General features: G+C 39.0%; 58 protein-coding genes and 3 pseudogenes (2 of these 61 cut by a window edge). 33 read left to right on the forward strand and 28 right to left on the reverse strand.

Features of this window, described 5'->3' with window-relative positions; translation table 11 throughout:
• The 7 genes from AC1M84_RS08260 to AC1M84_RS08290 form a co-directional block, all read left to right on the forward strand.
• On the forward strand, positions 1-559 hold the 3' portion of the coding sequence (locus AC1M84_RS08260; protein WP_179998788.1) for a LemA family protein. The gene continues 32 nt to the left of window position 1, outside the view; the window shows 559 of its 591 coding nt (coding positions 33-591); its start codon lies beyond the left edge, outside the window; it ends in the stop codon at positions 557-559.
• 24 nt (positions 560-583) lie between these two features.
• Positions 584-1,654 carry a TPM domain-containing protein gene (locus AC1M84_RS08265; protein WP_481594811.1) on the forward strand — a complete coding sequence of 357 codons (1,071 nt, stop codon included), beginning with the start codon at positions 584-586 and terminating at the stop codon, positions 1,652-1,654.
• Positions 1,648-2,208 (forward strand): TPM domain-containing protein, encoded by a 561-nt coding sequence (locus AC1M84_RS08270; RefSeq protein WP_481594812.1) that lies wholly within the window; start codon positions 1,648-1,650, stop codon positions 2,206-2,208. The genes AC1M84_RS08265 and AC1M84_RS08270 overlap by 7 nt, the downstream gene beginning before the upstream one ends.
• A 182-nt stretch (positions 2,209-2,390) precedes the next feature.
• The gene (locus tag AC1M84_RS08275) at positions 2,391-2,864 is read left to right on the forward strand and encodes a pilin (RefSeq protein WP_481594813.1); all 474 of its coding nucleotides are present in this window, start codon (positions 2,391-2,393) and stop codon (positions 2,862-2,864) included.
• A gap of 45 nt (positions 2,865-2,909) precedes the next feature.
• Positions 2,910-4,241: a sulfatase-like hydrolase/transferase gene (locus tag AC1M84_RS08280; RefSeq protein WP_481594814.1), complete on the forward strand. Its 1,332-nt coding sequence runs from the start codon at positions 2,910-2,912 to the stop codon at positions 4,239-4,241.
• Positions 4,238-5,425, forward strand: a complete 1,188-nt coding sequence (locus AC1M84_RS08285; RefSeq protein WP_481594815.1) for an O-antigen ligase family protein — start codon at positions 4,238-4,240, stop codon at positions 5,423-5,425. The genes AC1M84_RS08280 and AC1M84_RS08285 overlap by 4 nt, the downstream gene beginning before the upstream one ends.
• A 12-nt stretch (positions 5,426-5,437) precedes the next feature.
• A complete protein-coding gene (locus AC1M84_RS08290; protein ID WP_481594816.1) occupies positions 5,438-7,066 on the forward strand; it encodes a PglL family O-oligosaccharyltransferase in 1,629 nt (542 codons plus the stop codon).
• A gap of 36 nt (positions 7,067-7,102) precedes the next feature.
• Here AC1M84_RS08290 and bfr read toward each other — a convergent pair whose 3' ends face one another.
• From bfr to gmk, 6 genes are all read right to left on the reverse strand, one after another.
• Positions 7,103-7,567, reverse strand: a complete 465-nt coding sequence (bfr, locus tag AC1M84_RS08295; protein WP_481594817.1) for a heteropolymeric bacterioferritin subunit Bfr — start codon at positions 7,565-7,567, stop codon at positions 7,103-7,105.
• Between the two features lie 230 nt (positions 7,568-7,797).
• Positions 7,798-7,992 carry a bacterioferritin-associated ferredoxin gene (locus tag AC1M84_RS08300; RefSeq protein WP_035264349.1) on the reverse strand — a complete coding sequence of 65 codons (195 nt, stop codon included), beginning with the start codon at positions 7,990-7,992 and terminating at the stop codon, positions 7,798-7,800.
• 153 nt (positions 7,993-8,145) lie between these two features.
• On the reverse strand, positions 8,146-8,529 hold the full coding sequence (locus AC1M84_RS08305; RefSeq protein ID WP_481594818.1) for a RidA family protein: 384 nt from the start codon (positions 8,527-8,529) through the stop codon (positions 8,146-8,148).
• 76 nt (positions 8,530-8,605) lie between these two features.
• Positions 8,606-10,708, reverse strand: coding sequence for a RelA/SpoT family protein (locus AC1M84_RS08310; protein WP_035264334.1), 2,103 nt, complete (start codon positions 10,706-10,708; stop codon positions 8,606-8,608).
• Between the two features lie 203 nt (positions 10,709-10,911).
• Positions 10,912-11,193, reverse strand: coding sequence for a DNA-directed RNA polymerase subunit omega (gene rpoZ / locus AC1M84_RS08315; RefSeq protein WP_035264331.1), 282 nt, complete (start codon positions 11,191-11,193; stop codon positions 10,912-10,914).
• A 75-nt stretch (positions 11,194-11,268) separates the two neighbouring features.
• Positions 11,269-11,889, reverse strand: coding sequence for a guanylate kinase (gene gmk / locus AC1M84_RS08320; RefSeq protein WP_035264330.1), 621 nt, complete (start codon positions 11,887-11,889; stop codon positions 11,269-11,271).
• A 134-nt stretch (positions 11,890-12,023) separates the two neighbouring features.
• On the opposite strand from gmk, the gene ispH reads away from it, so the two are divergent.
• The 12 genes from ispH (at position 12,024) to rplS (ending at position 22,780) form a co-directional block, all read left to right on the forward strand.
• Positions 12,024-12,974 (forward strand): 4-hydroxy-3-methylbut-2-enyl diphosphate reductase, encoded by a 951-nt coding sequence (gene ispH, locus AC1M84_RS08325; RefSeq protein WP_092766665.1) that lies wholly within the window; start codon positions 12,024-12,026, stop codon positions 12,972-12,974.
• A gap of 153 nt (positions 12,975-13,127) precedes the next feature.
• A complete protein-coding gene (locus tag AC1M84_RS08330; RefSeq protein WP_481594819.1) occupies positions 13,128-13,559 on the forward strand; it encodes a pilus assembly FimT family protein in 432 nt (143 codons plus the stop codon).
• Positions 13,553-14,077 (forward strand): type IV pilus modification protein PilV, encoded by a 525-nt coding sequence (gene pilV, locus AC1M84_RS08335; protein WP_481594820.1) that lies wholly within the window; start codon positions 13,553-13,555, stop codon positions 14,075-14,077. Before AC1M84_RS08330 ends, pilV begins: the two co-directional genes overlap by 7 nt.
• Positions 14,077-15,114, forward strand: coding sequence for a PilW family protein (locus AC1M84_RS08340; RefSeq protein ID WP_035264319.1), 1,038 nt, complete (start codon positions 14,077-14,079; stop codon positions 15,112-15,114). The genes pilV and AC1M84_RS08340 overlap by 1 nt, the downstream gene beginning before the upstream one ends.
• On the forward strand, positions 15,111-15,854 hold the full coding sequence (locus AC1M84_RS08345; RefSeq protein WP_081403224.1) for a pilus assembly PilX family protein: 744 nt from the start codon (positions 15,111-15,113) through the stop codon (positions 15,852-15,854). Before AC1M84_RS08340 ends, AC1M84_RS08345 begins: the two co-directional genes overlap by 4 nt.
• A gap of 12 nt (positions 15,855-15,866) precedes the next feature.
• A complete protein-coding gene (locus tag AC1M84_RS08350; protein WP_481594821.1) occupies positions 15,867-19,538 on the forward strand; it encodes a PilC/PilY family type IV pilus protein in 3,672 nt (1,223 codons plus the stop codon).
• Between the two features lie 9 nt (positions 19,539-19,547).
• A complete protein-coding gene (locus AC1M84_RS08355) occupies positions 19,548-20,045 on the forward strand; it encodes a type IV pilin protein (RefSeq protein WP_481594822.1) in 498 nt (165 codons plus the stop codon).
• Positions 20,029-20,493 carry a type IV pilin protein gene (locus tag AC1M84_RS08360; protein WP_481594823.1) on the forward strand — a complete coding sequence of 155 codons (465 nt, stop codon included), beginning with the start codon at positions 20,029-20,031 and terminating at the stop codon, positions 20,491-20,493. Before AC1M84_RS08355 ends, AC1M84_RS08360 begins: the two co-directional genes overlap by 17 nt.
• Positions 20,494-20,637: 144 nt before the next feature.
• The gene (gene rpsP / locus AC1M84_RS08365) at positions 20,638-20,895 is read left to right on the forward strand and encodes a 30S ribosomal protein S16 (protein ID WP_035264308.1); all 258 of its coding nucleotides are present in this window, start codon (positions 20,638-20,640) and stop codon (positions 20,893-20,895) included.
• Positions 20,896-20,913: 18 nt separating this feature from the next.
• The gene (gene rimM / locus AC1M84_RS08370; protein WP_035264305.1) at positions 20,914-21,462 is read left to right on the forward strand and encodes a ribosome maturation factor RimM; all 549 of its coding nucleotides are present in this window, start codon (positions 20,914-20,916) and stop codon (positions 21,460-21,462) included.
• 26 nt (positions 21,463-21,488) lie between these two features.
• Positions 21,489-22,229, forward strand: coding sequence for a tRNA (guanosine(37)-N1)-methyltransferase TrmD (trmD, locus tag AC1M84_RS08375; protein ID WP_092766672.1), 741 nt, complete (start codon positions 21,489-21,491; stop codon positions 22,227-22,229).
• Positions 22,230-22,408: 179 nt separating this feature from the next.
• The gene (gene rplS, locus AC1M84_RS08380) at positions 22,409-22,780 is read left to right on the forward strand and encodes a 50S ribosomal protein L19 (protein WP_004787066.1); all 372 of its coding nucleotides are present in this window, start codon (positions 22,409-22,411) and stop codon (positions 22,778-22,780) included.
• Positions 22,781-22,840: 60 nt separating this feature from the next.
• Here the strand turns inward: rplS and AC1M84_RS08385 are convergent.
• From AC1M84_RS08385 to AC1M84_RS08415, 7 genes and pseudogenes are all read right to left on the reverse strand, one after another.
• Positions 22,841-23,805: pseudogene (locus AC1M84_RS08385) on the reverse strand (esterase/lipase family protein).
• 159 nt (positions 23,806-23,964) lie between these two features.
• Positions 23,965-24,940 (reverse strand): annotated as a pseudogene (locus AC1M84_RS08390) (lipase family alpha/beta hydrolase).
• 227 nt (positions 24,941-25,167) lie between these two features.
• Positions 25,168-26,142 (reverse strand): annotated as a pseudogene (locus AC1M84_RS08395) (lipase family alpha/beta hydrolase).
• A 158-nt stretch (positions 26,143-26,300) separates the two neighbouring features.
• On the reverse strand, positions 26,301-27,290 hold the full coding sequence (locus AC1M84_RS08400; RefSeq protein WP_481593375.1) for a lipase family alpha/beta hydrolase: 990 nt from the start codon (positions 27,288-27,290) through the stop codon (positions 26,301-26,303).
• Between the two features lie 221 nt (positions 27,291-27,511).
• Entirely contained in the window at positions 27,512-28,495 is a 984-nt protein-coding gene (locus tag AC1M84_RS08405) for an esterase/lipase family protein (RefSeq protein WP_092766675.1), read from the reverse strand.
• 282 nt (positions 28,496-28,777) lie between these two features.
• Positions 28,778-29,764: an esterase/lipase family protein gene (locus AC1M84_RS08410; RefSeq protein WP_481590089.1), complete on the reverse strand. Its 987-nt coding sequence runs from the start codon at positions 29,762-29,764 to the stop codon at positions 28,778-28,780.
• 37 nt (positions 29,765-29,801) lie between these two features.
• Entirely contained in the window at positions 29,802-30,842 is a 1,041-nt protein-coding gene (locus AC1M84_RS08415; protein WP_481594824.1) for a lipase secretion chaperone, read from the reverse strand.
• Between the two features lie 146 nt (positions 30,843-30,988).
• On the opposite strand from AC1M84_RS08415, the gene truB reads away from it, so the two are divergent.
• The 3 genes from truB (at position 30,989) to AC1M84_RS08430 (ending at position 33,281) form a co-directional block, all read left to right on the forward strand.
• Positions 30,989-31,894: a tRNA pseudouridine(55) synthase TruB gene (gene truB / locus AC1M84_RS08420; protein ID WP_481593377.1), complete on the forward strand. Its 906-nt coding sequence runs from the start codon at positions 30,989-30,991 to the stop codon at positions 31,892-31,894.
• Between the two features lie 12 nt (positions 31,895-31,906).
• Entirely contained in the window at positions 31,907-32,674 is a 768-nt protein-coding gene (locus AC1M84_RS08425) for a sulfite exporter TauE/SafE family protein (protein WP_092766679.1), read from the forward strand.
• 148 nt (positions 32,675-32,822) lie between these two features.
• Positions 32,823-33,281 carry a hemerythrin domain-containing protein gene (locus AC1M84_RS08430; protein WP_035264279.1) on the forward strand — a complete coding sequence of 153 codons (459 nt, stop codon included), beginning with the start codon at positions 32,823-32,825 and terminating at the stop codon, positions 33,279-33,281.
• Between the two features lie 36 nt (positions 33,282-33,317).
• Here the strand turns inward: AC1M84_RS08430 and AC1M84_RS08435 are convergent, their stop codons facing one another.
• The 3 genes from AC1M84_RS08435 to serA all read right to left on the reverse strand — a co-directional run bounded on the left by AC1M84_RS08435 (position 33,318) and on the right by serA (position 36,547).
• Complete coding sequence (locus AC1M84_RS08435) at positions 33,318-34,196, reverse strand: EamA family transporter (protein WP_481590085.1); 879 nt, start codon at positions 34,194-34,196, stop codon at positions 33,318-33,320.
• 113 nt (positions 34,197-34,309) lie between these two features.
• Positions 34,310-35,179 carry an EamA family transporter gene (locus AC1M84_RS08440; protein ID WP_481594825.1) on the reverse strand — a complete coding sequence of 290 codons (870 nt, stop codon included), beginning with the start codon at positions 35,177-35,179 and terminating at the stop codon, positions 34,310-34,312.
• A gap of 135 nt (positions 35,180-35,314) precedes the next feature.
• Positions 35,315-36,547 (reverse strand): phosphoglycerate dehydrogenase, encoded by a 1,233-nt coding sequence (gene serA, locus AC1M84_RS08445; RefSeq protein ID WP_035264273.1) that lies wholly within the window; start codon positions 36,545-36,547, stop codon positions 35,315-35,317.
• A 352-nt stretch (positions 36,548-36,899) separates the two neighbouring features.
• Here serA and AC1M84_RS08450 point away from each other — a divergent pair, with 352 nt between their 5' ends.
• From AC1M84_RS08450 to AC1M84_RS08460, 3 genes are all read left to right on the forward strand, one after another.
• Positions 36,900-38,309, forward strand: coding sequence for an FAD-binding oxidoreductase (locus AC1M84_RS08450; RefSeq protein WP_481594826.1), 1,410 nt, complete (start codon positions 36,900-36,902; stop codon positions 38,307-38,309).
• Positions 38,310-38,386: 77 nt separating this feature from the next.
• Complete coding sequence (locus tag AC1M84_RS08455; RefSeq protein ID WP_180028908.1) at positions 38,387-38,815, forward strand: hypothetical protein; 429 nt, start codon at positions 38,387-38,389, stop codon at positions 38,813-38,815.
• A gap of 236 nt (positions 38,816-39,051) precedes the next feature.
• Positions 39,052-39,411, forward strand: a complete 360-nt coding sequence (locus tag AC1M84_RS08460; RefSeq protein WP_481594827.1) for a hypothetical protein — start codon at positions 39,052-39,054, stop codon at positions 39,409-39,411.
• 61 nt (positions 39,412-39,472) lie between these two features.
• On the opposite strand, the gene AC1M84_RS08465 is transcribed toward AC1M84_RS08460, so the two are convergent.
• Complete coding sequence (locus AC1M84_RS08465) at positions 39,473-40,201, reverse strand: YoaK family protein (RefSeq protein WP_481593379.1); 729 nt, start codon at positions 40,199-40,201, stop codon at positions 39,473-39,475.
• A 305-nt stretch (positions 40,202-40,506) separates the two neighbouring features.
• Here AC1M84_RS08465 and AC1M84_RS08470 point away from each other — a divergent pair, with 305 nt between their 5' ends.
• Together AC1M84_RS08470 and craA are read left to right on the forward strand one after the other, a co-directional pair.
• Complete coding sequence (locus tag AC1M84_RS08470; protein ID WP_481588621.1) at positions 40,507-41,388, forward strand: pirin family protein; 882 nt, start codon at positions 40,507-40,509, stop codon at positions 41,386-41,388.
• Between the two features lie 171 nt (positions 41,389-41,559).
• Positions 41,560-42,783: a chloramphenicol efflux MFS transporter CraA gene (craA, locus tag AC1M84_RS08475; protein ID WP_481588622.1), complete on the forward strand. Its 1,224-nt coding sequence runs from the start codon at positions 41,560-41,562 to the stop codon at positions 42,781-42,783.
• A 29-nt stretch (positions 42,784-42,812) separates the two neighbouring features.
• Here craA and AC1M84_RS08480 read toward each other — a convergent pair whose 3' ends face one another.
• From AC1M84_RS08480 to AC1M84_RS08495, 4 genes are all read right to left on the reverse strand, one after another.
• A complete protein-coding gene (locus AC1M84_RS08480) occupies positions 42,813-43,103 on the reverse strand; it encodes a DUF3817 domain-containing protein (RefSeq protein ID WP_179998758.1) in 291 nt (96 codons plus the stop codon).
• Positions 43,104-43,370: 267 nt separating this feature from the next.
• On the reverse strand, positions 43,371-43,949 hold the full coding sequence (sodC, locus tag AC1M84_RS08485) for a superoxide dismutase [Cu-Zn] SodC (RefSeq protein WP_373687194.1): 579 nt from the start codon (positions 43,947-43,949) through the stop codon (positions 43,371-43,373).
• A 120-nt stretch (positions 43,950-44,069) separates the two neighbouring features.
• Complete coding sequence (locus AC1M84_RS08490) at positions 44,070-45,179, reverse strand: AI-2E family transporter (protein WP_481594828.1); 1,110 nt, start codon at positions 45,177-45,179, stop codon at positions 44,070-44,072.
• A gap of 126 nt (positions 45,180-45,305) precedes the next feature.
• A complete protein-coding gene (locus AC1M84_RS08495) occupies positions 45,306-45,950 on the reverse strand; it encodes a ParA family protein (RefSeq protein ID WP_180028902.1) in 645 nt (214 codons plus the stop codon).
• A gap of 132 nt (positions 45,951-46,082) precedes the next feature.
• Between AC1M84_RS08495 and AC1M84_RS08500 the strand changes: the two genes are divergently transcribed.
• Positions 46,083-46,550, forward strand: a complete 468-nt coding sequence (locus AC1M84_RS08500; protein ID WP_481594829.1) for a Holliday junction resolvase-like protein — start codon at positions 46,083-46,085, stop codon at positions 46,548-46,550.
• A 31-nt stretch (positions 46,551-46,581) separates the two neighbouring features.
• Here AC1M84_RS08500 and AC1M84_RS08505 read toward each other — a convergent pair whose 3' ends face one another.
• Entirely contained in the window at positions 46,582-47,214 is a 633-nt protein-coding gene (locus tag AC1M84_RS08505) for a class I SAM-dependent methyltransferase (RefSeq protein WP_481594830.1), read from the reverse strand.
• Between the two features lie 244 nt (positions 47,215-47,458).
• On the opposite strand from AC1M84_RS08505, the gene AC1M84_RS08510 reads away from it, so the two are divergent.
• Both AC1M84_RS08510 and AC1M84_RS08515 read left to right on the forward strand, forming a co-directional pair.
• Positions 47,459-48,025, forward strand: a complete 567-nt coding sequence (locus AC1M84_RS08510; protein WP_171076732.1) for a hypothetical protein — start codon at positions 47,459-47,461, stop codon at positions 48,023-48,025.
• Positions 48,026-48,094: 69 nt separating this feature from the next.
• Entirely contained in the window at positions 48,095-48,532 is a 438-nt protein-coding gene (locus tag AC1M84_RS08515) for a protease inhibitor I42 family protein (protein WP_481594831.1), read from the forward strand.
• Positions 48,533-48,581: 49 nt separating this feature from the next.
• On the opposite strand, the gene AC1M84_RS08520 is transcribed toward AC1M84_RS08515, so the two are convergent.
• Both AC1M84_RS08520 and AC1M84_RS08525 read right to left on the reverse strand, forming a co-directional pair.
• Entirely contained in the window at positions 48,582-49,157 is a 576-nt protein-coding gene (locus AC1M84_RS08520) for a hypothetical protein (RefSeq protein ID WP_481594832.1), read from the reverse strand.
• 52 nt (positions 49,158-49,209) lie between these two features.
• Complete coding sequence (locus tag AC1M84_RS08525; RefSeq protein WP_481587354.1) at positions 49,210-49,983, reverse strand: class I SAM-dependent methyltransferase; 774 nt, start codon at positions 49,981-49,983, stop codon at positions 49,210-49,212.
• 121 nt (positions 49,984-50,104) lie between these two features.
• Between AC1M84_RS08525 and AC1M84_RS08530 the strand changes: the two genes are divergently transcribed.
• The 3 genes from AC1M84_RS08530 to AC1M84_RS08540 all read left to right on the forward strand — a co-directional run bounded on the left by AC1M84_RS08530 (position 50,105) and on the right by AC1M84_RS08540 (position 53,441).
• A complete protein-coding gene (locus AC1M84_RS08530) occupies positions 50,105-51,367 on the forward strand; it encodes a hypothetical protein (protein ID WP_481594833.1) in 1,263 nt (420 codons plus the stop codon).
• A 309-nt stretch (positions 51,368-51,676) separates the two neighbouring features.
• Positions 51,677-52,417 (forward strand): TetR/AcrR family transcriptional regulator, encoded by a 741-nt coding sequence (locus AC1M84_RS08535; protein WP_481594834.1) that lies wholly within the window; start codon positions 51,677-51,679, stop codon positions 52,415-52,417.
• Positions 52,418-52,487: 70 nt separating this feature from the next.
• Positions 52,488-53,441 (forward strand): 2-hydroxyacid dehydrogenase, encoded by a 954-nt coding sequence (locus AC1M84_RS08540; protein ID WP_035264243.1) that lies wholly within the window; start codon positions 52,488-52,490, stop codon positions 53,439-53,441.
• A 111-nt stretch (positions 53,442-53,552) separates the two neighbouring features.
• Here the strand turns inward: AC1M84_RS08540 and AC1M84_RS08545 are convergent, their stop codons facing one another.
• The 4 genes from AC1M84_RS08545 to AC1M84_RS08560 form a co-directional block, all read right to left on the reverse strand.
• A complete protein-coding gene (locus AC1M84_RS08545) occupies positions 53,553-54,185 on the reverse strand; it encodes a hypothetical protein (protein WP_481594835.1) in 633 nt (210 codons plus the stop codon).
• Between the two features lie 374 nt (positions 54,186-54,559).
• The gene (locus tag AC1M84_RS08550; protein ID WP_481594836.1) at positions 54,560-56,578 is read right to left on the reverse strand and encodes a CocE/NonD family hydrolase; all 2,019 of its coding nucleotides are present in this window, start codon (positions 56,576-56,578) and stop codon (positions 54,560-54,562) included.
• A 473-nt stretch (positions 56,579-57,051) separates the two neighbouring features.
• On the reverse strand, positions 57,052-57,441 hold the full coding sequence (locus AC1M84_RS08555) for a hypothetical protein (protein WP_481590077.1): 390 nt from the start codon (positions 57,439-57,441) through the stop codon (positions 57,052-57,054).
• Positions 57,442-57,526: 85 nt separating this feature from the next.
• Positions 57,527-57,671, reverse strand: partial view of a YaaC family protein gene (locus AC1M84_RS08560; RefSeq protein ID WP_481594850.1) — the 3' end only. It continues 494 nt past the right edge of the window; the window shows 145 of its 639 coding nt (coding positions 495-639); its start codon lies off the right edge, out of view — the gene reads right to left on this strand; the stop codon is at positions 57,527-57,529.

Raw genomic sequence — 57,671 nt, forward strand, 5'->3', positions numbered from 1 at the left:
CGCATTATCAAGTACCTTGCTTTTCACAGGTTGTGGGTACAATACACTTCAAGCGAAAGATGAAGCGGTGACTGCATCATGGTCTGAGGTACAAAACCAATACCAGCGTCGAGCAGACCTTGTTCCGAATTTGGTGAATGTAGTTAAAGGATATGCAAAACATGAAGAACAAGTTTTAACTGAAGTCACAGAGGCACGTGCAAATGTTGCAGGGCTCAAAGTTGATAAAGAAGTTCTTGAAAATCCTGAACTATTCAAGCGTTATCAAGAAGCGCAATCGCAAATGACAAGTGCATTATCACGTTTGCTGGCAGTGACTGAAAACTATCCAGACCTTAAAGCAAATGAGCAATTCCGTGATTTACAGGTACAGTTAGAGGGTACAGAAAATCGTATAGCAGTTGCACGTAATCGCTATATTTCTACAGTCCAAGATTACAACACCTATGTTCGTCAATTCCCACAAGTCATGACTGCGAAAGTCATTGGCATGGATGCAAAAGAAAATTTTAGTGCTGAAGCGAGTGCACAAAAGGCACCGAATGTTTCTTTTGATTAAATCAATGATTAGAAGTTGATGAATATGAGCATGAGAACTCAGCATCTTAGACAAAATAGTATGAATTTGATTTCATGGCTATTTGTCTTTGTGATGACCTGTACATTGCAAATGGTTCATGCAGAAACTGCAACAGCAGTAGATCATGAGTCTGACGCGATTGTGCTGGGAAAAGTGATTCAACCCAATTCAGCAAATCCATCATCAAGTGCTCAGCAAAATAAACCAACTCCAGTACCTCCTGTTACTGTTTCAAATGATATGCAGGAAGGAGACACACAACGTCAACTCCCTACATTAAATGAACCTGTGATAGATCAGGCGAATATACTTTCTCCTCAAGAAAAGTCAGAACTCGATACAATAATTCGTGGTCTGTATAACGAGGGTAAGGCTCAAATTGGGATCGTCATTGTTCCGACAACTGGTCAGGAAGGTATCTTTGATTTTGCAATGCGTACTGCACAGACTTGGGGGTTGGGTTCTGCTCAACAAGATAATGGTTTATTAATCGCAGTGGCGATTAATGATCGAAGATTACATATCGCAACAGGTTATGGATTGGAAGGAGTGATTCCAGATATCGTTGCGAGTCGAATCATTCGCGAACAAATCACCCCTTATTTTAAAGCCAATGAATTTGGACAGGGTTTAATTGCAGGGGTTAGAGAAATTGAACGAATCGTTAACCTTGATCCGGAAATTGCCCAACAAGCCGCTGAAGAACTGAAACTTAGACAAGAACAAGCGTTAAAAGCACAATATGCAAAAGAAAAGACATTTAACACGGTATTATTTATTTTGATCGCTGGTGTGATTGGCTCTTTTATTATTGGTAATCGTTTAAGTGCATCGGTCGCGGGTGTTACTGCTTTTGCAGCGAGCATGATTTATGGTTCAGGGATTTTAATCAGCTTGATTGTGGGTATTGGAATTTTCTTTTTATTATTTACATCCATCGCACAGTTGATTTTCCAAGCATTTTTATCTGGCGGAGGACGCGGCGGCAGTGGCGGTCGAGGCGGATTTGGCGGTGGTGGATTTAGTGGCGGTGGTGGTGGCTTTGGTGGGGGAGGTGCGTCAGGCTCATGGTAACAAAAACTGAAACGACAGAAATTATCACTGAACCAAAGTTGCAACAAGCATCTCAACCGAGCTTCAAGCGCTGGATTAAGCACTTTTGTTATTTGCCTGCATCTAAACGTTATTTTTCCAAGATGGACCAAAATGCAATTGCAGAGGCAGTGAAACAAGCGGAGCAAGGTCATGTTGGAGAGATCCAAGTGGTCATAGAGGGATATATTCCATGTGCCTTGGCTTATTCAATGAATACTCGTCAGCGAGCAGAACAACTTTTTGCTGAATTAGGTGTATGGGATACAGAGTTTAATAGTGGTGTACTGATATATTTAAATCTATGTGAGCAGAAAGTTGAAATTGTCATTGATCGTGGAATTCAAAAGGCCACAATGCAACAGGATTGGCAAGCAATCTGTGATCACATGATTAATGAGCTGAAAAATAAAAATTATAAACAGGGCGTTATTGTTGGCGTAATGGAAGTCGGGGAAATTTTGAATCGTTTTTATGATGATAAAGTGCAGGATTTAGAAAATGAGCTCAGTAATCAGCCAATTATTTTAAATTGAGTTAAGGAAAGTGACAAAAAATGTCACTTTTTTACATAAATTAACATTAAAAATAAATTTGAAAATTATTTATTGGCAACCTTGAAGCGTTATCTGAAAATAGCATCAGTTAGTTAGCAACAACAAAATCTATTTTGGGGATAGGTTGTTAACTTTGAACTTAAAAAATTAGGAGAGATGTTATGAACGCTCAAAAAGGTTTTACTTTAATCGAGTTAATGATTGTTGTTGCAATTATTGGTATTCTTGCTGCGATTGCGATTCCTCAATATCAAAATTACATTGCACGCTCTCAAGTATCTGAAGCATTTACTTTGATGGGCGGGGCAAAAGTTGATATTCAGACAAACTTGCAAAGTAATTCATGTACTAAAGTTAGTGGTACTAATGATACATTAACTGGTAAATATGGTGTTTTGACAATTTCAGGTACACCAACTGCTGCCGCTAGTACCGCATCAGAACAAAATGGTGAAACAGGATGTACGTTGAGCTATAAATTTAATAATACTGGTGTATCTTCAAAAATTGCTAATCTATTTGTTAATGCTAAACTTTTGAATAATGGTACATTTGCTGAAAACTCTAGTACTGTAGCTATAGAATATTTACCAAAGTCATTCACTGATACTTCTGCTGCTAAGTCTGGTTCATAATTTAAGTTTGATTAGAAAAGAGGATTTTAGATCCTCTTTTTTTATATGAAAATTATTTATATTCTTCTCGCTAACTTTGCTCTAGTTGCACTTGCAAGCTACTTGGGTGTAGGGCGACCATTGATTAATTACGATTACTTATTAGTCGTGATCATCTTTTTATTTTTAAAGAATAGATTTCTAGCTGTTGTACTATTTACACTTTGTATTTTCATAGATGGATTGAATATATTCTTTCAAATATTTCCTATTATTCATCTATCCGATATTATCTACCTACTTAAATTTATACCAGAAATAGATCATACTAAAAAAATAATGATTTCGTTTGGATTATTATCCCTATTTATATATCTGTTTTTCTTGTGGGTAGTGCTACGGAACTTTTCGATTTCTAAAAAATACTTTTCCTATGCAGTCGTTATTATAATCTTACTTTCAATACTACAGAGTTTTTATATTGCCAATGGTGAGCGAGCATGGCGTATTGGTGAATCTAAATATTTTGATTCACAAATTTATAATTTCATAAAATTTAGAAATATAGATTTTATAAAAAAATTTCAAACTTCAGAAACAGCTTTGGGAGACAGATATTCTTTTTCAACTGGTTATGATGAAGTATTAAGAATTGAAAATCCTAAAAAAATTTTATTTATTGTAAATGAATCATGGGGAGTCACCTCAGATGAAATTCAAGAAGATTTATTGCATGAAATTTTAAACAATAAACGGTTTAAATTACTTAAACGGTTTGAAGTTAGTACAGATGGGTTTACCGTCAATGCTGAAATTAGAGAGTTATGCGGTTTATATCTGAATAATTTTAATCTCAAAAAACAAAAAAATGGATTTGAACAGTGTTTACCTCATATTTTGAGTAAAAGGGGATTTCATACACTGGGTGTTCATGGTGCTGCGAGCACCATGTATGAGAGGAAAGACTGGTATCCAAAATTAGGTTTCAAGGAATCTCTATTTTATGAAAATTTTTTAAACTTAAATTCGCGTTGCTATTCATTTCCAGGATTGTGCGATCGAGATTTGATGCAATTTATTAGAAATAAACTTATGAATCACGATCAAATTTTTCTTTATTGGCTTACGTTGAATACACATCTTTCATATGACTTGAGAGATCTTAAAAATGATCAATTTGAATGCGAGCGATTTTTAATCGATGGAAAATCCTCTTTATGCCGAAATTTAAAATTACAGAAGCAGTTTTTTTCAAATATAGATGAATTGCTAATTCAATCACAACTTAGTGGAACAATGATCATAATTGTGGGGGATCATGTGCCACCGTTGCTCGAAAATAATGAAATCAAATTTAAAGATGGTAAAGTTCCAATGATCGTGGGGTATATAGAGTGACGAATTTAAAAACACATAATAATGTCTTTTTGTTTTTTTTATTTTTTATTATTGGGTTTAGTAGTGTTTCTTATAGCCTTATCAACAATTTAGTAATTACTTTTATTTTGGGTGTGGTGCTATTATTTTGCTTATTGAAATTTAAACTTGAATATTTTAGCTTCGAAAAGAAAAGATCACTGTTTTATTTTTTTGTATTGTTTCTAGTTTTTGGAGTTTCTCTCTATCTCTCACCTTATCAAAATGAGCACATGTTGTACCGTTATTTTGGAGTAGTCTTAAGTATTATTTTTGGAATATTTGGATACTTTAACTACAAGAATAAAGGCTTTGATCTGATTTTTATCAGCCAAATTTTGAGTCTAATCGGTTTCCTTCATTGTACAGTTTTAATATTTTATTGGTTTACTGTTCCGAGTCCAGCTGATTACGATTGGATATGGGATATGCCATTTTTTTCAAACATCAGACATATCGCGGATTATCTGTCCATTTGTTTTTTGGCTTCATTTATTTTGCTGTTGAATAAAAAACTGAAGCTTGGTTTTATATATTATATCTTTTCAGTTGTTTTACTTTCTGTGATTATTTGGACTGGAGCTCGGGCAGCTTATTTAAGTGTCGCTTTAGCCCTTATATTTTTAGTTTTAAATGATATTAAGACTATAAAAAAATTAATTATGGTTTTAGTTCCGTCAGTCATCTTGCCACTGTTTTTTAAAACAAATTTACCTGGTTTGGGTATGGGGCGATCATTTGATGTGGTTGGTAAGTCGGTTAATAGCTATACCTCAGGCCGGGTAGAGTTATATCAAACAATATTAAGCAAGTTTTCTGAAAGTCCGTTATGGGGGTTGGGTCCTGAGGCTGTAAGAAATATTGCTGTTCCTTTTGCAGGTGGCGTGTTTGCCCATGCACATAATCTGATTTTACAAATATTGATTGAGTTTGGGTTCATCGGTTTTATCCTTGTTTCAATTATTTTTGTGAAACCATTAGTTCGTATTGCTAAATTTGAAAAGAACTATGAATTTATAATTTTGACGAGTTTTGTTATTAATATATTCATCGCTGCTATGTTCAATGGGGGATTCTATTACATCGTGACTTTACATATTTTTTGTTTCTTTTATGGCGCACTGTTGGCGAATTTAGATTCGAAAAGTACAATTACGATTTCTTAATTATATATTTGTATGCTGAACATATTTGCATGTTTGCTATTTTTAGTGTTAGCTTGGCTGCTACCATATCATCGTTCTCCTTGGCCAACCTTTGGTTCAGAAGTACTGACTTTTATCGCAGCATCATTTCTATTGCTAGGCTTAGCAAAATCTAAAGTAAAAATCGCAAAACCACAGCTTTATTTATTGCCACTCTTAAGTATTCCGCTGATTCAATTTATTTTTGGACAGAACATCTATTTCAGCAATGCTTTATTTAGTTTTGCGTATATTCTGTTCTTTGCATTGATGGTCATTGCTGGATATCAACTTTGCCTTGAGCAGAAAAAGAGAGAGCAAGTATTTAAAATTACCTGTTTAACATTTATTTCCGTTGGCTTCATTTCCGCTATATTCGCGATGCTTCAATGGCTCCAGTTGAATTGGATTTTAGGCGATCTCATTTATCCACTAAAGGGAAATAGACCTTACGCGAATTTGGCTCAGCCAAATAATTTAGCAACATTACTCATTCTAAGTTTATTAAGTAGTATTTATCTGTTTGAAAAGAAAATAATTTCTAGTTTTTTTCTTGTGCCAATGTCTTTAATCACACTGTTTGGCGTGGTGTTAGCACAATCCCGAACAAGTATTATTGTTTGCGCTTTTATTGTGATCTATTGGTTAATCAAGCAATTCAAAAAACAGAATCGATTTTCATTGACCCATTTAGCTTTTTGGTTAGGTGTATTTGTACTCTTAACACTGAATTTAACGACGATCAACCAGTTGATTTTTTCTATTGGTGATTCAGCTTCAGTTGTGCAAAGTTCCGCAGCAAACCGTGCTGTCCAAGGTATGGGCGATATTCGTCTTGATATGTGGCAACAAATGATAGCTGCGATTCTGCATCAACCATGGTGGGGGTATGGATGGAATCAAACAGGCTTAGCGCAATACTATATTACCGATACTTTCCAAGTTTCACTTTGGTATAAAAGTGCACACAACATGATTCTAGACTTATTGGTCTGGAATGGATTGATTCTAGGTGGGCTTATTCTTCTGTACTTGACAGCTTGGCTACTGTGGCTCAATAAAGGAGTGAAGGATAATATCTCGATCATTGCAACATTGATGGTATGTGCAATCCTCATTCATGGCATGTTAGAGTTTCCTTTGCATTATGCTTATTTTCTACTTCCAGCAGGTTTCTTACTGGGCATCATTCAGGCGCAATATGCAAAATTGCCTTCAGTGAAAATAAATGGTCGAGTGTTCGCAGTGGTTGCTCTTATCACGATTGTGGGTGCTTTAGTCACGACACGGGATTATTTTTTATATAAAGAGCAAAGTGTACTCGCATCAAAGGCTGAAGCTTTAACAGCAGATCAACAACACACCATGCAAAAGCAAATTTGGTTGATTACTCAATTTAAAGAGCGCGTGTGGTGGATTGGACTAGATCCTAAAACTGAAATGACAGAACAACAACTTGCTGATCTAGAGCGAATGGTTGCAAACTTGGCATCAAAATATGATTTACATAAGTATGCACAAGTGTTGGCTTTTAATGGTAAGGAGCAAAAAGCGAAGCATCAATTATGGATTTTAGAAACATTGCATAAGCAGCATATTGAGTATGATGACTTATTGAAATAAAAAAATCCCCGAAAGGGGATTTTTTTATTTCAATCATTAAATTTGGCTTTGAATATAATTCTCTACACCAACTTGATCGACAAGATCGAGTTGAGTGGTCGCCCAATCTAAATACTCTTCTTCTTTTTCTAAAATCTCTTGTACCAAATCGCGCGTAACGTAATCGAGTTGTTCTTCTGCTAATTTCACAGCAGTTTGAATCGTTTCAATGTTTTCTGTCACTTTCCGAACATCACATTGCAGCACTTCAATGGTGTGTTGACCAATATAGAGCTTACCCAGATGTTGAAGATTTGGAAGACCTTCTAAAAATAAAATGCGTTCAATGATTTTATCTGCATGCTTCATTTGGCGGATAGATTCTTTATATTCCGCTGAACCGAGTTGTTCGATACCCCAATCATTAAACATACGTGAATGTAAGAAATATTGGTTGATGGCTGTAAGATGGTGGTAAAGCACCTGATTTAACTGATGAATAACGTCACGGTTGCCTTTCATGATCTTAGCTCCAAACTCAAAATTCAGCCTATCATAGAAGGCTATCGATAGAGATTATCTTAACCCAACTTGCTAAAGCCTGACGAGTAATTTATTGAACAGCAAATGAAAATCGCAATCAAATACGCTTTTGCAAAAAATAACCCCGCTGAGTCAAAGCGGGGGGAGAAATTGGAAATCTGAATTATAGTTATAGAATGAGTTGTTATTATTTTTTAGCACATTCTGAGTTAAGCGGCGATTGAAATTCTGGCAGCTATTTCAGCAAGTTCTTCATTAATAATACTGCGTGCTTCAGGAACACAACGTCCACAACAAGTGCCTAGGTCAAGCAAATCACGAATTTCACGATAAGATTCAGCGCCATTTGCCATAGCATCTTTAATATCTTGATCTGTAATTCCACGACATAAACAAACGTACATTTCTGCTCAACCACAAGGATAAATGCGATAGTTGATATTATTGATAATTATTATCGTTTGTCAATGAAATTCATTTAAAAATGCTGTTTAATTCATCGTTTTTCTAGATAAAAAAATACCACCTTATAGGTGGTATTTTCTAAGATATTGAAATTATTTAGAAACAATCACAACACCATCCATTTCAACCAGTGCGCCTTTAGGTAAACTTGCAACGCCTAATGCTGCTCGTGCAGGGTAAGGCTGAGCGAAATATTCACCCATAATTTGGTTTACCAGTTGAAAGTGAGATAAATCAGTGAGGAAAATATTCAGTTTAGCAATATCAGCTAAAGAACCACCAGCAGCTTCACAAACTGCTTTTAGATTATCAAATACACGACGAATTTGAGCTTCAATGCCTTCAACCAATTCCATGCTATATGGATCTAATCCAATTTGTCCTGAAAGATAAAGTGTATCGCCGACAAGAATGGCTTGAGAGTAAGTACCAATTGCAGCAGGTGCATTTTCAGTATGAATGACTTGGCGGGACATCTATTTCTCCATTATTCAAATCTAGCTTCATCATAAAGGATGAACACTATAGGTGAAAGCTCTAATCTGTATTTGTTTAGCAGGCTTGTGAGACTTCTTCAACGGCAAGAGGAGCTGACATGCGTGAAATACGCGGAAAACCAAATTGCATGCGGAGTTCACGAATGATTTGCGCAATTTGCTGACGACTATGAACAACAATACTTAGATAGGTTTTTGATTCGTATTGTCGAACGGACTCGATTCCGATTTTTGATTTACGGCAGATATAAATCAGTTCTGAAATTTGCTCATCACTTAATAATAGATCGATACACAAGTAAGCATTGAAGTTGATTTCTGATTCACCTTCATCTTTCCAGTGCAACGGCATAATATTTTCAGGGTGTAACTGTTGTTCGTGTAGAAGGTTCTTACAGCGAGCACGGTGAACAATAAGACCGCGGCGAGATAAATGTCCCTGAATAGGATCGCCTAGCACTGCATTACAACAATGGGCATATTTTACATCTACACCATCAGTACCTAAGATCAGGCGACTTGATGCTTGATCTTGATGATGATCTTGAGCAAAGAGATGGTTAGCCACAAGTTGTGGGAGCAAATCACCTACAGCAATTTGTTCAAAAAGTTGATTCTTGGTTGGAATATGACGCCATTGTAATAGTTCAGTCCAATTTTGATCAGTTAGATCATGAATAGACGTATTAAATAACTTTAATGCACGATTTAACGCTTGTTGACCAACAAGGCGCTGTTCATCAATATCTTGGTCTCGCAAAATATTTTGAATAGAGCGTCTCGCTTTTTGAGTGTTGATAAAGCTCAGCCAATCAGGGTTGGGTGAAGCGAGAACATCTGTAATCACCTCAATAACTTGACCACTTGAGAGTGGTGTAGAAAGCGGTTTGATTTCTCCATCAATTTTACAACCGACAGCATGGTTACCTAGGAATAAGCTCGCAGAGTAAGCGAAATCTACTGCTGTCGCCCCTTGTGGTAATTCATGTAAGTGACCTTGAGGAGTATAGACCCATATTTTTTCTTGATGTAGATAATCCAATAGATCATTAAACGTGGTCTTTGCACAGTCGCCACCGACTAAGGTATGCAAATTCTGCATAGATGCCTGAATGGCAGATCGGCATGTTTGAGGAGCATTTTCACCTAATACTACTCCAAATCGCGCAGCCTTACGCATAAGTTCAGTTTGTATGGTGAGCGAAAGCGTTGTTTTCTCGCCTTTCAAACGCAGCATCAAGGATTGATTGCCACCAGGGAGAGGGCGGCGGATATGATCTTGGTAATTTAAAACTTGGAAGTTATCTTTTAGTAACTCAACTAAACGATCGCAATCGGCAATGGTCTGGAGTACGATTTCAAACGCATGACTATGTGTGAGTTCTTGAAGGTTAATTTCGTTTTTAACAAAGTGGCGTAATAATTCAATGTTATTATTTTTCTTTTTAATTCGCCCAGGAATATTGGAGTTTTCCAAGAGATCGCTCAAATGCTTTTCCCAAATGGCTTGGTATTTACAGCGTTGAGGTTTGGTTTGCGCCAAAGCATCTTGTACATCATTGAACATATCTAAATCAAGATTTTGATAGCAGAGGTGTTCAAGATTGTCAGCCATTTCATTCATGCCGACCAAACGCGCCATTGGCACAAATATATCAAAAGTTTCTTGTGCAATACGGGCACGTTTATCCGGTCTTAAAGCTTCCAAAGTCGTCATATTATGGTAACGATCTGAAAGTTTAATGATGATCACACGAGGATCTTGTAATGTGGCTTGTAGGATTTTTCGGAATGAGGCTGCTTTATTATATTCTTTGTCACTAGAGTGGCTTAATTTCGTAACACCATCGACCAGCTCAGCCACTGTTTTGCCAAATTTTTCAGTAATGTCTTCTTTGCTAAAGTCGGTATCTTCAATGACATCGTGCAGTAGTGCTGCCATCAACGTTTCTGGGTCTAGGCGCATATGCGCCAGAATACAACTTACGGCTATCGGATGCAGAATATAGGGTTCACCGCTTTTGCGTGTAATACCATCATGCGCCATGTCAGCATAATCGCAGGCCACAAGTACTCTGTCGACGTCCTTTTCAGATAAATACGCGTCGATGATGACTTTTAGCTGTTGCTTAGCTTGGCTGACCAATGGGCCTGGCATACTACACCTTTGAATCCGTGGAAGAGAGTAAAAAGTAAAAGACTTTACTAAAAATTCATATTGCTACAATGCTCTATTTTTAAATAGAGAATAGATCTAATTTTTTTAACAAATTTTTTCAATTTTGTCGAATCATTCTCTAAAAAAATTCAATAAAAAAGCCTAGTCATTGGACTAGGCTCTTTTAAATGCAGGTCTTAAGCTTATTGGAAAGAAAAACCATCTAAGTTTAAGTTATTTGCAGAAAGTGCTAAATCTAAGCTAGACGTTTGATAATCTTGCTCACGTTGTTTCAAGATATCTTTAGTGACATGACCTTCAGCGATTTCACGTAAAGCAACCACTGTTGGTTTGTCATTGTCCCATTCTACAGTTGGTTCGATACCTTGACGAGCAAGTTGACGCGCGCGTTTGCTTGCCACTAGTACAAGCTCAAAGCGGTTGTCTACATGGTCTAAACAATCTTCAACGGTTACGCGTGCCATAAGAGTTCTCGTATGTATGAAATTTTTTAACAGACTGCGCAGTATAAAATGCTTTGTCTATAGACTCAAGTTTAATCACGAATTCGGTGTGATTAATTTTTGAATTAAATCTTTATGTCGGTGAGCCTGTTGTGATAATGAAAGACGGTTCGCATTAATGACAGACTCAAGATCATGTAAAGCTTTATTAAAATCATCATTCAAGATGATGTAATCGAAGTTTACGTACTGTTGCATATCTTCTACCGCACAACTTAAGCGATGTTCAATCACTTCAACAGAATCTGTACCGCGGTTTGATAGGCGTTGTCGAAGATCAAATTGTGTAGGTGGAAGAATGAAAATTTGTTTTGATTCAGGAAAAAGTTTGCGAACCTGTTCTGCACCTTGCCAATCAATTTCAAGTAAAACATCATGACCTTTTGCAAGTTGTTCTTTTACAGTCGCTTGTGAAGTGCCGTAGTAGTTACCGAAAACTTCCGCGTATTCGATGAAACCACCTTGATTGACTTGCTCAATGAAAGATTCTTTGCTGGTAAAGTGATAATGCACACCATCTAATTCACCAGGACGTTGACCTCGAGTAGTGTGTGAAACAGAAACGTGTAAATTGCTTACGCGCTCAAGTAGGGCTTTAACTAATGATGTTTTGCCAGTTCCAGAAGCAGCTGAAACGACAAACAAGAGACCCGACATGATATTTTTCCTGATATGATAAAATATCTTCTCTATTTTAGAGCAGAGTGCTTTTAAACTAAATAGCAATTCGCATTTGTTTTAAAAAATATTCTGATTCATTGACCAAATTTTAGCGATCGTTTGAGGGTCTTATGGAAATTGTTTTAGCTAATCCACGTGGTTTCTGTGCTGGTGTAGACCGCGCTATTGCGATCGTTAATCGTGCACTTGAAAGCTTTAATCCTCCCATTTACGTTCGTCATGAAGTGGTACATAACAAATTTGTTGTGGACGATTTACGCCAACGTGGTGCAATTTTTGTAGATGAATTAGATGAAGTTCCTGATGACAATATCGTGATTTTTAGTGCACATGGTGTATCAAAAGCTGTGCAGCAAGAAGCTGAGCGCCGTGGACTAAAAGTATTTGATGCCACGTGTCCTCTCGTGACAAAAGTGCATATCGAAGTCACAAAATATGCGCGTGAAGGGATTGAAGCCATTCTGATTGGTCATGAAGGGCATCCTGAAGTTGAAGGCACCATGGGTCAATATGATCTGAAAAATGGTGGTGCAATTTATCTGGTTGAAGATGAGGATGATGTTGCTGCTTTACAGGTGAATAATCCTAATAAGTTAGCATTTGTCACTCAAACGACACTTTCAATTGATGATACTGCAAAAGTCATTGATGCTTTACGTGCTAAATTCCCAGCCATCCAAGGGCCACGTAAAGATGATATCTGTTATGCAACTCAAAACCGTCAAGATGCGGTCCGTGATTTAGCGACTCAATGTGATGTCGTTTTAGTGGTTGGTTCTCCAAACTCTTCGAACTCTAATCGTCTTCGCGAATTGGCAGAGCGAATGGGTAAGCATGCTTATCTCGTGGATAATGCGGATGAGCTGAAAAAAGAATGGTTTGCTGAAACCACTAAAATTGGTGTTACCGCAGGTGCTTCAGCACCTGAAATTTTGATTAAACAAGTGATTCAGCGTCTACAAGATTGGGGCGCTACGTCACCACAGGAATTAAATGGGCGAGAGGAGAATATAACCTTTAGCTTGCCTAAAGAATTGAGAATTCAAGTTACTCAAGCTTAATAATGAATTATCAATGACATAGCAGGATAAGTGAACAGATTTCAAAAGTGTGATCTTATCCTCATTTTAATACCATTTGTCATGACTGTGTTGGCTTTATAATTATAAAATATTACTTTTGTAACATTAATAAATAAATACAAAAGTTTGAATATGAAAGACTTACAACGGGGCTTTACCATTATTGAGCTGTTGATTACCACAATTGTGTTATCAATCACAGCAACCATGGCTATTCCATCTTTTAAAAATATTGTTGCGCAATATCGCCTAAATTCAGATGTGCGTGAATTATCAAGCGTGCTGATGATGGCGCGTAATCAAGCAACATTGTTAAGAAAAGATGTGACTGTAGATCTTCAGTCGAATCAAGCAGATAGCAGTACAATCTTTCATTGGACACCCAAAGCGCAAAATAAATTGACTTCATCACAAGAAAAAGTCACATTCTGGATGGATGGGGGAATTTCTGACTTTACATCTGACATAAATTTTTCTATTTGTAATAAGGTGTTAGGTGTTTCTAAAACGATAGCAATTACAAGAATGGGAACACAATATTTAAAAGCAGAGGGGACATGCTGATGCGTGCTGCGCAACAGGGGGTAGGAATGATTGAAATTCTAGTTGCCTTATTGGTTTTGGCCATTGGGGTATTGGGGTTTTCATTTTTACAAATGCGCGCAATTGATGCTTCACATGAAGCAATGTCTAAATTACAAGCCATGAATTTAGCGCGTGACTTATCTGAGAAGATACGTGCGAACTCAAATGCTTATACTCAGTATCAAGCTAGAATAAATGCAGAAAAACAAACAACTACAGCCAAATCATGTGTGCAAAAAGGAACGACGAATCCATGTGTCCAAGCAGCCGATTTTGCCCATTATGATGCTGCCCAGATAATAAAAAATGCCAATGGTCTTGGTATGAGTATCAAAATGCCGAATTGCCAAGTCAGTAATAATTTGCAATCTCGCCGATGCATTTATGTAGCATGGGGAAAAACAAAACCTATCGATGATGCTTCTGCAAAAGATGCATGTACCCATGGTGGAAGTTATTTACCAAAAGCGCAATGCATCGTTATGGAGCTTTATTGATGCAGCATCGTAGGTATACGCAAAAAGGTTTGACGCTAGTCGAGCTTATGATCGCTTTAGTGCTTGGATTGTTGATTACCGCTGCTGCGGTACATCTGTTTTTTACAGGGCAGATGGGATTCACGATGCAGAAAGGAATGTCGGAGGTTCAAGATAACGGCAACTTTGGTCTGCGTTTTCTCACTTATGAAATTCGTAAAGCAAATTATGGTCAAGTAAATATCATTAATGATCGTTTGACGCATGGTGGCATTGTTATCACTTCAGCTCAGTCTCCAGTGGTGCCTACATCTGGTGATTTGGCATTTAATGCGACCAATATTCCCGTCAATATTTCACGAAATATTCCAAATACGGAGGTTGTGCCTGTATCGCAATCTGGTATGCCGAGTAATATAGAGTTGGTTTCAGCTGAATCTTCACAACCTGCTCAAGCGGGAATGAGCGACCAATTGGTCATGCAGTTTTATGCTGATACACAAGGTGTGGATTGTGAAGGTAATAATTACGATGCTGGACGATATATTGTTCAACGTTTTTTTCTACGTAAAGATGCAAATGCAAATATTCAAAAAGAACCACACGATGCATTGGTCTTGGCCTGTGAAGCAGGGTGGTACACGCGTAACAGCACTCAAATTTTAAAAAATTTTAATAATAAACAGACTGTCTTTGGAACAACGAATGGTGAAATTTTGATGCATCGTGTTGATCACTTTCACTATTTGTTGGGGATTTCTAATGACGATAATACGGCACAGCAAAGATATATAAGTATTGAAGATTATAAAAAGCTCAATGTTTATCCACGTCCACGCATTAATTCAATACAGGTGGGTTTATTAGTAAGGTCATCTGAAAATGTAGGTCAAAATCAAGCAATTTCTCCTCATCAAGAATTTGAAGTTCTTGATCAAAAAGTAAAATTAAAAAAAGCACAAAAAACCGTCGCGACTAAATTTATTCGACAAGTCATTACACAAACGATCGCGATTCGAAATGGTATGAGTGTGATGGATTCAGCGGAGGGCTTATGATTCAACATCAACGTGGTGCAACGCTGATTGTGGTACTGATTATGTTAGTTCTACTCACCATTATTGGTACTTGGGCGATTCGACAAAGTATGGTGAGTTTGAATATCACCACCAACAGCCAAGCGCAACAATTGTTAATGCAATCTTCCGATACTGTTTTTTATCGATTGGGGCATGGCGGCTATGCTGCCTCCAGTGGTAACCCTCTGAGCTTAATTGGTTACTCGATTCAGAATGAAGGTGACGAAGTCGTATTCTGTTTTAGAAACCAATCCAATAGTGCGATGTTTAATGTTTCCAACAGTAGTGTATTGCGTTGGAATGAAGCAATGAGTGATGTCTCAGTCGATGGTGTTTCTGGGTTTTGTTCCTTATCAAACGATGGGGATTATGCCAGTGCTCGTAAGGCGCAATTAACTCAGGTGTCTGTAATCGTAAGCCCTCCATCAGACAGTGATCATGATATCCCACTTTCAAACGCAAACGTTGGAACTGACACTGAAAGTATAGGACAACCTTCTGATACTAAAAAAATAACAGTCTATTCAACATCGCTCTTACCCGCATTGTCTTCGACAGATTTAACGGATGAAATCCATCTTTGTTTGCGCCGACCACATACAGCACCATTGGTGGGTAATGCACAAACCATTTCGTCCTGTTTAAAGGATATTGGTGTGCCGTATAACACCCAAATTCAAAGTTACATTTTTGATGCTTATCAGCGCGCTGAATCTTAATGGGGATGTATTGTGAATAAAAATATAAAGAATCATTTTACAAAAAAGATGATTGCGCAAAGTATTGCAGTCGTGATGGCATTGGGTGCGATCCCAATGCAATTGAGTGCCAGTGATCTACAAATTTATCAAAATCCTGTAGCAAAAAATAATCCGATTATCATGTTGGCGATTGATAACTCGATGAGTATGAGTGCAGTAGATGCAACTTATAAAGGTCAAAGTGTTAGCCGTTTGAATGCATTAAAAAACTCATTGGTAGATGCCTTAAATGCAAAGGACTTATCAGGAAATTATCGTATTCCAGATAATGTTTATATTGGGGTATCGGTGTTTACGTCAACGGGTGAAATAGGGACAACAGAAGATTGGTTAAGCTATGGTGAAAATGCTCGTTCATCTAAAATCTTACTAGAAGCAAAACAACTTACACCTGCTCACCGTACGGATTTAATCAATAAAATTAATAGTATTGGAGCCGTAGGTAGTACGCCCACACCACTATTACTCTCAGAAACTTATGCGTATTTACTTGGAAATCGTACCTTTGGGGCTAACCTAAAAGGCATCGATTTACTTCCTTCATCTAAATATTCTAATTATAGCCGTGGTTTATCTGGAGCATCATTTGCGCCAGCGGACATTCGCAAAGCGGATGGTAGTTATAGAGCGCCACTCAACAAGTTGAATAACAGTGATGCCCAATGTAGTACGCAAGGTGTTTTTTTCTTAACAGATGGGGCGCCAGTTGGTTTGAGACCAAAGACGGTACTCCCTGTCATGCAAAATGCGTTGGCAGATGACAGCTTTACTTGTGAAGGCTCGCCCTTAAAAGATGTCTATTACAATTACGGTAATGCCAAAGGTGCCAGTGGTGCCGCGACCTTCAATGGCGAGTTTAAGGAAATGGCGACGCAGCCATATCGTTTTTATGAAGATGATATTGGTAATGCTGTGTCAGCCAATCAAACCACCTGGCAAAACCGTAGTTCATGGGCTTGTGTGGGTAAGATGGTTCAGCGTTTGGCAAATCAAACACAGATGACCAGCGATGCGAATCAGAAGCGTGTTTATACATCTACTGTAGGTTTTGGTCCCTTATTCCAAAAGCATCCACGAGAAACCTGTCGTGATTATGACAATGACGGTCTATACGATCATTGTACTTTTGATAGTAGCTATACAGGTTCTGGAAATGACATTTCCAATAGTATGAATGCTCAAGCATTAAAACAGTTGGGGAATGTGATTGGTAAAGGGGATACCTACGGGACTCGCCAAGAAATTGGGGGGTATACCCAAGCGACTTCTGGTGAAGATATTCAGAATGCATTGAATACCTTCTTGGTTGCCGTCTCTCACGGTAACTTTGAGGCTGCTAGTTTCGGTACTTATGTGGTGCCATTTGACCGTTTATCAACAAGTTCAGCATATCCTTATGTGTTCGCACCGCAGTTTCAACCACAGGTGAGCACAGCAAATTCGGTATTGGCTTCCACACATCAATTATGGTTAGGGAACTTAAAGAAATACAGTATTAACGCTCAAGCTGTGATGATTGATCGTGCGGGGAAAGAGGTACTTGATCGATCAGGTGCAATACGAACAAATACGCAGGATTTTTGGAACAATACTGGAATAGATGATGGTTTGAGTGCAATTCAAGGGGGCGTGTTCTCTCGGATTGCCACACCTTCACCACTAGCAGGTTTTACTGCTACAGACAAAATAAAAACGCGCCCGTTATTCACCAATGCAACGATTGCCACAACGGGTGATCAAGCAAAACGATTGGTAGGTTCTGAGAATGGACAACTGACGAAATTAACGACACAGAATGTGCTGGCCGCGACCTATATTGATTCAACCAAGTCGGGGTGGCGACAAAATGTATATCAACCCTATTTACTGTCGGCTTTGGGTTATCGACTTGATAAAAACTACTTAAGTAGCTTACCTGCTGGATACATTTGGAATGATCTAAATAAGGTTAAAGATCTTAAGGTGATGCAGCAAATGGGAGGCGTTGTTCACTCGGAACCATTGTTGGTGACGCTCGAAGCAAAATATAACGCGGGGTCTGGTACTATATTAGCGAATACCCGTAATGCGACACATCGAAAAGATTACGTGGTATTTGGGACGATGCAAGGATTATTGCATGTTGTGGATCAAGAAACTGGTGAAGAGGCATTTAGTTTCTTAGCTCATGAAATGGTTCAAGATCCAAGTCGACGAGACGCGTTACTTGAACAGTCCAATACACTATTGTCATCTGCGCATCCTATTTATGGCATGGATGGATCATGGACTTCAGATGTTCAATATAAGATTGATCAGAACAACAATAAGTTTATTGCTGCGAAAGCCAACATTTATGGTGGTATGCGCATGGGTGGGCGTAGTTATTATGCCTTGGATATGAAAAATCCGAACCAACCTGAATTACTTTTCCATGTTGATCCAAGTTCTGGAACGATAAAGAGTAAATCAACATCAGTGAGCGGCACAAATCAATCAGATGCCTTAAAAGCTATGGGATATAGTTGGTCTAAACCTACCATTGCTAAAATTCGTTTTGACGGCAAAGTTAAAACGGTCATGATTGTGGGTGGTGGCTATGATATGGCCTATGAAACGGATGGTTATCAGCCTCAATCTGCATTAACTGGTCAACGAGCTAATCAAGGGGCGGGCGTCTATATTTTTGATGCTGAAACGGGCGAATTATTGTGGAATGCACGCTATGGCAACCAATCGAATCAAACCAGTGTTGATGTTAAGCATGCTGAGATGAAATATAGTGTGGTCAGTCAAATTAAAGCATTTGACCGCAATACGGATGGTTTAATCGATCACCTATATTTTGGTGATTTAGGTGGGCAAGTGTGGCGCGTCGATCTCAATAATCGTCTTGGAACGAATACAACCGCGTTTGGACGAGTGACACGTCTTGCTGATTTTAGTGCGTATCACCAACGTTTTTATGAAATGCCTGCTTTGACCATCCATGATCTGAATGGTGAGCGATTTGGTGCGGTGAGTATTGCGTCAGGAAATCGCAGCTTTCCATTAAATACCAGCAATATTTATGACAATCGAGTCTATGTGTTACATGATTATGACTTGGCACAACCGAATTTATTTCAAGCGAATTTTGCTAAAACACAAAACCTTACCGAAGCTCATTTAACTGCATGGTCTAATTTATCAGGTACAACAGTGCCACATCTGATGAACCGTAATAAGCGTGGTTGGTTCTATGTGCTGCAACGAACAACGTCTAAAAACGAAACAGCGAATACTGGTACAGTTAAAGCATTAAATGGTTATATTGCGATCGCAAATAGTCCAAGTCATTCAGATTTATATGTTTCTTTATACAATCCAAATGATGCGTCGTCACAACAACCGAACCAATGTACTGGGGGCATTAAAGGAGCAAGTCGTACCTTAAAGCTTTGCTTGCCGTATGGTGTTTGTGGAGATGCTGGATCAACGTCTAATCTTCAAAATAAAATTGTGGCAGAAATCTCAGAGACTAAGTCTGATGGGATTAGTAAGCTAAACAGCGTACCTATTGTCCAAAATGGTAAAAAGAAAACGACTTTGCTGGGCGGTGGTTATACCAACTACATCACAACCAAAGTGCTGAAAGCTTATAACTGGTTTGAGCGTCAGTAGGTGGTTACCATGAATCAAAAAGGTTTTACGCTGATTGAGTTGATGGTTGTTGTGGTGATGATTGCCATATTGATGACAATCGCAGTGCCATCTTACCAAAGTTATTTAAAACGTAATGCTGCTGCACATGCTCAGCAAGAAGTATCCAAAATTATTGAACAACTTGAACGCTATAAAAGTCGCAGTTTTTCCTATCGAGGTTTTGATGCGAAGTATATCTACGATCAAGATACTTCAATGACGAGTATTTCCCTGCCTGATGCGAAGAAACCAAAATATGTGATTAGTATTGCCGATATCAGTGAAAAAACACCTAAAACCTTATTAAGTTCAGATCAGGGCTTGGGACGGGCATGGGGGATTCGAGCTGTACCAACGCAGACAGGCTATGATGCGTTTTTGGCGACGAGTCAGGGTATTCGTTGTAAAACAGAATATTTGGTGGAAAATGACTTAAAAGAAGTCAATGCATATACAGGATGTGGTGCAAATGCAAAACAATGGTAATTCAGGATTTACTTTAGTAGAGATTATGATTGCAGTGGTCATCATTGGAATTTTAGCCATGATTGCCGATCCGTCCTACCAAGAATATGTTCGTAAAACTAAACGTGTCGAAGTAAAAACCACATTGGCAGATATTGTAGCTCGACTTCAGCACTATCAGGTTGCGAATTACAGTTATATTAAACCGGATGGCAAAGCAGTCACGTTGGCTGAATTGGGATTTCAGACCAATGCGCAAAATCGAGTTGAAGTTCCGCATTATGATCCTGTCTATACGGTTGGTATATCAGATGTAACCAACAACAGTTGGGTGTTGAGTGCAGTGCCTGTCAGTGGAAAATTGATGCAAACAGATGGTCACTTTGTCATAAATGAAGCCAATGAAAAATGTTGGGTGAAAGCAGCTTCTTGTACACCTTCTTCAAGTACAAACTGGGATGGAAAATAAATTTAAATTCAAAAATGTGGATAAATAATTTTTGAGCTTTCAATCGGATCAAAGTTCACGTAAAATACTGCCCTCTATGAAAGGGGTTTGAAATGTATCGATGGTCGGTGCAGGGATAATCCGTAAAAACTATAAGGTTCTATCATGGTTGTTATTCGTCTTGCACGCGGTGGTGCTAAAAAACGTCCGTTCTATCAAATCATCGTGACTGATAGCCGTAATGCACGTGACGGTCGTTTCATCGAACGTATCGGTTTCTTCAACCCTACAGCTCAAGGTAAAGCAGAAAAACTTCGTTTAGATGCTGATCGTTTCGCTCACTGGGTTGCTCAAGGTGCTCAACCTTCTGAACGTGTTGCTTCATTAGCTGCTCAAGCTAAAAAAGCTGCAGCTGCTGTTTAATACGGTAGAAGCTAGCCCATGACACCAACACAGAATGTTCCCGAAGATCGTATTCAGATTGGACAGCTACGTTCAGCTTATGGATTAAATGGGTGGCTCTGGGTCTATTCCAATACAGAACCTATGAGCAACATCTTTGACTATCTGCCTTGGTACATCGAGACCAAAGCAGGTTGGCAAATTGTAGATGTGAAACGTTGGAAGCCACATGGCAAAGGCTTAGTTGTTTCGCTGAAAGGTGTGAGTGATCGTACTGCAGCAGACAATTTAGTTGGCGCAAATATCTGGATTTCTAAATCGCAACTGCCTCAACCAGGCGTGGACGAGTATTATTGGTCTGATCTAAAGGGTCTAACAGTGTTAGGTCTGGATGATGAAGAGCAAGAAGTCAATCTTGGTCAAATCCACGAATTGTTTGAAACAGGTGCTAACGATGTGATGGTAGTTCGCGCAACTGCTGACAGTGTCGATGGCGAAGAGCGAATGATTCCATGGCATAAAGATGTGGTGCAACGCGTTGATCTCGAAACTGGTCGTATCTATGTCAATTGGGGCGTAGATTACTAATATTTTCGGAAATACGGGAGTCTGCGATGTTTTTTGCAGTCATTACGCTTTTTCCTGAAATGTTTGAAGCGATTACAAGTTTTGGTATTAGCGGTCGCGCAGCGAAACGCGATTTAATGCAAATTCATTGTATTAATCCTCGTGATTTTGCAACAGGGAACTACAAACGAGTGGATGAGCGTCCATTTGGTGGTGGTCCTGGTATGGTGATGATGGCTGAGCCATTGGCAAAAGCAATTCATCGTGCCAAAGAGCTTGCAACGCAAGCAGGTGCTGTTCATGTACCTGTGGTGTATATGTCGCCACAAGGTAAAACCTTAAATGAACCTTCAGTACAAGATTTCGTGCAATATGACGGATTAATTGTATTGTGTGGTCGTTATGAAGGTGTTGATGAGCGTTTGATCCAAAAATATGTTGATCAGGAATGGTCCATAGGGGATTACGTTTTATCTGGGGGAGAACTGCCTGCGATGGTTTTATTGGACAGTATTATTCGGAGACTTCCGGGTGCAATGTCTGATGAACAATCACACGTTCAAGACTCATTTGTGGATGGTTTACTCGACTGTCCGCAATATACAAAGCCTGATCATTTTGAAGGTTTGGATGTGCCTGAGGTACTAAAATCAGGTCATCATGCAAATATTGAAAAATGGCGTTTTTTGCAGCGCTATCAACGAACGCTTGAACGTCGACCTGAATTGGTTGAAAAAGTTGAGTTGACTAAGCAGCAAAAGAAATGGCTCAAAGATTCGCAAAAATAAATCTTTTAGATTTATTTAAGCAAATATGACCTCAAGTATATTGCTTGAAGTATTAAATAGGCTCTTTATGCATTGAAGCGGTCAAGCATGAAGGGAAAGTCAATCGGGTCTATGCGCCTTAGCCTCTAGCCCCAGTGGATATCAGACCTCTTCTGACCCACACATATTGGAGATACCCCATGAGCGGTAAGCATCCTTTAGTACAAGCTGTAGAAAATGCTCAGCTTAAACAAGACATCCCAGCTTTTGCACCAGGTGACACAGTAGTTGTCCAAGTAAAAGTAAAAGAAGGCGACCGTGAACGTCTACAAGCGTTCGAAGGCGTTGTAATCGCTAAGAAAAACCGTGGTTTGAACTCTGCGTTCACAGTACGTAAAATTTCTAGCGGTGTTGGTGTTGAGCGTGTTTTCCAAACTCATTCACCAATTGTAGCTAAAATCGAAGTTAAACGTCGTGGTGACGTTCGTCGTGCTAAACTTTATTACCTACGTGAACTTTCTGGTAAAGCTGCACGTATTCGTGAAAAGTTACCAGCTCGTAAACAAGGTTAATTTTAGCCTTGCTTCGAAGCAAAAAAATGCGCCTTTTGGCGCATTTTTTATGATCAAAACTTACAAACCTTGAATCTTCAAACGATTGGCATGTTGTCTAAAGATTGATACTGGATCGGGAGCAAAGAAGCCTTTAAGCCCAAGTATTTGATTGACTTCATCAAAATGATTTAAGTTGTAATTATCACGAATTACTTTGCCGTATTTAGCACTACAAATAGGCACGAGACCATCGTGATTGCGTTCATTAGGCATAATCGCTGTCCCTAAGACAACATTGCGGTATCTAAAATATCGAGAACATTGGTCACCTTTGAAGAACCAATCCAAGAATAATGATATACGCCGTTAGCCGTTTGTGATGAACCGTTAGAATTACAGTCTTTTGGGATCGCAGCAGAAGGGAACTTTTGATTAAATTCTAAAGAACCTTTTACAGAAAGATCATACATGGATTGTTCGTAATTAACGCTAAGACTTGGATTACCTTCCATAATTGAAATTGCAGGTGCCAAAATATCACCAATAACTAATTTTGCTACACTATTAAGCACTTTACTATTTACGAAAGTATCTCCTAGGGGAGAGCCCTTAATGCTGCCTGCAACAGCAGTCAGTGAAGCAACTTTCTCAGGAGCAATGGCTTCAACGTAACGTACAGTAGGTCCACCATGACTATGGCCGATCAAATTGACCTTGTCTTTACCCGTAATAGCTAAAGCTGTTTCCACTTGTTGTAACAGTTGCTCACCACGAACCACAGTTGATTCGACAGGAGACATTTGAGCGACAAAAACACGTGCACCATTTCGTGCGAGGTCAGGGGTAATTTGATAGAACTGATCTAAACCGAAATGTTCTGTACCAATGCGGCTAAAACCTAATGCAAAGCCATGGGCCATTACAATAGGGTACTTAGTTTGCGCATAATTGGTATTTACGTATTTAGCTTCGACATCGATCAGGCCGGAAGCATATGTAAGTTGAGATAAACCTACGAGACTTAGCAGAAGTGCTGGGATCATTTTTTTTTGTTTTCATTTTTTCTTCCTTAAAAAGACAATATTTATTGTCAAAAAATATTGTAAAGAAAAACTAAACAAAAATAAGATAAATCCGACTAAATGTTGATCATTATTAAACTGAAAAGAAAGGGTGAAAAATTCACCCTTTGTGTTTAGGTTTTATAGCCTTTGGAGTTTAAGTCGATTTGCATGCTGACGATAAACATCTACAGCACTTGGTGCAAAAATGCTTTTTAAACCGAGTAGATGGTTAATTTCATCTAAATGATTCCATTTATAATTATCACGAATGACCTTGCCAAATCGAGCGGAGCAACGCCCTACAATTCCATCTCCATCTTTTTCAGCCAAAAGAGAAGAAGCTAACATGCCATAATCAGATGGATCTAAAGCGGTATTAAATGGAGAGTTACCCATAAATGAATAATAATGAGTATTGTTGACACGATAAGCCCCTTCGCCACATTGGGTTATAGGTACGCCATTTGGGAAATTCTGACTAAATTTGAGTGATTCTTTCGTTCCTAAACTTTGTAGGGCTGCTTTAGCATCATAAGGAAAGACTTTTGGATCAAGACCAGATGCGAATGTAATCACTGGCGATACCAGATTGTCAAAAATCACGCGAGCAGGTGCTTCTAAAATATTACCTACTAATACCTTCTAGTATATCAGCCATTCTTGCTCCCTGATTTCCAGAAGCAATTGTCGTAACAGATGCGACATGATCAGGTATAACACCTGCAATATATCGAACAGTCTGACCACCATGACTATGTCCGATTAAATTCACTTTTTGCTTGCCGGTAATGGCAAGTATCTCTTCAACTTGACTCAGTGCTTGTTCGCCTCGCACTTCACTTGAGTTCATCGTTGAAACACGTGTTTGCCAGATGTTTGCACCATTTCGAGCAAGATCAGGAGTGATCTGATAAAAGTAGTCAACACCGACCATACTACCAAAGCCAAATAAGCCATGGGCAAGCACAATAGGGTATTGGGTTTGTGCATAATTTGATTTAGGTGTTTTGACGGTATGGTTAACGGCTAAATCTTTAATATGCGTTGAGGCTTGTGCAACAGGAAGAAAACATGAACCTATGCATAGGCTCATGACTATTTTTTTTAGTTTCATTTTCGATACTCATTCAGTGATTCGTTTATTTTTATGATTCAGGCGATATCCATCGCCATAATTTAAGATACTAAAATTGTGACTTAAGTCTATAAAAAATAGATAAATTGCAAATTTATTGATATAAATTGGATGGGTGACCCATTTATAGGATAGATATGTCATGCTAATGAGGGCTATTTAAACAGTCTGGACCCATCTAGAGATGAGTGCAGACAAAAAATATATTAGAGACCTTGTTGTTTAAGCCGATTTGCATGTTGACGATACATCGAGACTGGATCTGGCGCAAAGACACTTTTTAAACCAAGCACTTGATTGACTTCATCTAGATGATTCCAATTGAGATCATCACGGATGGTTTTACCGAATTTCGCACTACAACGTGAAACGAGGCCATCATTATCTTGACCACCATCAATTAATAGACTGGTAATTTTTAAAGCTGAGTCTAGATCAAGTGGGTTTGTGACCGTTCCGATACCCGTAAAGGAATAGTTATATATTCCTTGTTCACGATATAAACCTTCAGAGCATGAGTTTTGAGGAACGCCTATAGGATATTTTTGATTAAATATTGCTGATCCTGCTAAGCTCAAACTATTGGCTCCCGCAAGTGAGTCATGAGGGAAGGATGCTGGATTAAGTCCCTGTGCCCAAATAATAGCTTTAGACAGTAGATTGACTACAGCCACAATAGGTGTTTCAAGGATTGGTGCTGTATCACGAATTTTTAATATAAAATCAGACACTGGTGAGCCTTGATGTGGCGCCCCAATCGTTGTCATTGATGCGACTAATTCAGGTCTTACACCTGCGACATATCGAATTGTGGGCCCTCCGTGAGATTGACCGATTAGATTGACCTTAGGCGACCCAGTGAGTGCAATGACTTCTTCAACTTGATGTAAAAGTTGCTCACCCCGAATTTCTGATGAGTTAAATGGCGATACACGGGAAGCCCATACATTTGCACCGTTACGGGCGAGATCAGGTAAAATTTGATACCAATAATCTACACCGAGTGGATCAGTGCCAATACGGATAAAACCAGACATTCCGTGACTAAATACGATTGGATACTGGGTTTTTGCATAGATAGTTTAAAATTTTGAAGTCACTTGTTCAGGTGTTGTAGCAGCGTAACTCGTGCCAATTAAACAGGCGAAAGAGAGGCATGTCCCCAAAATAAATTTTCTCATCTCTATTCCTTAGATGGATTGAAATACTCGACAATTTCCGTTGTCACAATAAGAGTATAGCGAAGCAAAAGGAAAGAAAAGTGGATTTAAACTTTAGGGAACAATTTTTAAGATAAGCCTCCATAATTTCGTGATGAGCGTATGGAGGCTTGAGAAGATTATAGTCCTTGAAGTTTCAAACGATTTGCGTGTTGTCGATAAACCGATACTGGATCTGCTGCAAAAATGCTAGTCATCCCCATCATTTGATTGACCTCATCTAAATGATTCCAACGGTAATCATCCCGAATCGTTTGTCCGAAGCGAGCACTGCAAACTGGGACTAAACCATCATTTGCACCTTCCTTAGATACAATGAAAGATGCCGCTTGCATTGCATAATCCGATGGATCAAGGGCATTGGTAAACGGTGTATTACCAGTAAATGAATACATACGCATGCCATTGACTTGATATGCACCCTCACCACATTTTGTGGTTGGTACACCCGCAGGGAAACGTTCTGTAAATGCTAATGAGCCTGCTGTAGATAAACTTTTAGCCGAGGCAAGCGAATCATGTGGCAGGCTTTTCGCATTTAATCCTTGTGCCCAAACAATCGCTCCCGAGACAAAATTTATCGCTGTCGCAAGCACAGTATCAAGTCCTGTTCCTTCTGAACGCAAGATAAAGTCTGCCATAGGTGATCCTTTATTCACACCAGCGACAGTGGTCATGGATGCCACATGTTCAGGAATTGTTCCACCAATATAACGTATTGATGGTCCACCTTGACTATGCCCAATTAAGTTCACTTTTTGTGCACCAGTAATGGCTAAAATATCTTCAACTTGTTGAAGCAATTGCTCTCCACGAATTTCGTTGGAGTTGAATGGAGATACTCGTGTAGGCCAGACATTAGCACCATTACGCGCTAGATCTGGCAGGATTTGGTGCCAATAATCTAAACCAAAGCTCTCTGTACCAAGACGGACAAATCCTGTTAGTCCGTGTGCAAATACGATTGGGTATTTAGTTTTTGCGTAGGTATTGTATTTGCCAAGTGTCGAGGTTACAGGTTTCACTTCTAATGCAGAAGCATTAGATAATTGAGTCGTTAAGCAAGCTGCAGACGTAAGTAGGCACGCCATAATTTTGTTGTATTTCATCATCATCCTCAACTTTTTATTATCAAACCCTAATCCTAGAGTTAAATTGATTATAGTGATGTAAATCACATTTTAAATATCGAATAGATGAATGGTAAATTTTTAAGGTTAAAAAAGAGAGGTAGATTTGATCAATGAACTATCTTGATGAAGATTTGAATCTGCTTTCAAATCCAGCCTAATGAATTTGAAAGCAATTACTCAATTAAAGAGCTAGAGATTTAAAGTCCTTGTAATTTAAGGCGGTTGGCGTGCTGTCTATAAACTGCAACTGGGTCAGGAGCAAAAAATCCTTTAATTCCGAACAGCAAGTTCACCTCATCTAAATGATTCCACGGAAAGTCATCACGAATAGTTTTACCAAAATGGGCACTACAAACTGGAACGATGCCATCATTTTTTCCTGCTTTATGAACCGACAAACGGTCAAGTAGAACCATGACAGGGTCACCTAGATCCAAGGCATTCGTAAAAGGCTTGTTTCCTGTCATTGAATATAAATGAATTCCTTTTTCTTGATAAGCACCTTCGCCACAGTGGGTTAATGGTAAACCGAGAGGGAATTTTTGATTAAACAAGGCAGTTCCTTCAACAGATGTACTCACACCAGCGGCCATCGCATCATGTGGGAACGTATCAGCAGGAAGACCTTGCGCCCACATAATGACTTTACCAAAAGTGCTGATGAGAACATTCAGTAGCTCTGATGTTCCTGTTTTATCTGCGATTTTTAATACATCTGACGCGATGATTGTGCCTTTGTTGGCACCGGCTACAGTCATCACCGATGCAACATGTTCAGGCATTACACCTGCGGCATAACGAACAGAGTTTGCACCATGACTATGACCAATCAGATTGAGTTTGTCAGCACCAGTAATCGCCATGACTTCTTCAAGTTGTTGAACATATTGTTCACCTCGGACTTCAGAAGAATTGAAAGGAGACATTCTAGCCGCCCATGTGTTTGCACCGTTTCTCGCTAGATCAGGTAAAATTTGATACCAGTAATCCATGCCTAGACTTTCAGTGCCCAAACGTATAAATCCAACCATTCCATGAGCGAATACAATAGGATATTTCGTTTTGGCATAGTCAGATTTGACACTTGAGACTTTGATCTGTTGAGCTTGAGTAGCATAAGTTGTCGTAGATGTTAGACATAGCGCTGTCACCAGCGAGCCTAGAATGTGTTTTATTTTCATTATTATTCCTAGTTTTTAGTGAATCTATGATGTTCTTCCAGATGAACATACAGAAGACCTTAAAAGATGTTATTGAATGCAACAAGATACAAAAAATGCCAATTTAGCTTGCCGAATTAACATATAAAAAGCAAAAAAGAATCAAAAGTTGAAATAATTAAAGGATTTAATCATTAGCAAATGTGTTCAAAAAGCATTATTTAAATTTGGTCGAGAGTCGCTGATGGTCGGAAAAGCTATTCTGATGAATAGCTTTCCATTTGACTGCGCTATTTTTTGCGTCTAGAGTCCTGTCAGTTTCAAACGATTGGCATGTTGGCGATAAAGTGAAATAGGATCTGGGGCAAATAAACCTCTGAGACCGAACATCATATTAGCTAAATCGGTATGATTTAGTTTGTAATCATCACGAATCACACGTCCAATATGCGTGCTACAGCGCCCAACCATGCCATCATTATCTTTATTGCCATACGCTAAAGGCCCGAGCTGCATTAAAATGGTATCGATATCTAAGAGGTTGGTGGTTTGTGCAACACCAGTCCAAGAATAATAAAAGATTCCGTTGTCCATTGGGCTGCCTAAACGAGTACAACTTGACGCGAGAGCTTTTGTTGGAAAACGTTCATTAAATGCAGCAGAGCCTGTTTCAGTTAATGATTTCATCGAAGCATCAAAGCTGATCGGCATATCAGGACGACCTTGTGCATAAGCAATTAATGGGGGAATGATGTAATCCCCTAAAATATTAAATATTGTTCGAGTTGCTTCATTATTTTGAATTTTATCTGCGACCATAGAACCTCTGAAAGTCCCTCCTACACCAGTAACAGAAGCAACATAGTCGGGTTTTACTGCTGCAACATAACGTACAGTCGGTCCGCCGTGCGAATGACCAATCAGATTGACCTTTTTCTGCCCAGTGATCGCAATTACTTCTTCAACCTGAGAAATTAATTGTTCTCCTCGAAATTCAGTCGTATGAGCAGGTGAGAGTTGTGCTGCAAAAACGCGTGCACCATTGCGCGATAGATCAGGTAAGATTTGATACCAATAGTCAATATTGAATGTTTCATTGCCTATGCGAGACCAGCCTAACCAACCGTGTGTCATCACAATAGGATATTTGGTTTTTGCGTAACTACCGATCTTTGTCTCATTTACTTCGAGTAATCCCGGACCTGCGTGGGCAGTTAATGAGCTTGATAAGCATAGCGTTGTGACGAATGCTAACGTCGTAGGTATCAATTTAAGTTTTAAGTTTTTCATCGTTCTTCCCTGTGAATGAATGTGTTCCTTGAAAAGATTAATCGGCAAAAGGAAGTTGACCGCCTTGATCGTGAACTTGCTCGAATGTTTCTACCCGAAGTTGCTCTTGTGAATTATTAAAATGTTGAGAACGGAGGCGTTGTACAGCTTCCTGCTTTGCACTAGGGCTCATATTACTTTTTACAATGCTGTCACGTTCAGATAAATATTGATTGACCTTGCTTTTCCAATTTGAGCGCTGTCCATCAAGATTTTCTAGACGTTGTGTTGCTTCAGGACCCACTAAGCTGAGACGCATTTGACGAATTTCTTCTGCACTACCACCACGAGCTTTAATTTCTGCAGTTAATTGACGCAGATCTTCGAGTTGAGAAAGTTGTTTTAAATTTTCTTTCCAATCTTCAGGTAGATCATTGAACAGTTCTTTTAATTTATCGGCTTTTTGTTTTTCCGATAAATTTTTATCTTCCATGACACTCATGCGAGCCAAGGTATAATCATGATATTCATCTTCGATACCAAATAAACCTTCAATTTCATAGTCTGAAAAAAATTGTTTACGCAATGATTTCATCTGATTAAAAATAGCTTTGTAATACTGCGCACTTTCTTTGTCATGGTTTGGTGGTGTTAGGTCACCCATTTTTTCACGATATTGAACATAGCGTGACCATAAATCTGTCAGTTGACCTAGTAATGGTTCTTGATAGGTGCTTTGAGCAAATTTAATAAAATCAGCCTTGATTTGCGGAATCTCTTTTTCGCCGTATTGGGTAATAAAAAACTCAAAACAGTTCTTAGTATTTTCATTCACAATCAAACGGTTGGCGTTATCGGTTTGGATTTGACAATTGATTTGAATATCTTGCTGACTTTTACTTGCAAAGCTAGAACCATTCACGGTTGTACTTTGTTGTAGCGCCATATTTTCTGCTTGAATTTCGGCATCTTGTGCTGCTCGTTGTGAGTTTTCAGCAGATTCAGCTGAGTCAGGTTTCAACCATTGAAAGAGAAGGAATAAAACGATCAGACACGCCACAATCAGCAGTGTAATTTTCAATTTAGCTTTTGAATTCATTTCACATCCTATGAAATCATTTAGTTATTATTAATGGTGTAGAATAATTTGCAACAAATGTCACATTTTATGCATAAAAATTTAATCAATATTCGATAAATGGATTTGATAAAATAGCAGTATTTTACTGATCTGAATATTATCTAATGTCTGCTAAATCTCCAAAAATTACTCGACGTCATATAAGTGGTGTATTTCTACTCAACAAACCTTTGGGGATTAGCTCAAATGCAGCATTGCAAAAAGTGCGTTGGCTCTATCGTGCTGAAAAAGGTGGTCATACTGGCGCTTTAGATCCATTAGCATCAGGCTTACTCCCGATTTGCTTAGGTGAAGCGACCAAGTTTTCACACTTTTTACTGGAATCTACTAAACGTTATCAAACGACGATTCAATTGGGAAATAGTACAACTACAGGTGATGTCGAGGGTGAAGTTTTGCTCGAGGCACAACCGATTGAACTTAACGAAGATAAAATTCAAAGCGTGATTCAGCAATTCGTTGGAGACATTCAACAAGTTCCTCCAATGTATTCTGCTTTAAAGAAAGAAGGTCGTCCTTTGTATGAGCTGGCGCGTAAAGGAATTGAAATCGAACGTGAGGCTCGTCCAATTCATATTTTCGCGATTGAACTGATGTCTTTCACTCAAGATTCAATTACTTTGGATGTGACATGCTCAAAAGGAACGTATATCCGAGTATTGGGAGAGGATATTGCTAAAGCTTTAGGAAGTTATGGGCACTTAACATATTTACATCGTATTCAAACTGGACATTTTGGTATTGTGCCAGAGTACACCATTGAATACTTAGAAAGTCTAACTGAACAACAACGTGAAGCATTGTTGTTACCTGCTTATGCGCCTGTGGATCATTTTCCAAAAGTTCAAGTACCAGAAGGTCGTGCAGAATATTTTTGTCGTGGGATGGAAAGCAATATTGATCATCCTGCCGAATCTCAAGTCCTCGTTTTTGACGAAAAAAAGTGTTTAGGTTTAGCTGAAATTACTGATAAAAAACGTCTAGTTCCTAAACGTGTATTAAATTTATAAGCGAACTCAATTATGGAATTAGACATCATCCTCAGCCTGATTTTTTTTGCATTTTGCGCAGGCGCAATTGATGCAGCAGTCGGTGGTGGTGGTCTCATTCAGATTCCAGCATTGATGAGTGCTTTTCCTCATATGGCGCCAGCAACATTATTTGGCACCAATAAGCTAGCTGCGGTTGTTGGAACAGCAACATCTGCGTGGACTTTCGCTAAAAAAGTTAAGTTTGAATGGAAGTTATTACTGGTGGTGGCGATATGTGCTGCCATCAGTTCTTTTGCGGGAGCTGCCAGTGTTTCCATGATTCCGAAATCAATCTTGCAGCCCTTTGTCTTGGTGATGCTGATTGTGATGGCAATTTACACATTGTCAAAGAAGGAGTTTGGACAGGTTCATATTGCACAAACGGTAAACACTAAAATTCTGATCTTGGCTGGAATAGGAAGTTTGGCGATTGGGTTTTATGACGGATTATTCGGTCCGGGAACGGGAAGTTTTTTTATTTTTTATTTTATTCGATATTTACAAGTCGATTTTTTGCATGCAGCAGCTTTGGCCAAGATTGGTAATGTGATGACCAATTTAGCCGCTCTTACATTCTTTATTCCTGCAGGCCACATTTTATTTGCAGTAGGTGCCATGATGGCTGTCGCTAATATGATCGGCTCGATTGTCGGGGTGAAGTTGGCGCTTAAATACGGTAGCGGTTTTATTCGTATTCTGTTTTTAATTCTAGTATCTATTTTAATTGTTCGATTAAGTTATCAGATGTTCTTAATGTAAACCATTCTCAACATTAAACTTTTTTATACAAATCGCTTCTTAAACCTATCTCGAAGTTATCGCCTAAGCTCTTATAGTAAGTTGAGTGTTTTGAAGATCATTCAAGTTTTTCTTTTTTCAAATCATATTTATAAGACAGGATAACAAGATGAATATTTTTGAAGCTTTACGTGAAAGTCATGATGTTCAACGTGAACTTGCTGAGAAGCTGGTTCAAACTTCAGGGGACACGCCAGAACGCCGAACATTATTTGAGCAGCTAAAAAATGAATTGTTTGCTCATGCAGTGGCAGAAGATCGATACTTCTATATTCCACTGATGATGACAGATTCAGGTTTGAATATTACGCGTCATGCATTGGCTGAACATCATGAAATGGACGAATTACTTGAGCAACTCACCGAAACTGAATTCAGTAATCCAGGATGGTTAGCCATCGCAAAAAAATTGTCAGAAACAGTGCATCATCATCTTGAAGAAGAAGAGCATGGCTTTTTTCAGCAAGCAGGAAAAATTCTAGAGGATAAACAAAAAGAGAGTTTGGCTAAAAAATATCAAACTGAATATAAGAAATATAAGAAATTAGATAAAGACAGCTTGGTTTAATCCCATGATAAAAAAGATGGCATGTGCCATCTTTTTTTATGTTTCTATGCCATGTGATTTCATTCTAGCAGCGCGATAAGTAACACCAATTGATGCAATCATAATACAACCCAAAGCAACGGCTTGTAATAAGGTAATGTGTTCATTCAACAGTAACCAACCTGTCAATGCACCTAATGCTGGTGACAAACTTGATAGCGTTCCATAAGACATTTTACTTAAATTCTTTAATGCCAATAAATCCAATGCATAGGGAATGGCTGTAGCCAAAAGCGCAATGACGATGGCTTGTGGCCAATATCCAAATTGAACTAATGCGGATGGATTATGAACCATACTGATCGGTAATAATGTCAATGCTGAGAGGACGATCGCAATGCTGAGAGCATGCATGCCGATATTCTGCCGAACGACTTTCTGTCCAAAATAAATATAGAATGCCCAACAAATGCCTGCACCAATGGCCATAGCAGCACCAAGATATGAAAAGTTAGTCGCATTGGCATCTTGCCAAGGCACCATCAGCACTACACCGAAAATTGCCATGATGACCCAAATGTAATCACTTCGTTGTTGAATTGACAGTAAAGCCAAGGTGAGTGGTCCTAAGAACTCAAGTCCTACTGCAATCCCTTGTGGTAGTTTTCCTAATGATGCATAAAACAAGACATTCATCAAAGCGACTGAACCACTATAAAAGAGAAGATCTTTCCATTTTAAGTAAGGAAGGCGACGAAGAATTTTCCATGAACGGAACATCAATACAACCATAATTGATGCAAAGCATAGACGTAAAGTGACCACAGTAAATGGATCTAAAACTTCAAAAAGCTGCTTTGCGAAGGATGCACTAATTTGATAGGCGATCATGGATAAGACCATGAACAGCACGGCAGTGAGTTGAGCATTTGGCATTGGGAAAACGAAGCCGAATTAAAAAGAGTGAGACTGCTCAAATTTTAACATTATTATGATGACCACAGTGCTTCAATCCATCATGGAAAATGTAGTTTAAATTAAGTATGAGATCATTTTTGTTTGGCGTGTTGAGTGGTATAGGTGCAGCCAACTGAGGCACAAATGATGGTAAACAATGCTAGCCATTGATTCCATAACAATTGCTCACCCAAAAATACAAACCCAGATAATGCGGCAACAGCTGGTTCAATACTCATCAAGGTACCGAAACTTAATGCTGTTAGATTTCGTAGTGCAATCATTTCTAAAGTAAAGGGTAAGGCACTGGCGAGTATTGCTAAAGTGATGAATAACATTAGATGATTAATTTCAAATACGCTTGCTGGCAAACCGATACTGAGGGCAATCGGCATAAGAATGATACTTCCAACAAACATGCCTAAACATACGGTGTGATTACCTGAAACTCCCGAAGGCCGCTGACCAGCAATAATATAAAGTGCCCAACATGCGCCAGCTGCCAACGCAAAAAATACACCAAGTAAATCCAAAGGTTGTTTGGCTTGGTCAAAGGGAAATAAAAGGATCAGTCCAATTATGGCCAAATCAACCCAAATAAAATCAAACTTTTGACGCGCATAATATAAAGCCACACTGAGTGGACCAATAAATTCAAATGAAACTGCTAAACCGAGCGGAAGACGATCAATAGCAAGATAGAACAACATGTTCATGCCAGCTAAAGCGACACCATAACTGACAATGGCTTTCCATTTAATTTGTTTGAATTGAATTTTCCAAACTTGAAAAATAATCGCCAAAATCACAGCACTAAATGTCAGACGTAGGGCTGACACCGTAACGATAGGGAATTGTTCAAATAAAACTTTTGCTAATGAACCACTACTTTGTAGACTGATCATGGCGATCAATAACAAACCGAGTGCTTGTAACTGCGGGTTTATTTTTAACAAAGACATGGTTTTAAATGTATGATGGTTAGATTAGAAAGGGATATCTTTCATCTAAGTTGGCGGAGCCAACGTCAACTCAGATGAGACACCATAAAAAAACCACAGCTCGAAAAAGCTGTGGTTTTCCAAACGTATTAGAGATTAGAACAATACGCGAGCGCGGATTGTACCTTCTACGTTATGAAGTGTATCAAGTGCTTCAGCAGAAGCTGTAGCATCAACGTCCATGACTAAATAACCCACATCACCTTTGGTCATAAGAGACTGACCAGAGATGTTAATGCCGTGTTCAGCAAACAGGTTGTTGATTTTAGACAACACGCCTGGAATATTTTTGTGAATGTGAAGTAAACGGTGTTTACCTTCAGTCAACGGAAGCGCAATTTCAGGGAAGTTAACTGCTGACAATGTCATACCTTTATCAGAGTAAGCAACGAATTTCTCTGCAACTTCTAGACCGATGTTTGCTTGAGCTTCCATCGTAGAACCACCCACGTGCGGTGTTAAAATCACGTTCGGGATATTACGTAGTGGAGAAATAAACTCTTCACCGTTCGCTTTAGGCTCTTTCGGGAATACGTCAACAGCAGCACCAGCCAAATGACCTGATTTCAGAGCATCAGCTAAATCTTCAATTACTACACATGTACCACGTGCAGCATTGATGAAGATTGAACCTTGTTTCATCTGAGCAAATTGCTCTTTGGTCATGAAATTACGTGTAGAAGGAACATCTGGCACGTGTAGTGATACAACATCAGCATTTGCAAGAAGTTCGCCCATTGAGCCAACTTGGCGAGCATTACCTAAAGGTAATTTTGTTACTGTATCAAAGTAAATCACTTTCATACCCATGCTTTCAGCAAGGACAGAAAGTTGTGAACCAATTGAACCGTAACCCACAATACCTAAAGTTTTACCACGTGTTTCAAATGAACCTACTGCAGATTTGTTCCAACCACCTGCATGTGTATCTGTAGATTTTTCAGGTACACGACGAAGGAGAAGAATAGCTTCAGCTAATACAAGTTCAGCAACAGAACGAGTATTTGAGTATGGTGCGTTAAACACTGGAATACCACGGCTCATCGCAGCATTCAAGTTCACTTGGTTTGTACCAATACAGAAACAACCGACCGCGATCAATTTATTCGCAGCTTCAAAAACTTCTTCAGTTAATTGTGTGCGCGAACGAATACCGATGAAGTGAGCATCTTTAATCGCTTCTTTCAGCGCTTCACCTTCAAGCGCAGTTTTACGATAGTCGATGTTGGTGTATCCAGCAGCATTCAAAGTGTCGATTGCGTTTTGGTGAACGCCTTCTAACAATAGGAAACGAATTTTATCTTTAGGCAAAGAGAGATGTTGGCTCATTACGGCTCCGCTACAAAGGCCAAATTTAGTGGCAGTATGATAGCATACGTGAGCGTGCTATATACATTTCCTTTATGACTTGAGCTATGGATATTTTTGCAAGATATAGTCCTTATCAGACAAACTGCGGTTGACTTAACTGCATCATATCTAAGTAACATTCGCAAAATGTCTGATTTTATCGGGGTTTCATGGGAAAATGCTTTATAATGCACAATCGTGAAATTGACTCATCCAGTCGTGGTGATATTTTCTTCACATTCGCTTAACAAATACGCTTTTAAAATCTTGATTAAAGGTTTGTTTTTTAAGCAATCTACAACTTGTATCTTTCTTGCTAGGTCTGCAAACGATGAATGCTCCAGTTGCTTTAACCCCAGAGTTATTGACTCAATTAACGTCAATTGTTGGTGAAAACCGTATCAAAACTGATACGGACAGCCTACAAAATTGGGGACGCGATCACACTAAACATTTTGATCCAAATCCATCAGTCATCGTTTTTCCTTCGACGACTGAACAAGTTCAGGCAATTGTGAAACTAGCAAACCAATTTAATGTTGCTGTGACACCATCAGGTGGTCGTACTGGTCTTTCTGCAGGTGCTGTCGCTGCTAACGGTGAAATCGTAGTCAGCATGGACAAGATGAACCAAATTTTGGAATTCTTCCCAGCAGACCGTATGGTGCGTGTACAAGCAGGTGTGGTGACTGAGCAACTTCAGAATTATGCTGAAGAGCAAGGTATGTATTATCCAGTTGATTTCGCTTCAGCTGGTTCATCACAAATTGGCGGTAACATCGGTACTAATGCTGGCGGTATTAAAGTCATTAAATACGGTATGACACGTAACTGGGTACTCGGTCTGACTGTAGTCACTGGTAAAGGTGATGTGCTGCGTTTAAACAAAGGCATGATCAAGAATGCTACAGGTTATGCGTTGCAACACCTATTTATTGGTGGTGAAGGTACTTTAGGTTTAGTGACTGAAGCGGAAATTAAACTTGAGCGTCAACCACAAGATCTGCAAGTAATGGTGCTCGGTGTACCTGACTTTGATGCAGTTATGCCAGTTCTTCACGCGTTCCAAGCGAAAATTGATTTAACTGCGTTCGAGTTCTTCGGTGAACTTGCGATGCAAAAAGTATTGGCAAATGGTCACGTGCAACGTCCATTTGAAACCGAATGCCCATTTTATGTATTGCTTGAGTTCGAAGCGCCATTTGAGCCAATTATGGACAAGGCAATGGAAATCTTTGAGCATTGCATGGAACAAGGTTGGGTGCTTGATGGCGTGCTTAGTCAAAGCTTAGACCAAGTAGAAAGCTTGTGGCGTCTGCGTGAAGATATTTCTGAGTCAATCGCACCGTTTATCCCATACAAAAATGATATTTCAGTGCTCATCACACACGTACCTGCATTCATTAAAGAAATTGATGCAATTGTTGCTGACAATTATCCTGACTTTGAAATCTGCTGGTTTGGTCATATTGGCGATGGTAACTTACACTTAAATATCTTAAAGCCTGAAAATTTAACCAAAGATGAATTCTTTGCGAAATGTCAGGTGGTGAACAAGTATGTATTTGATACTGTGAAAAAGTATGAAGGTTCAATTTCTGCGGAACATGGTGTGGGTATGACGAAGAAGCCATATCTTGAGTACACACGTTCAGCTGAAGAAATTGAATATATGAAAGCACTCAAACAAGTATTTGATCCAAATGGGATTATGAATCCAGGTAAATTATTTGATTTGTGAAACAAAATCTATCTATAAATAAGGTCTAAAAAACAGCATGCTTGTCATGCTGTTTTTTTATTTCATGAGAAATTTTAATGTTAAAAAGAATAATTTTTCTAAGTGCAATTGCACTTTCACTTAATGCATGTATAGGTCAAAAACAGTCGAATGAGATCAATACTAAAAATCATAATTCTGTAGCTGGTCAAGTAGAAACGTCGAAACAAAATGCCAATTCTGTTCAAAACTCTCCTTTAGATCAAGTGTATCGGAAAATTCAAAGCTTTGAAGATATGAGAACAGTAGATTTACAACAGGAATTCGATACACCTGAATCTGGAAAATCTCATGCAAAAGTAACTGTCACCTATGGTGGACTAGCGGATGACTCTGTTTCTGCACAACGTGAAACTTACCAATTTGAATATATTAATAGTGAGTGGAAAGAAATATCAAAAGATGAAACTTGGAAATGTGGTCGTGGACCAGATACTACAAACTTTCATAATAAATTATGCCCTTAAAAATTTACTTTCGAAATTTTCCATAAAATTGTTACGAGCGTCATTTGAACTGATTAAATTCAAAAATGTAGCATCAATATGCTGCATTTTTTATTCGTATTTCTCGTTCTATTAATCATTTTTAATGTGCTTTAGAAAAAATAACATACATATCTGTTCTTTTTTGTCACAACAGTTCAGAACATCATATGTAAAAGATCAATGGCAAACTGAGTAAAACAATGATGATGAAAATAATGACCACAGTTGGTCTAGTTAGTGTGATGCTCACGGGGTGTGCTACTACGAAAAATGTTATTTCTAAAGTACATGGGAATGACACTCCTTTAGAGAAAGTCTTGAAGCTACATCCTGAATTACGCAATCAGCTTGCGACTGTTGAATTACGTCAGTATTTCAATCGTGCCGAAGCACCGACCGTAGCCGAAGTCAAAGTGACACAAACAGGCTTGATGGATGACTCAATTGCTGCCGAGCGCTTTATCTATAGTTTTAAATTGAACGATGGTAAATGGCAGCAAGTTAATAAGAAAACGGAATACAAATGTGTACGAGGAAAAAATACAAAATCTTTCCAAACTGCGCTTTGTCCATGACATCAGACCAGAAATTCGGTTTAAAAAGGCATAGTGAGTTATGCCTTTTTTATTGCGTGCATTATTGAGTCGAATAAGGATGAGTAGACGAGAAGCGCCACTCACGATAGCAAATATAGCCCATCGCTAAAATGGGAAAAATCATACATAAGAAGCCAAACAACATATAAGTAATCGCACCTAATATTGCACCTGAACTGAAGGATAAAATAGTCGGTAAGATTTTTAGAATATTTTGTTTGGCAACTTGTTTGCGTTCTTCTGATACATGAGGCGCCCCATAAGCAATAGTACAATCAATGGTCAGTTGAGCAAGATTGCCCGTCATTAAGGTTGAGGTAGCCATTGTAGATAGTAATGTTCGGATAATGGCATTTCGAATTCCCATTGCAGCAATGCCCAATGTTGCGGTAAGTATTGCGCCAAATTCAGCCAAAGTATTAAAGGGACTGAAATTAAGTCCCGCCAGCATGAAGAGCGTTAACAGTATTGTCTCTGCAATAAAGAACCCCAGTAAGATGTTCGGATATTTGTCCTTCCAACGTTGTTCACACCACGCAGTAATACCAATCGTAACTACGAAAATGCCAATAAAAAGAGCCCACAGTCCTAATCCTCCCAAGATCATTTCTTTGCCTGCAGTCACGATATAGCCAGTAACATGATTGGTATAAATGCCAAATAATGAAATAAATCCAACGGTATTTAGCCAACCACCGACGAGCGATAGAATCGAAGCTTCATGATGATGTCGCCAGCGATTTTTAATTGGTATGTAGCATTTTGACATAGTTCTAAAAGCTCAAGGTGTACTGAGAGATTACATCGACAAAACAAGTGTTTTATCGAGTCTGCAGATCCTTTGCTTTGTGGAATTAATCCACATGAACATTAAGTAATTAAAAGTTTCATATTGATCAGTTGTGAATGTTCAGATTAGATGATTTCTAACATTTTATATGTTTCAAATTGCATCAAATTTTGATGACAAAAATATTTCAATTGATAAAACACAACTGAAAGCATCATAAAATTAACGTAGAGGGAAATCTAAAACCGCATTAAACTAAAGTCATTCAATAAATAAGATAAAAAATGAAAACACTCGCTTTTATCCATCGTAACGACAGTCATTTTTCAGTTGGTGACTTTAATCCGGTTGTGTCTGTTTTTTCACACTATGAACTGGGAAATACAGTATCCCCATTTTTGCTTCTCGATCATATTGGTCCCGGTACGTTGAAACCCTCTCAACTGCGTAAAGGTGTTGAAGAACATCCACATCGTGGATTTGAGACAGTCACGTTCGTGTATGAAGGTGAGTTAGAGCATTGGGATTCGCAAGGTGGTGGAGGTGTTATTCAGAAAGGTGATATACAGTGGATGACTGCTGCATCAGGCATTATTCATAAAGAAAAATTTAGTGAGTCATTTTCCCGAGAAGGTGGACGATTTGAAATGATTCAGCTGTGGGTGAATTTGCCAGCAACTGCAAAAAAATCGAATCCGCGTTATCAAAGCTTACTCAAATCTAATATCCCGGTTGTAGAGTTAGCTCATGATGCGGGTACTGTGCGTGTCATTGCTGGAGCCTTTATGCAAGTGAAAGGACCAGCATTAGTTCATAGTCCTTTGCTGGTTTTGGATTTGGATTTAAAAGCAGGTCACACACTCATATTACCAGCAGGACATTTGGATACCACACTGATGTATATGCGCCGTGGTAAAGTTGAATTTGGTACAGATGATGAATTACTGACTGATCAGGGAATGGCAGTATTTTCAAGTCATGGTGAAAACGTTGAATTCACCACATTGTCTGATAGCAAAATTTTATATCTCATGGGACAGCCACTAAATGAACCTTTAGTCGGGCGTGGTTTTTATGTCATGAATACGCAAGATGAGATTGTTGAAGCGATTGAGGAAATGAAGCATGGTACTTTTTTGAAAAGCCATGCAATTGATGCCAAATGATGTCAATGTTTGGGTGAGAAATTGATTTAAGATAAAGGCTAAATTTTCGTTTAATTTTCAGACTTTCTTTCTCAATTCGGGGTTACAAAAACGCAAAACTTTGTCATGGCATTGTGATGCATTTCACGTAAACTACGCTTCCAAAAAATATTCAAACATGTGAAAAAAAACATGCAAAAGGTGAGTAAAGCAACCTTAAGTCGGGCAACAATTATGTTTCCTTTGGCATTGGTGCTCTTCGAATTTTCAGTCTATATCTGTAATGATCTTGTACAACCTGCGATGCTTACGATTACACGTGAGTTTGGTGTAGGCAGTGAGTGGGCGCCATCATCCATGTCTTTCTTTTTATTGGGTGGAGCATGTTTGGCGTGGTTTTTAGGTCCGTTATCAGATCGCTTAGGTCGTAAAAAAGTACTCCTTGGAGGTGTTTTCTTTTTTATGGTCTGCTGTTTGCTCATTTTATTCACCCAGTCTATAGAGCAATTTCTTGCATTTCGTTTTTTACAAGGGATTGGGCTGACCATTATTTCAGCTGTGGGTTATGCTGCCATTCAAGAAATTTTTGAGGAAAGAGATGCGATTAAAGTCATGGCTTTAATGGCGAATATTTCATTGATCGCACCATTACTTGGTCCTGTGCTAGGCGCATTTATGATAGACCATGTGTCTTGGCATTGGGGTTTCATTGGGATTGCCTTTTTAGCAGCCTTAAGTTGGTTTGGTCTTAAAGCAAAAATGCCTGAGCAGCATTTGAGTATTCCTAAGCAACCATTAAGCTATGTATGGGATGACTTCAAAGCCATTTTTAAAAATAAAAAATTTATGGGCTTGGCTTTGTCAGTACCCATGGTCTCAATTCCACTGATTTTGTGGATCGCTATGTCACCTGTAATTTTGGTCGAACAGCTCGGTTTGACCAATATGCAATATGGCTATGCACAGGTGCCTGTATTGGGTGGTTTAATTATTGGAAATATAGTCTTGATTCGTGTCATTGATCGCTATGCGGTAGGAAAGACCGTGCTAGTTGCATTGCCGTTGATGTTGGTTGGAACGCTTATTGTTTTGGCAGGTGCGATTTGGCAGGATTATTTGTTATGGTGCTTAATTATCGGTATGACCTTAATCAGTTTTGGTGAGGGCTGCAGTTTTTCTGTGCTTTATCGTTTCAGTTTAGATGCATCTGAGGTATCTAAAGGAACTGTTGCTGCCGCAGTAGGCATGATTATGATGATTGCATTCTTTGTTGTGATCGAAATTGTACGCATTATGTATGAATCTTACGGCACGATGGCATATGCATTGGCTTGTTTTATCCTTATTGCACTATGGTTTAGTGCTCCAAGAAAAATTGTTCATCAGATCATGCAAGAAAGAGCCACTTCAGCATAAAAAAATCCTCCTTGTGGAGGATTTTTTAATCATTGTATTTGTTCGAGATGTTTGAGTTTACGATCAAAAATAAAAGGGGCAAAGGGTAGAACGGAAGCTATCAGCCCAAGAATAAATACATTGATAGACCACTTTTGCTTCTCGCATACCACAAATAATACGACTAAAAACAACACAAATAGAACGCCATGTCCCATGCCAATATATTTCACATAAATAGGCTGATCTAACATATATTTCATTGGCATGGCAAAAAAAAGCAGTAGTAGGAATGAAATCCCTTCAAGTAAACCAATAATACGTAAGGACTTAATATTCATTCTCAAACCCCACAAAAGAAGACATCCTATTTTACCTAATCGTTGTTGTAGCAAAGTTAGAATCTATGTGGACTAGATCGCATTGTTTAAGGGAAATATAATTTATAATAATCGTTTTTTATGATAGTAGATTTAAAAATAAGCTAATATGTCAATCATGTCTATAAAGATGGATATGAAGTGATACTCACAACATTTTATAGATCATCAGCGAAATAAAAAAGGACTAAGCTAGAGCTTAATCCTTTGATGAGTCTTGGGTGTAGCTTAGCGTATAACACCACATGCTACACGATCACCCCCACCACCTAGTGGTTTAGGTTGGTCTGAATAATTGTCACCACCTGCATGTACCATGATGGATAGACCTTGAATATCTGCAAGTGTAAGACGTGGTGCAATCACTTGTGTTTTTGCATTACCTGACGCGTCAACATTTAACACTGGTAAGTCACCTAAATGACCATCGTTTGGCGTACCATGCCCAGGCGCTTGATTTGGATTGTAATGTCCACCAGCGGCAAGCGCAGCACCCATTTTTCCATCTTTTTCAGCAGGTTCACATGAGCCTTTTTCATGGATATGGAACCCGTGATATCCAGGTGATAATTTAGTTAAGTCCGTTGTGATCACAAGACCTTTGTCACTATCTTGGAAGCTAATCGTTCCAATTTGATCATGAACTCCTTGAGCACTCACCGCATTTACAGGAATGGTTTGGATTTTAGTGTTGGATTCTTTGGATGCAGATGTATTTTGCGTTGCTGCACATCCCACAAAGCCTAAACTCAGCAATGCACTGAGCATAGAAATTTTGAACGCTGAAACTTTCGATTGCATTTGCATGCTGTTCTATCCTTGTTCCATGTAAGTGATAACGCATTGAAACAAATTTGGCATTTAGCAACAAGAATGATTTAAGTATTTGATTGTATAGATTTCTTATCAGTAAAAATAAAACACCACTTATGAGAGTGGTGTTTCATTGTCTTGATCGTAGGCCATCGTAGCTTTAGGCACGGGTTCTGGTTCCAGTGTTTCATGTAACCATTCACGCCAAATGGCTAAAAGAATGGCGAGAATTACAGGACCAATAAAGAGTCCAACTAAACCAAAGCTCGCTAAACCACCCAATACACCAAACATGATCAATAAGAACGGAATTTGAGTAGCACCTGAAATGACCAAAGGACGAATGACATTGTCGGCTGTACTCACCACACAAACGCCCCAAGCCATTACGCCAATCGCCTCAACGGTCTGACCTTGTGAAAATAACCACAGTGAAACAGCACCATATGCCACTGGAGGACCAAAAGGAATCAGCGCCATGATAAAGGTCATAATGGTTAAAAGCATTGGATTTGGAACACCAGCAACGTAATAGCTGATTCCTGCCAATATCGACTGTGCAACGGCAGTCAAACCAACACCATATACCACTGCACGCGTTGTTTCAGAGATCGTGTCGATATAATGTTGGATACGTGGACCAATGACTTTCTCCATCGCTTTACTGACCTGTTGAACAATCGTTTGTCCATCACGGTAAAAGAAAAATAGAGAGAGCATGGCGAAACCAAGTTTGACTAAATTTTTGGTAATTTCGCTAATCACGAATTTACCGTAATTTAAATGTCCTTGAATCCATACACTAATATTACTGAAAAGTGCATTTGGGTCGGCATTGATGTCACGTACAATTCGAGAAACTTCTTTACCTACAATGGGTAACTCACGTATCACGTCAGGAACGGTGATATGACCAGAAGCCAGTTGGCGCTGTAAATCAAAGAATAAGTTTCGGCCTTCATGTTGAAGTAAGAAGATAGCAAAGGTGAACGGTAAACCGACAACGAGTGCCAATAAGAACGTCATAACAGACGCACCCAATGTAGGTCGATTACCACACCAATCGAGAATACGTTTGTATAAAGGCCAAGTCATATAGGCGATAATACAAGCCCATAACACAGGTACGATAAAGTATTTGACAATGTCATATCCCAAATAAAGCAGAATAAAAAACAAGCCAAATAAAAGTACACGCTGTAAAGTTGGATTAAAATCTTGCACTAAAGTCTCTGATCTATATTCTTGATTTTCAAACGTATCTGACGCAAAGCTGATTCATTTCGAGTATGCATTAAACATCATATATGAAAATGAAAAAAAAGTGCGACGACAATCTGGATTCTTTATTTAGAACCAATCACTTGGATCATCAATTAAAACATCTAACAAGGGTTGCCATTGTTGTTGTATTGATAAATAAGTTTTTTGATTTTTATCAAAAATGTTGAGACCCTGCATTGCCAATTGACCATAAGCTGTTCGTTCAGAAATCCAAGCAACAGGTTGTTGATCAATCTTGGCAAAGAACTGTTGGATCTCTTGAGCACTCTGACTATTTGGTTTGACACGATTTGCCACCAAATGAACTTGAACTTTACCTTTCCGAATACGTTTAATGTCATGGATGTGTTTTAAGAAGCGACGCGTGCTGTCGATATCAAAAAAAGAAGGTTGCAGAGGTGTGACCACTGCATGACATTCTGCAATTAATTGTTCTGCGTGTTCGCCTGTTAATGCACCTGGAGCATCAATAATCAGATAATCAAGATTCTTCGGTGCATCACCAATCGATTTTTCATGGCGCCAATCTAAACTTTGAATGTGTGTTGCTGATTCTGGGCGCTGCTTTAACCATTGCAATGCAGATTTTTGATTGTCCGCATCCGCCAATGCAACTTTATAACCTTTCTGTGCGAGTGCTGTCGCCAGCGTAATCGCAGAAATTGTTTTTCCACAGCCACCTTTTTGGTTGGCAATCAGTATCGTTTTCATGAGTTTAAAATTATACATGCTTCAAATAAGGTCTAATCTTAGCTTAGCATTAAAATCAGCCAAAACGCGCATACATGACAAAAGTTTAGTTCTTGTTTAAATTGTCCGCATAACAAGTCATAGAGAACGTCAATGTCCATTTGGATGGCAATATTAATAGGCGCCTGTATTGGCGTGGTAATCACCACAATGATGTTGAGCTCAACCCGCAATGGCCGCATCAAAGCAGAATATGAACAATATATTGCAGAGCTTGAACTTGAGCATCAACACGCATTAGCTGCTGCTCAAAAACGCAGTGTAAATACCAGTCGTGCGGTACTGAAAGGTAAAATGGCTGAACAATTAGCACCGATTATGCCAGAATTTCAATATTTACCCAGTGATGCTAAATTCTTAGGTGACCCTGTCGACTATGTGGTATTTGATGGATATTCAGATTTCCGTGATGGCGATGGCGTAGCAGAAGATATTGAAGTTGTATTGATTGACATTAAAAGTGGTGGAGCACGGCTCACCAAAGGTCAGATGGCAATTGCGAATGCAATTGCCGAAGGGCGTGTGCGTTTTGAGACGATCCGTATCGACTTTCAAGACTAGCTTGGATCAATAATCCACTACTTAGAAGTGATCAGTTGGTTTTAGTCGCGCGAGCAAGAATCATGCGACGACCTACTTTGGGCACTTCTTCTGCTTCGAAATAATCGAGTTCAGAAATCTCAAAGCCAGCATCAAGCAGTGCTTGCTCGATATTTCTGTTCAAATGACAACCATCAGCAATCACTTTCTGTACTGGCGTTAAAAGATCTTGAAGACGCTTTAAACGCTTTTGCTGTTGTGCATCGTAAGCGACATGTTCAACCAAATGCAAAGTGCCGCCGATGCGTAATACACGTTTAATTTCATGTAGAACTTGTTGAACATGACTCACACTACATAATGTCCATGTGCTGACGACATGTTGAATAGATTGATCTTCAAATGGTAAATTTTCCGCTTTAGTATGAACATGTTCCACATGGAACGGTGCATCTTGAATACGTTGTTCAGCTAATTTGTATACATCTAGGCTCGGTTCAAGCGCATAGAGACTATCCACAGCTTGATAAAATGGCAGGTTAATTCCTGTACCAAAACCGATTTCTAATACCTCACCTTGAATCGGAAGCAGAAGACGGCGTCTGCTATCCATCATACTTGGTAACTGCATGACTTGATTCAGAATATGAGGGAATACTCGTTGCTGATAAAATTTATAAATCATTTTTGTTCTTAACATCTTCCATTATTCGATTATTTTACACGTTGAATACACTTTTAACAGTAGACAAAATTGTGACTAAATCACGATAGATTGTTACTGTTCATCAATTTCCTTTTCAGAATGAAGTTCTAAGATAGATCATATAGATTTAGGTTAAATACAATTCAGTCGGATGTTGTTCATAGTAGATGTATGTGCTGCGGTTGAGTTGTTTTTGATACTTAGAAAGAAGGATGGATGTCTGTTGAAAAAGTTAGTTCTCGCATTATGTATCGCCCTTGGTGGTGTTTCGGCTTATAGCTCTGCCAGTGTGAAGTCGAGCGACTTTAATATTGCCAATGGTTTACCCCCAGCTTCGGCAGATCAAAAAATTTCGGTACTGGAACCTTTTGAAGGGGAATTTCGTATTCTTGGTTCGAAAGAATATACCGATGATCCGCAAGCCCAATTTTCACCCATCGACTATGCCGTGACCCGCGGTATTTTCACAGAACCTGAAATTGCACGACAAATTTCGATTAATCAGTATGACCGCTATTTAAATTGGAAAATGGCAAAACCACCGATTCACCCACGCTTAGCAACACAGTTGGTGAGTAACATGCACATTATCCCGGCTAATCCAGAAATTGCGAAAGAGATTAAGAAAGTTCAACGCGGTGATCTGGTGCGCTTAGAAGGGGAGTTGGTTCAAATTAATGCCAAAGATTTGGTGTGGAAGTCAGCTTTGGATTGGAATGGTATCGGTGATGGTGCATGCAAATTAATTCGCGTCGAATCAATTGAATGGTTAGAAAAGCGAAATATTTAAATATGATTTGAGTTTGAAATGATTTTCAGCTCAAAGTCTTAGTCATTAGATAAATGAGAGTGTGGGATCATGAGCGTTGGCAAGACATCCTTATGGATAAGTTTATGTATTGGCGTACTCGGGAGTAGTCTTGCCGCATGTCAAAATCCAGTCTCTGAAGTGCAAGCGGAGTCCCATCACTATACTGATCAGCAAAATTGTCCTGCACTATTGGTGATGAAAGTGGGTGAAACCTTAGAATTTAATGCAGCAGAAAATCCAAGTACGGGTTATCAATGGCAAATTATGCAACCGCTTCATCTCTTTAAAGTTGAAGAACAATATTTGGCGATTGAAAAATCAAAAGCGATGGTAGGCGTTGGAGGTGAAAAGACAGTGAAGCTGACTGCGCTAAAGCCTGGTCAGGAACTCATTGAATTGGCGTATGTGCGACCTTGGGAAGTTGCTCAAGACCGTACTCAAACAGATGCCCCAACATCCTGGCAATGTCGAGTACGTATTTCTTAAGCAGGCAGAAGACTGTTTCTAAAATTGTGTTGTACTTTTACTATGTACGCTATTGTTCTTTCGTGACACTAGTATTTTGACTCCAATGTTGGAGTTGGGCTTTCGCAGTATAATAATCACTCATATTTCGAATTGCATCTTTAGGATTTCGAAGCTCATCTTCGGGAGACTGTTCGAGCTCTTGATAGACCTCAATCTGATTTTCCCAGTATTGATAAAATAAGCCTTGAATATATCTACCTTGTTCCGTCTTAAGATCTAAGTCTTTCAACATATTGAGGGAGGACTGAATGAGATCTCGTTTACGCTGAAACTCCATATCCGCATTTAAATTGCCATCTGCTTTTAATTGCTGAAGTTCTTTATCTAGCTCATCGCTCAATTGCTCAAAACTTTGATCATATTGATTCAGCAAAGCAACGTCATGTGCGTCATTTGGAGTGGATTCAAATGATTTGATCGGCTGAGCTTCGATTTGTGTTTTCAATTCAACGGATGGATCAACGGATTCTTTTTGTTCGGTCTGAGAGTTTTGTTCTGTTTTTTGGCATCCAATGAGCATGAAAGGCATACTCAGGCAGAGTGCAAATATTGAAAGTCGAATAGGGTGAAGATTTGCCGTCATGAGAGTCAATCCTCTGTTGGTTTTTTAATGAATGATCGAGATTAAGTTTAGTTTATCGCGCACGATAGTGATAGGCATAAGTGACATAAGGAAAGGAAACTTCGTCATGGGGTGTAAGTCCCGTATGTTCAAATACGATCGATTCAAATGCTGTCTTCATTTTTGCTTGGTCTGCCGCTGACATTGCCGCAATAAAACTGGTAGATAGGAGTCGTTTGCTGACGACCTGTTCAACACTGCCGACTTGATGCTGAGTGAAGGTGCTTAAACTTTGGTATTCAAATAATTCTTGCTGCTGAAATACATTTTGCCATTGGTCACTGTGAAAGCGTGGCGTATCGGACTCAAAAGGTTCGATGTAATCCGCCAATGCTTTGACCCAATCCACTGAGATATCTCGTTGGTTCCAGACTAGACCTAAATGTCCTTGAGGTTTAAGAAGGCGATGTATTTCTTGCAATGTTTGGCGTTCAGCAAACCAATGAAATGACTGTGCGCATAAAATAGCATCAACACTATGCGTTGATTGCGCAATTTGATGGCTTGATGCTTGTAGTGTCTTCACCTCAGGATGTACTATTTTCAATTGTTCGAGCATTGCTGGAATCGGTTCAACGGCGATTATGTTCGAGGTGACTTGTTTTAGATAGTGCAGGAATTTTCCTGTCCCCGAACCTAAGTCAATCGCAACTGCATCAGGATGAATATTCAACTCATCTTTCAACCACATGACGATAGCCTGTGGATAATTTGGTCGGACTTGTTGATAAAGTTCAGCCGCAGAACTAAAACCATTTTCAGCAGCAGGATGAAGTGAATGTGTCATATTTTGCGCTTTTTAATCTGAACAGTATCTATAAAATATGACACCGACAATGTGATGTAAGCAAGTGAACGATTGATTCATTTTGCAAACCAGATGATGAGAACCCTTTTTCGGAATTGCAATGGATAAGCAAATAGTATTTGAAGACGAACACATTAGAGCAATTTATTTAAAAGGAACAACAGAAACATTGGTTCTCTCTTTTGGTGACTTGATCAGTCGTGCCAAAGGCAATGCCATTAATGCTGAAAAATCCTTAGCCAAATATGACTACAATGTCATTGGTATCATGCCAAAACAAAAGTCATGGTTCCCATCACAGAGCATGCAAGCTTTAATTGAGCAAATATCGCCTTTGTTGAATCAATTTCAGCGTGTCGTGGCTTATGGTGGTTCTATGGGCGGCTACGCAGCGATTAAGTACAGTAAGCGATTAGGCGCAGCACGTGTGGTCTCTATGGTGCCACAATATTCAATTAATCCTGCTGAAATTGAAGACCGCCGTTATACTGATTTTTACGATCCTAACGTCAATGCTGACATGCAAATTGACGCGACAGATATTGCGTCCGATGCAGAATATATCGTGGTTTATGATCCTTACTTTGATCTAGATCGCGAGCACTATGAAAAGATCAAGCCGCTTATTCCTCAACTCAATACATTACATTTACCTTATACAGGCCATGATGCGGTTGCTGTATTAGCAAATTCTGCGTTATTGCATGATTTTATTGAACATGAATTTGATGCAACCTACTTTTATCGCCAGATTCGAGCAGTTAAAAAGAACAGTAAATTTTACTATCGAAGCGTGATCGCACATCTGCTTGGCACTCACAATGAAGCATTAGGTAATATTTTAAAAACCATCGATCTACAACTAGACAGTAGCTTTTTTGATGCCAGTCTTAAACAGACGATTACCCGTATTTTGCTGACCAATAAACGAGTTGATGAGCAAGATCTACAAAAGCTCGGTATTTCGATTCATTTGCCGTTTGAAAATAAAACACAACTTCATGACAGCTTTGGCAAAGTGTTGGTCTTTAACGTGATCACTCAAAAACTAGAAAGCTATGAACAACATGTGATTGATATTAATGGTAAGTATATTATTCCATTACATGTGGAAAGTACTGGATTGGCCCAGATTGAAATTAAAAAACAGCACTATCTCATTTGTATGAATGATCGCCGTGTTACCAAATTGATCAAAATGGATGATGCGCTGAGTGCGGATATGAGCCCTTTGATTGTGAAAAAGGGCGAAGGTTTCTTTAGTATCAGTTATAAGCATCTCTATATGCACTGCGATGAGTTAGGTAGCTGTATTTTTGAATCAGATACTGTTGGTGAGGCAGAAAAATTTTCAGTGGAGTAAGGCTGAATTTTTCACAGTAATTGATCAAAAGCGCTTCGGCGCTTTTTTTATCTTTAAGTAAAAAACGATAGAGTGTGTGATAGGTCTCAATCTGTCATAAAAAGTAATATTGTTTAAAATTTACCCGTGTTTATTTTGTAACGAAAGCGATGGAATGACTCTGTTTCGTTGCTAGGATCAGGCAATATATAACGAATTTGAATGATTCAAATGATGATGTATTCATGAATATCGGAATATTCATGCATCTTTGACGTGTCTAATTGTTGAGCACAAAAAACCCATATAAATGGAATTTAGGTGGGACAAATGAATAAAAAGAAAATTGCAAAAACTGAAACAGGAATGAATCCTCCAAAACAATCGCGTACACATCGCCGTGTTATGCAGGTGATTCAAACTGCTGAAAAACTTTTAGTTAAAATGGGCTTAGAGTCAATTTCAATTCCTGAAATTGCCAATGCTTCAAAAATTCCAAGAGCCAGTATTTATCAGTTCTTTCCGACAAAATATGATTTGTTGCATCATATGGCACAGTTACATTTACAGAAACTGGTAAGCTTGCTCAAGGAAGCTGGTTTAAACGTCATACGTGAACATCCGCACGAAAGTATGACGGCTTATGGTCGAATGGTGGCTGCAGCTGTGATTGAAACCACTGCCAAGTTTTATAATGAATCTGCTGTGGCACGATTATTAATATTGTCAGGTCCACTGAACCGACAAGTGTATTTACGTCATCAAGTGGAACTCAAACAGTTCAGTCAAGATTTAAGAGATGCACTTAAAGCAATTCGGGTAGATGATTATTTACCGCAACAACCTGACAGTATGTTGATCATTATTGAAATGATCTTTACTTGTATGAAACATGGTTATTACACAGAAGATCGGATTTCTGAACGTATTTGTGAAGAGGCGTATCGTTTGGCGACTGCATATTTAAATGCACTAAAAGAAGATCAATTTTCCCTAAAAGCACAGCGTGCAGCAACGACGCAATCTGAGACAAAAAACCAGTCAAATCAACTATTGTTGACTTACAATTAAGCTTACAATCAGTTGAATTATCATGAAAATCTTGCAGTCGAAATGCAGATAAATATTGCTGAGGTTCAACGTGAAAGCTGTTTTTTTGGATCAATTCTCTCTCGATCAGAATGATTTAGATTTTTCGGGGTGGTATCAAGTCTTTGATGAGGTAACATTCTTTGAGCGCACTGATCCAGATCAAGTGCTTGAACGCATTGCGGATGTAGATGTGGTGGTGACCAATAAAGTGGTGATTACGGCAGACATGATGCAAAAACGACCGCAGCTTAAATTAATTTTAATTTCGGCCACAGGCACCAATAATGTCGATTTAATCCAAGCAAAAGCTCAAAACATTGTGGTATGTAACTGTCAGGCATATGGTACTGCCGCTGTAGCTCAACATACCATGATGTTGATGCTCAACTTGGCAACGTCTTTTATTCAATATGATCGTGCAGTTCGTGCGGGTGAATGGAATAAAGCATCACAATTCTGTTTATTAGATTTCCCCATTGCTGAATTGAATGGTAAGACCTTAGGGATTTTGGGCTATGGTGAACTTGGTCAAGCAGTAGCGAAATTGGCTGAAGCCTTTGGTATGAAGGTGATTGTGGCTCATTTACCAGGACGACCTGCAGCCGCTGATCGTGTCAGTTTAGAAAGCTTGCTGCGTCAATCAGACTTTATTAGCTTACATTGTCCATTAACTGAAACAACACGCGACTTAATTGATGCAGAAGCATTCAGTCTAATGAAAGAAAGTGCATATTTAATTAATTGTGCCCGTGGTGGCATTGTGAATGAACAAGCATTGGCGGAAGCACTAATCAATCGGAGAATCGCAGGGGCAGCGACTGATGTATTGAGTATAGAACCGCCTCAGCAAGGCAATGTGTTATTGAATTCGGATATCCCTAATCTCATTATTACACCACACAGTGCATGGGGAAGCGTTGAAGCACGTCAACGCATTGTGCAACAAGTACAGGAAAACGCAGCTGCATTTAAAGCGGGTCAGCCGATCCGTCAAGTCAACTGAAGTTAAGCAATAAAAAAAGGTGCTGTGAGAAGCACCTTTTTTCTTGAAGAGATATAAATAAACTCAACCTAATAAATAAACTCCACTTAGGTTTGAATAAAACGACAGGGTTTAACGTGGGACACCTGCATCACTGTCATCTACAGCTGGACTAGAGGTGGTAGCTCCACTATTAGGTAAAGCAACACTTTGACGCTGAATGGTCGGTTCTGCTTCAGGTGCTTGAGTTTGACTTGCTAGCGTGGTGTTGGCTGATTGCGCAATTTCAAGGTTGACTGAATTTTCTTGAACGGGTAAAGCGACCGATGCAGTAGTTGGAGCCGGGGAGGCTATGACAGCAGGTGCTGTCGTTGGGTTGGGTTGACTCAAACTGCCTCTTTCGATGGGAACACCACCTGCACCGACGAGGTTCTGTTTAGTATGCTGCACAGATTTAACAGTTGTATCCACGCCTTGACGAGCACCGTCACGTAATGCAATCGCTTTTTCATTGGTGAATTCTTTGGTGTTTTGCCAAGCTGAATCGACGGATGGTTTGATTTTAGCAATACCACGCTTGGTCGCATCATCAACGGTGTTGGCTGTATTTTGCAAAGTCTCTTGTGCTTTGACTGCAAGTACTTTGGCTAAATTTGGATTGTCACCGTAAGCAGGATTGTTGCCTGTTAAAGTAGAGTCTTGAGCAAATGTAGTTGCTGAGCTTAGCGTAATACAACTTACCAGCATCGTTTTCATTATGTTCATGAAGGATCCTCTTCTCGGTTCTGTATAGGTGGCGCTGTGACTCAATCGCCTCATCTGTACAAAACTTTTGAATTTTTTATCAGTTTCCAAGCAAACTACATGAGCGATGGGGCTGTTTCAATGTTGAAATGTATCCGTAACGTTGTGCTTCGGCAGTTTTAATGACTAAAGCTACAATTTTTATTCATCTTGTATCGCTTAAAGGCTCTTAGGATACAACGCTACATCGTGTGAATTGGATCGTGGACAACAAAATTAAAAGTAAAGTTTATCCTCCGATTCTAAGACAGGTGTTGATCAAACCAATATATTCAACATAAAAAAAGTCTGAGCATGGATTCATGCTCAGACGCTGTTTATAAGAAATCTAAAAATTAATGCTTCAGATATTGAGTCGGGACTTTTGGTAAAACCACGCTTGATGGGTATTGTGAATTCGAATAGATCGAAATCGATCCCAAAAGCGATGAAGTTAAACTTGGTAATGGGGCAACGCCTTTCCATACATCACTGGAAACCACCGAAATTTGAATACGATGTCCTTTAGGAATAAGCGCAGCAGTTGCTGGAATCTCAACATTGACCAAGACTGGCTTGTTTTTGTCTAAAGGCTGAATATCCGATGCTTTAAATGTATGCCAAGGTTGAATCATTTGTCCTTTGATATAACGAGAACGTGATTCGTCAACTTTACGCATGGACGCTGTGATAATACCCGTGCTTAATGTTTTAGCATTGCCCGTTCTTGGGTCCACATCGGATACACGTACGACTAAACCACTGTCTTTAGAGCTGGATGAAATCCACAAGTCAGCTTGTATCGGTCCATTTAAATAATAGTCTTCAGTTAAAGGTACTGAGTTAAAGACTGAAGCAGGAATATTCGCCAAGTTGCTATTTTCCAGACATGGGAACGGTAGGATAGACGTTGCACCAATGAGAACTTGTTCAACAGTACTTGAGCATAAACCGAAAGTTGGCGCTTGTAATAAGTAGTTTTCACCAGAGCTTGACGTTGGTCGATCTTTTGCAAGATTTCCACGTGTATTTAAGAATAAACGATCAGGTTCTAATGCTACATGCGGCCAATCCGTACTGACGACATAATCTTCATAACCGTGCACCCATTGTGTGACATTAGGTAGAGTTTCAGCGCCAGTGTTGATGCCTTTTAAATATTGATCAAACCATTGAAGTTGCATTTTGTCTAAACGCGGTACATTACCTTTAGGCAAACTTGGGAAAAGTTGTGCGGCTTGAATGTGTGTCCAAGGTCCAATAAAGGTTTTTACTGTGGTATGACCTTTTAATGCTTCATGCCAAAGCGGTTCACTGCGTTGGAACAAATCACGTGTTCCCCCGACAATAAAAGTCGGAACTTTAATATTATTGGCTTGTTCTAACAGCGATCTTTCTTGCCAAAAGTCATTATCAAATGCATCAGCTTTGCCTTTTAGAGCATTGGCAAAAAGCGGTATTTGGAACTCTGTACTGTTAATAATTTTATCGAGTGCGGTAAGTTTTCCAGTAATCGGGTCTTGAACCAAGGTATCAATCGGTAAAGTACCCAACAGTGTAATCAAACTCATCCAAAGTGGAATGAAGTTAGTATTTAGCTGTCCACCATTGAAAAGAATATCACGGTACGCATCACCCATAGGTACGATTGGGAACGCTGCCTTGATTGCTGGATGTTGTGTCGCTGCACCCAGCATCGCCGTGATTCCTAAATAAGAAACGCCATATAAGCCGACATTTCCATCAGAGAAGCTTTGTTTACTTGACCAGTCAATAATTTCATAAGCATCTTGTTGTTCGACTTTGCCAAAAGCTTCCCACTTGCCTGTAGAGTTACCTGTTCCACGAACATCTGCAACGACTGTTGCGTAGCCACGTTTCACCATTTCAGGGTCTGCACCACCTGCTATTGCTGAAACCTTACCTGCAACCCCTGCGCTATAGGCCGTTTGAATAACAATCACAGGGAATTTTGCATTGATAGGACGACCTGACTCATCCGCAGGGAGCGTGACATAAGTGGCGATTCGCGTTCCATCACGCATGGTAATCCACTGTGCTGGTAAGGTCACCGACTTAGGATATTCAGCAGGTCGATCATACAATTGCCATTGAGCATTGGCATTGGAAAGTAATGGGACTTGAGGTTGACTCGGAGATTGTCTAGTTCCGAGTCGGGTGTTTTTTAATGCAACGGGAGTACCTGGGAGTGTGACATCTGGGGAGGTCACCGGGTCGGGTTGAGGACTTAAATAGCTTAAGTCTGGTGTCACATTTGGAGTTGGATTAATTGTTTTATTCGCTATGCCAATGGTGGTCGCAAGTATCGTGACACCGATGCTAACAGCAGCATAGAAAGAATTTAGCAACTTCATTACATAATTCCTTTTTGTTTTTCATTTTTTTAGTAGTGCTTGAGTGAAGAATGAAATATGCATAAAGCAAAATCGTTCCATTCATTTTATTTTTATGTCTCCTAATCTGATCAAAAAAGATAATTCAGATTAGGCTTTGATGTTGTATCACTGTTTAGTTTAACTAACAAGTTGGGGTCTTGCTGTTTGTCGGATTGGCAATGATGTTTTGATTAAGTATTTTATTTTTAATATAAAAAAAATTGATTGGGTCAGTTTAAAAAATACAACTGTATATAAATTAATCATAATTTAGAAGATATTTCTTCTATCTGATTTCTAAAGAAAATTATAAATTGTGAGCATTTATGCCAATTAGGTACTGTGATTAAGAAATCATGAAGTAGCTTCATTCCAATTAAAAAAGCACAATTGGTTTTAGCCAATTGTGCTGTCGTAGTTTATGAGTGATCAGATGAATGGTTTTTAGCGTCTTAGAAATGTTCACACTGTTGAAGATTTTTCGCTTTAAAGTGGTTTTTTAGCACGTTGAAATTGGCTTGTTTCACCGAATCTTGAATATCAAACACGGTTTGTTTGTTTTCGACATCTGCATCTAAATTTGAATGAGCCGAAATCAGTTGCCCTCCTTGGAAGAACCAGTATTCAGTGGCTTTACCTGTTGCAAAGTTACCAGTGAATTCGATCAGGCAGTTATCTTTTTGTTTAATCAGTCGGGCTATGTTGTGTCTGGTTATGGGTTCTACGGCGATGTTTTTGTGTTGTTCTAGTACGATAGGGGCGTTAGGGTTTGATGGTGTAGTTGAGCAAGCAGTGATGATAAAAGCTATAAATAAACTACTAATAAGTCCTTTAAATTTCATCGCATTCTTTCTTGTTGAGTGTTGTTGTAATTGAGTATAGGGATTTGGAATAAAGATGACTACTTATTATGAGCACATAATTTTCTTATATCGTGCTCATAGGGGTTATGGATGAAAAAGGCATTACGCATTCTTTTTCTAATAAAATAGAACATAACTGAAATAAAAATTGATTAGGGGATAAATTAACAAATTCACTAACAATAGGTCTTAATGTACCTTCTAATAAG

This window comes from Acinetobacter sp. 24-47-66, assembly GCF_056779755.1.

Bases quoted from the DNA above. Each gene is read 5' to 3' on its own strand.
- AC1M84_RS08275 (WP_481594813.1), top strand. From the start codon at position 2,391: ATGAACGCTCAAAAAGGTTTTACTTTAATCGAGTTAATGATTGTTGTT.
- AC1M84_RS08425 (WP_092766679.1), top strand. From the start codon at position 31,907: ATGGAATTAGACATCATCCTCAGCCTGATTTTTTTTGCATTTTGCGCA.
- ispH (WP_092766665.1), top strand. From the start codon at position 12,024: ATGGAAATTGTTTTAGCTAATCCACGTGGTTTCTGTGCTGGTGTAGAC.
- AC1M84_RS08400 (WP_481593375.1), bottom strand. From the start codon at position 27,290: ATGAAATACAACAAAATTATGGCGTGCCTACTTACGTCTGCAGCTTGC.
- AC1M84_RS08265 (WP_481594811.1), top strand. From the start codon at position 584: ATGAGCATGAGAACTCAGCATCTTAGACAAAATAGTATGAATTTGATT.
- AC1M84_RS08435 (WP_481590085.1), bottom strand. From the start codon at position 34,196: ATGCCAAATGCTCAACTCACTGCCGTGCTGTTCATGGTCTTATCCATG.
- AC1M84_RS08470 (WP_481588621.1), top strand. From the start codon at position 40,507: ATGAAAACACTCGCTTTTATCCATCGTAACGACAGTCATTTTTCAGTT.
- AC1M84_RS08520 (WP_481594832.1), bottom strand. From the start codon at position 49,157: ATGACGGCAAATCTTCACCCTATTCGACTTTCAATATTTGCACTCTGC.
- craA (WP_481588622.1), top strand. From the start codon at position 41,560: ATGCAAAAGGTGAGTAAAGCAACCTTAAGTCGGGCAACAATTATGTTT.
- gmk (WP_035264330.1), bottom strand. From the start codon at position 11,889: ATGTCGGGTCTCTTGTTTGTCGTTTCAGCTGCTTCTGGAACTGGCAAA.
- AC1M84_RS08550 (WP_481594836.1), bottom strand. From the start codon at position 56,578: ATGAAGTTGCTAAATTCTTTCTATGCTGCTGTTAGCATCGGTGTCACG.
- AC1M84_RS08480 (WP_179998758.1), bottom strand. From the start codon at position 43,103: ATGAATATTAAGTCCTTACGTATTATTGGTTTACTTGAAGGGATTTCA.
- AC1M84_RS08410 (WP_481590089.1), bottom strand. From the start codon at position 29,764: ATGAAAAACTTAAAACTTAAATTGATACCTACGACGTTAGCATTCGTC.
- AC1M84_RS08355 (WP_481594822.1), top strand. From the start codon at position 19,548: ATGAATCAAAAAGGTTTTACGCTGATTGAGTTGATGGTTGTTGTGGTG.
- AC1M84_RS08330 (WP_481594819.1), top strand. From the start codon at position 13,128: ATGAAAGACTTACAACGGGGCTTTACCATTATTGAGCTGTTGATTACC.
- rplS (WP_004787066.1), top strand. From the start codon at position 22,409: ATGAGCGGTAAGCATCCTTTAGTACAAGCTGTAGAAAATGCTCAGCTT.
- AC1M84_RS08460 (WP_481594827.1), top strand. From the start codon at position 39,052: ATGACCACAGTTGGTCTAGTTAGTGTGATGCTCACGGGGTGTGCTACT.
- AC1M84_RS08500 (WP_481594829.1), top strand. From the start codon at position 46,083: ATGTCCATTTGGATGGCAATATTAATAGGCGCCTGTATTGGCGTGGTA.
- serA (WP_035264273.1), bottom strand. From the start codon at position 36,547: ATGAGCCAACATCTCTCTTTGCCTAAAGATAAAATTCGTTTCCTATTG.
- AC1M84_RS08430 (WP_035264279.1), top strand. From the start codon at position 32,823: ATGAATATTTTTGAAGCTTTACGTGAAAGTCATGATGTTCAACGTGAA.
- bfr (WP_481594817.1), bottom strand. From the start codon at position 7,567: ATGAAAGGCAACCGTGACGTTATTCATCAGTTAAATCAGGTGCTTTAC.
- truB (WP_481593377.1), top strand. From the start codon at position 30,989: ATGTCTGCTAAATCTCCAAAAATTACTCGACGTCATATAAGTGGTGTA.
- AC1M84_RS08555 (WP_481590077.1), bottom strand. From the start codon at position 57,441: ATGAAATTTAAAGGACTTATTAGTAGTTTATTTATAGCTTTTATCATC.
- AC1M84_RS08360 (WP_481594823.1), top strand. From the start codon at position 20,029: ATGCAAAACAATGGTAATTCAGGATTTACTTTAGTAGAGATTATGATT.
- rpoZ (WP_035264331.1), bottom strand. From the start codon at position 11,193: ATGGCACGCGTAACCGTTGAAGATTGTTTAGACCATGTAGACAACCGC.
- AC1M84_RS08280 (WP_481594814.1), top strand. From the start codon at position 2,910: ATGAAAATTATTTATATTCTTCTCGCTAACTTTGCTCTAGTTGCACTT.
- AC1M84_RS08270 (WP_481594812.1), top strand. From the start codon at position 1,648: ATGGTAACAAAAACTGAAACGACAGAAATTATCACTGAACCAAAGTTG.
- AC1M84_RS08310 (WP_035264334.1), bottom strand. From the start codon at position 10,708: ATGCCAGGCCCATTGGTCAGCCAAGCTAAGCAACAGCTAAAAGTCATC.
- AC1M84_RS08505 (WP_481594830.1), bottom strand. From the start codon at position 47,214: ATGATTTATAAATTTTATCAGCAACGAGTATTCCCTCATATTCTGAAT.
- trmD (WP_092766672.1), top strand. From the start codon at position 21,489: ATGTTTTTTGCAGTCATTACGCTTTTTCCTGAAATGTTTGAAGCGATT.
- AC1M84_RS08495 (WP_180028902.1), bottom strand. From the start codon at position 45,950: ATGAAAACGATACTGATTGCCAACCAAAAAGGTGGCTGTGGAAAAACA.
- AC1M84_RS08465 (WP_481593379.1), bottom strand. From the start codon at position 40,201: ATGTCAAAATGCTACATACCAATTAAAAATCGCTGGCGACATCATCAT.
- rpsP (WP_035264308.1), top strand. From the start codon at position 20,638: ATGGTTGTTATTCGTCTTGCACGCGGTGGTGCTAAAAAACGTCCGTTC.
- AC1M84_RS08290 (WP_481594816.1), top strand. From the start codon at position 5,438: ATGCTGAACATATTTGCATGTTTGCTATTTTTAGTGTTAGCTTGGCTG.
- AC1M84_RS08345 (WP_081403224.1), top strand. From the start codon at position 15,111: ATGATTCAACATCAACGTGGTGCAACGCTGATTGTGGTACTGATTATG.
- AC1M84_RS08455 (WP_180028908.1), top strand. From the start codon at position 38,387: ATGTTAAAAAGAATAATTTTTCTAAGTGCAATTGCACTTTCACTTAAT.
- AC1M84_RS08415 (WP_481594824.1), bottom strand. From the start codon at position 30,842: ATGAATTCAAAAGCTAAATTGAAAATTACACTGCTGATTGTGGCGTGT.
- AC1M84_RS08535 (WP_481594834.1), top strand. From the start codon at position 51,677: ATGAATAAAAAGAAAATTGCAAAAACTGAAACAGGAATGAATCCTCCA.
- rimM (WP_035264305.1), top strand. From the start codon at position 20,914: ATGACACCAACACAGAATGTTCCCGAAGATCGTATTCAGATTGGACAG.
- AC1M84_RS08525 (WP_481587354.1), bottom strand. From the start codon at position 49,983: ATGACACATTCACTTCATCCTGCTGCTGAAAATGGTTTTAGTTCTGCG.
- AC1M84_RS08405 (WP_092766675.1), bottom strand. From the start codon at position 28,495: ATGAAAATAAAACACATTCTAGGCTCGCTGGTGACAGCGCTATGTCTA.
- pilV (WP_481594820.1), top strand. From the start codon at position 13,553: ATGCTGATGCGTGCTGCGCAACAGGGGGTAGGAATGATTGAAATTCTA.
- AC1M84_RS08300 (WP_035264349.1), bottom strand. From the start codon at position 7,992: ATGTACGTTTGTTTATGTCGTGGAATTACAGATCAAGATATTAAAGAT.
- AC1M84_RS08305 (WP_481594818.1), bottom strand. From the start codon at position 8,529: ATGTCCCGCCAAGTCATTCATACTGAAAATGCACCTGCTGCAATTGGT.
- AC1M84_RS08450 (WP_481594826.1), top strand. From the start codon at position 36,900: ATGAATGCTCCAGTTGCTTTAACCCCAGAGTTATTGACTCAATTAACG.
- AC1M84_RS08530 (WP_481594833.1), top strand. From the start codon at position 50,105: ATGGATAAGCAAATAGTATTTGAAGACGAACACATTAGAGCAATTTAT.
- sodC (WP_373687194.1), bottom strand. From the start codon at position 43,949: ATGCAAATGCAATCGAAAGTTTCAGCGTTCAAAATTTCTATGCTCAGT.
- AC1M84_RS08545 (WP_481594835.1), bottom strand. From the start codon at position 54,185: ATGAACATAATGAAAACGATGCTGGTAAGTTGTATTACGCTAAGCTCA.
- AC1M84_RS08440 (WP_481594825.1), bottom strand. From the start codon at position 35,179: ATGTCTTTGTTAAAAATAAACCCGCAGTTACAAGCACTCGGTTTGTTA.
- AC1M84_RS08515 (WP_481594831.1), top strand. From the start codon at position 48,095: ATGAGCGTTGGCAAGACATCCTTATGGATAAGTTTATGTATTGGCGTA.
- AC1M84_RS08340 (WP_035264319.1), top strand. From the start codon at position 14,077: ATGCAGCATCGTAGGTATACGCAAAAAGGTTTGACGCTAGTCGAGCTT.